The organism is Kitasatospora sp. Xyl93, from assembly GCF_055383135.1.
Map to the genome: position 1 here is coordinate 3,855,868 of NZ_AP029185.1, position 56,609 is coordinate 3,912,476.

A 56,609-nucleotide genomic window follows, 5' to 3' on the forward strand; every position below is an offset into this window, starting at 1 on the left:
GGTGGCGGGGCACGTCGACCACCACCAGCCCGCCGCGCCGCCTGGAGGCGGCCAGCACGCTGCGCATGGCCTCCGGCGGGACGGTCAGCGTGTCGCCGCGGTCCCAGGACAGGCAGGACAGCGCGGAGAGCCGCTTGAGCGCCGGCAGCGCCCTGGCCAGCTCGGCCCCGCTGACCCGCCCGCGGGAGCCGGCCAGGTCGGGCCAGCGCAACCCGCTGACCCGCTCGCCGCCGAGCAGGATGTCGAGACCCCCGCCCAGCGGATCGCCGTCCAGGAGCATCGTCCGCCGGCCCGCCCGCGCGGCGGTGACCGCCAGCGCGCAGGCCAGGGTCGAGGCCCCGGCCCCGCCGGACCCGCCGAGCACCGCCACGGTGACCGCCGGGCAGCCGACCCCCTCGGCCGCGTCGGCCACCCGGTCGAGCAGCCAGGCCTCGGCGTCGGGCAGGAACAGCACGTGCTCGGCACCGAGTTGGACGGCCCGGACCCACACCCCGGGATCGTCCAGGTCCAGCCCGAGCAGCAGCACCCCGCCGCGCCGCCCCAGCCCGGAGCAGCGGGCGGCCTGGTCGTCCCCGACCAGGACCAGCGAGGCGCCTTCCCAGAGCTCCCGCGTCGGCGGGGCGCCCCGGACCAGCCTCGGCTCGGTGCCCGCGGCCGCGCAGATCCGCAGCAGGTGCTCGGCCAGGCCCTCGTCCTCGGTGACGACGAGCGGCCCGGCGACCGCGGGGCCCTCGGCGGTGATGTGGTCGGCGATAGGCGTCGACACGGTGTCTCCCCTCCGCGCCGCCGACCACCGGAGTGGTGGCCGGCGGCGCACGTCGGACGGTTCCAACGGACGGCCGTCCGACAGACCTCAGGGAGGAAGGAGTGAGGCCCTGCCCGGCGACCGCCGCCGGTCATCACGGTGGGGGGAGATCCCGGATTCCGTCATCCGGGTTCCGATTGCCTGTGGATAACTCATGGGCTGTGGATGAAAACGTTCACCCGGGCGGGGGGCTAATCGGCGAAGAATTGACGAAAGGGGGTCACCGAGATGAACCGGCGGCCCGCCGCATCCCGTTCGCCCCCTCTCCGGACCGCTCCCCGCCGTCTTCCCGGCACCGTTTCCGAACGGACCCGCACGACCGCTCGGAACCGGCCGTTCGATCCTCGACGGACATGAGCAACTGACGACGCAGAGTGACGAAAGTCGATCGGCAGGCCGAGGTGGCGACACTCCCTGTAAGCCGTCGACGCGGCGGCGGCGAATGCGCCGCGAGAGGCGTTCGAGCCCTGAAAATGGCCCCGGACGTGCGACGACCCCCGCCGGGGGGGAGAGCGGGGGTCGTCTATCCACAGCCCGGCTCGGGGGGGGAGGAGCCGGACCGGGTTAGCACGGTCGCGAACGATCCGTGACTTCCATGGTGTACCCGAGCGGCCAGAAACACAAACCCGCACGCCCGCGAGTACGCCGAATGGCGGGGTGTTTTGCGGCTCCCTCTATCCTCGGTTCCCGTGGACACCACCGAGAACGCCGACGACCGCGCCGACGAGTCCCCGGACGACACCACCGGACCCGAAGAGCTCCGCCCGCCCGTTCGCCCCCGGCCCGGCGGACCGCGCACGGCGGCCTTCTTCGACCTCGACAAGACCATCATCGCCAAGTCGAGCGCGCTGGCCTTCAGCCGCCCCTTCTACCAGGGGGGTCTGATCAACCGTCGGGCCGTACTGCGCAGTGCGTACGCCCAGTTCGTCTTCCTGGTCGGGGGCGCGGACCACGACCAGATGGAGAAGATGCGCGAGTACCTCTCCGCGCTCACCCGGGGCTGGAACGTCCAGCAAGTCCGCGAGATCGTCGCCGAGACCCTGCACAACCTGATCGACCCGATCATCTACGACGAGGCGGCCTCGCTGATCGAGCAGCACCACGCGGCCGGCCGGGACGTGGTGATCGTCAGCAGCTCCGGCTCCGAGGTGGTCGAGCCGATCGGCCGGCTGCTCGGCGCGGACCACGTGATCGCCACCCGGCTCAAGGTCGAGGACGGCTGCTACACCGGCGAGATCGAGTACTACGCCTACGCCGAGAACAAGGCCGCCGCCATCCGGGAGTTGGCCGGGACCGAGGGGTACGACCTGGCCGCGTCCTACGCCTACAGCGACTCCTCCACCGACCTGCCGCTGCTGGAGGCGGTCGGCCACCCGTCGGCGGTCAACCCCGACCGCGCGCTGCGGAAGGAGGCGCAGGCCCGGGAGTGGCCGGTGCTGGTCTTCGAGAAGCCGGTGGAACTGCGGCGCCGGCTGCCCGAGTTCTCCGCTCCGAGCGGCTCGGTGCTGACCGCCGTGGCGGTCGGGACGGCCGTGGTGACCGCCGGGGTGATCTGGTACCTGGCCCGGAGGCGGCGCCCCGCGGCCTGAGGCCGCGCCGCCGGCCGTCTTTGGCCAAAACGGGCAATCGGGACAGACTTCTCGTTTCGGGTTCCCCTTTCGCCCGAAACGCGATACAAATGAAGCACGGCCCGCGAGACCCGGTCAGGACCTAAGAGGTCAAACCGACAACGCAGTTCAGGCCCACGGACCGCACGTACAGATATCCGGGCACCCACATGCAGCCGACCCGCTGTCGGGCCGCCGGACCAGGCGAACGGGCAGGATCCCCGTCTGATCGGCACTTCCGGTGCATGCATGGTCACCCGGTATCTGCACCAGCGGCGGCACCCAGCAGGATCAGGTGCCGCCGCATCTCTTTCTCCGCGCGCCCCAGGGGGCGCGTGCGCCGTTCCGGTCCGGCCGCTCAGACCATCCCGCGCTGCATCGCCTCGCAGACCGCCGTGCTCTCCCGGACGCCGAGCCGCAGCGCCCGTCCGCAGTGCGCGATCCAGGCCGCCATCCCCTCGGGGGTGCCCGCCAGGTAGCCGGCCAGGGCCCGCCGGTAGGCGGCGGTGCCGAGTTCCGCCAGACCGACCTCGGCCGGGCAGATCGACTTCGGGTCGAGCCCCTCGGCGATCAGCACGATCCGCTGGGCGGCCCGCGCGATCACCCCGTTGTGGGTGCCGAACGGCCGCAGCGCGAGCAGTTCGCCGTGCACCACCGAGGCCACGACCAGGGCCGGCGTGCCCACGCCCTGGCCCTCCGCGCGCGCCACCAGGAGCCGGGACAGCTGGTCGAGCCGGGCCGCGACCTCCTCCGTGCCCGGGGCGGGCGGCAGCACCGGGAGCGGATCGTCCACGGCGTCGACCTCGACGCTCTCCACCGGCTCCAGCTCCAGCGGGAACAGCTCCTCGGCGCCCTCCCCGGCCCGCCGCGGGCGGCCGGCGGCCGGATCGGCGTCGCCGACCGCGAGCAGGTGCAGCCGGGCCAGCACCTGGAGCGGCGAGTGCCGCCAGATGCTGAGCAGCTGGCCGGCCTCGGCGGCGATCCGCAGGGCCGCGCCGACCGCCCGGGCTTCGGGGTCCGCGCCGAAGTCGCTGCGTCGGCGGACCTCCTCCAGCGGCCAGTCGGCCCCGGCCAGGGCCGCCGACGCGCGGGCGCCGCGCAGCGCGGACTCCGAGGTGACCTCGGCCGCCCGGCGGCGCATCACCCGGTGGCCGTAGAGCCGGTCGACGGCCTTGCGCACCTCGGCCACCGCGTCGGGCACCCCGGGGAGCTGGGCCAGCGGGGCGAGGGGATCAGTTCCAGTGCTCACCTACCCGAGAGTAATGAACGGGCCGCCCCTCCCGGAACAGCAACCCCGCATCACCCGTTAGAGGCAATCCTCACTTCCCGCCCCCGGCGAACCCGAAACCCCGGCTAGCATGGCCGCTATCGGAGACGATAACGATTTCCAACTAGGGGATCCGCCCCCACGCGACCCCTGGGCAAGCGGCCCGTAGCGAGGGCCCTGAGCGAGAGCCGGAGTCCCCAGATGAAGATCGCCTTCGTCGGCAAGGGCGGCAGCGGGAAGACCACGCTGTCCGCCCTGTTCATCCGCCACCTGGCAGCCATGGGCCGACCGGTCATCGCCGTGGACGCCGACATCAACCAGCACCTGGGCCCCGCCCTGGGGCTGACGGACGCGCAGGCGGCCGAACTGCCCCCGCTGGGCGGACACCTGCCGGAGATCAAGGAGTACCTGCGCGGCAGCAACCCGCTGATCCGCTCCTCCGACGAGATGATCAAAACCACACCGCCCGGCCGCGGTTCGCGACTGCTGCGGATCGTCGAGGAGAACCCGGTCTACGCCGCCTGCGCCCGCCCGATCGCCCTGGACGAGGGCTCGGTCCGACTGCTGGCGACCGGCGCGTTCACCGAGGAGGACCTCGGGGTGGCCTGCTACCACTCCAAGGTCGGTGCGGTGGAACTGCTGCTCAACCACCTGGTGGACGGCCCGGGCGAGTACCTGGTGACCGACATGACCGCCGGCTCGGACTCCTTCGCCTCCGGCCTGTTCACCCGCTTCGACCTGACCTTCCTGGTCGCCGAGCCGACCCGCAAGGGCGTCTCCGTCTACCGCCAGTACCGGGACTACGCCCGAGACTTCGGCGTGCAGCTGCGAGTGGTCGGCAACAAGGTGCAGGGCCCGGACGACCTGGCCTTCCTGCGCCGCGAGGTCGGCGACGACCTGCTCACCACCTTCGGCCAGTCCGACTGGGTGCGCCGCCTGGAGCAGGGGGCCGAGCCGCCGCTGAGGGCCCTGGAGTCGGCCAACCGGGCCGTGCTGGAGGAGCTGCGGATCGAGACCGACACGGCGTACGGGCGGCGGGACGCGCGCCGCTACACCGAGCAGGCGGTCCTCTTCCACCGCCGCAACGCGGAGAGTTGGGCCAACGCCAAGGTCGGCATCGACCTCGCGAGCCAGGTGGACGGGGACTTCGTCCTGGGCGAGTACGCGGACGGCGGCGAGCGCACGGCCCCGGCGGGCGCCCACGTCTGACCAGCACCACCGCGACCGAACGGGCCGTGACCTCCCCATTCCGGGAGGCCACGGCCCGTTCGCGTGCCGCCCGCCCGGCCGCAGGGCCCACGGCCGCCGCCACCAGCAGATTCCCGACCGTTCGGCCACCACCCATTGGGGTGAATCAGGGGGTTTTCCGCTTCCCTCCCGGAACCACGCTGTGCAAAGCTTTCATTACCCTCGGTTTACCGAGTCTTGATGGTTCGCCCGGCGGTCCCCGGTGAGACGTCCCGCACCTCGCCCGGAGCCCTGGCGGGCCTGATGGTCGACGCCGGCCGGTGACACCCGCACTCCCCCGCCGCGCCCACGCCATCCCGCCACACCGTCGCGCCCACGACAGCCGATCCGCCCCGGAGCCCCACGCCGGACCCACCACCGGACCTGACTGCGTTCGCTCCCCCGGACAGACGGGAAGACCATGACCCTCGACATCTCCAGTGCCCCCATCGCCTCCGACACCACCGACCACGCACCACCCGGCCCGGGCCCGCGCGCCCGCTGGGCCCACGACCTCTCCGCGTCCCTCGTGGTCTTCCTGATCGCCGTGCCCTTCTCCCTCGGCATCGCGCTCGCCACCGGCGCCCCGCTCACCGCCGGACTGGCCGCCGCCGCCGTGGGCGGCATCGTGGTCGGGCTGTGCGGCGGCACAGCGCTCCAGGTCAGCGGCCCCTCGGCGGCGCTGACGGTGGTCACCGCCGGGCTGATCACCCAGTACGGCTGGCGGGCCACCTGCGCCATCACCGTCGCCGCCGGACTGCTCCAACTCCTGCTCGGCGCACGCCGGGTGGCCCGGACCGCGCTCGCCGTCTCGCCCGCGATCGTGCACGGCATGCTGGCCGGGGTCGGCATCACCATCGCCATCGCACAGCTGCACGTCGTCCTCGGCGGCTCGCCGCAGAGCTCCGCGATCGCCGACATCCTGGCCCTCCCCGGCCAGTTGGCCGGCCCGCACCCACCCGCACTGCTGGCCGGCGCGGTGACCGTGGCCGTCCTGGTCGGCTGGCCACGGCTCGGCCGACTCCCCGGCCGCGCGGGTGAGTTCGGCGCCCGGCTGGCCAAGGTGCCCGCCCCGCTGGCCGGTGTCGCGCTGGCCACCGCCCTCGTGTTCGCCCTGGACCTGCGGCTCGCCCACATCGAGCTCCCCGCCTGGCGGCCGCAGGCGCTCCTGCCCGAGCTGCCGCACGGACCGGTCCTCGGCCTGCTCGCCGCCGTCCTCACCGTCACCGCGGTGGCCAGCGTGGAGTCGCTGCTGTCCGCCGTCGCGATCGACCGGATGTCCCGCCGCACCGGCGACCTCGACCGCGAACTGCGCGGCCAGGGCCTCGCCAACCTGGTGAGCGGGCTGGTCGGCGGCCTGCCGGTCGCCGGTGGCGCGGTGCGCAGCACCGCCAACGTGCGGGCCGGCGGCCAGACCAGGTGGGCCTCGGTGCTGCACGGCGTCTGGGCGCTGGCCGCCGCGCTGGCACTGGCCGGCGGGCTGCGCCGGATCCCGCTGGCCGCGCTCGCCGCGCTGGTGCTGGTGGTCGGACTGCAGATGGTGAGCTTCGCGCACATCCGCAACGTGCACCGGCACCGCGAGTTCCCCGTCTACCTGGTCACCGTGCTCGGCGTGGTCGCCGCCGGCGTGCTGTGGGGCGTCGCGATCGGCGCCGTCACCGCCATGCTGCTCGCCCTCTACCGGCTGACCCGCGCCCACGTGGACGTCGAGACCGGCCCCGACGGCACGGTCACCGTCCAGACGCACGGCCCGCTCACGTTCACCACCGTGCCCCGGCTCAGCCGGGCGCTGGCCGGCATCCCGGCCGGGGCCGGGGTCACCGTGGTCCACGACGGTTCCTTCCTGGACCACGCCGCCTACGAGACGCTGCACAGCTGGCGGGCCGGGCACCAGGACGCGGGCGGCCGCGTCTCGATGGTGACGCGGCGCCAGGACGACGAGGTGCTCGACCCGGACGGCACCGTGCGCGCGGGCAGCTCCCCGGGCCAGCACCGCTGCCGGGCCTGGACGCCCTGGGTCGGCCACCACTGCATCGAGCAGCAGGAGGACCCGCACGGCCGGCTGCTGGACGGCGTCCGGGTGTTCCAGCTGCACACCGCCCCGCTGATCCGGCCGGAACTCGCCCGGCTGGCCCGCGAGGGCCAGACGCCCTCCCAGCTCTTCCTGACCTGCGCGGACTCCCGGATGGTCACCAGCATGATCACAAACAGTGGTCCGGGCGACCTGTTCACCGTGCGCAACGTGGGCAACCTGGTGCCGGCCCCGCACGAACCCGGAGCAGCGGACGACTCGGTGGCCGCCGCGGTGCAGTACGCGGTCGAGGTGCTGGAGGTGCGCTCGATCACGGTCTGCGGACACTCCGGCTGCGGCGCGATGCAGGCCCTGCTGGACGGAGTGCACGAGCGACCCGGGCCGCCCACCCCGCTGGCCCGCTGGTTGCGCAACGGCCGCGGCTCGCTGGACCGGCTCCGACGGGCCCCGGCGGAGTTCGCCGCCCGGACCGCGGCGGACGTCGCGGAGCAGCTCTGCATCACCAACGTGGTCCAGCAGTTGGACCAGTTGATGGCGAACCCGGCGGTGGAACGCCGGGTCGAGGAGGGCACCCTGCGGCTGGTCGGGATGTACTTCGACTTCGCGACGGCCCAGGCCTACGTCCTGGACCGGGCCACCGGGGCGTTCAGCCCGGTCGAGGCCCGCGCAGGGAAGCGGGCGAACGAAATCGAACACCACGCCGAGGACCCGATCGGGGCCGACCCCGGTGTCCGGCCGAACACAGCATCGGCCGAACGGGTGAATGAGGACGATCGGGCCCCGGTCGGGGGCAGTGGGGAGGGCCCTCGACTGGCTGCCTGAGAGCCGGGTCCGTGTCCCCGCCGGGCGGGCCGGGGCACGGGCCCACCCACCCCCGCACGGTCGTCCGGTCCGCCGTGGCGAACCGTGCGGGAGGCCGACCGGCCACCGGTCAAAGGTCTACACCAATTCACAGGAGCCTCTTGTCAACTGCCCCGTTCGCCTGGTGAGCTGTGCGCTGGGACACACGGGACAATCCCCACGCACGGGAACGCCCCCGATCATGACTCGATGAGGAGTGCGCGTTGAGCAACGAGAGCCTGGCCAACCTGCTCAAGGAGGAGCGGCGATTCGCCCCGCCGGCAGAGCTCGCCGCAGCCGCCAACGTCACCGCGGCCGCGTACGCGCAGGCCTCCGAGGACCGTCTGGGATTCTGGGCCGAGCAGGCCCGCCGCCTCACCTGGGCCGTCGAGCCGACCGAGACGCTCGACTGGTCCAACCCGCCCTTCGCCAAGTGGTTCGCCGACGGCAAGCTCAATGTCGCGTACAACTGCGTCGACCGCCACGTGGAGAACGGCCTGGGCGACCGGGTCGCCATCCACTTCGAGGGCGAGCCCGGCGACGGCCGTTCGATCACCTACGCCCAGCTCAAGAACGAGGTCTCGCAGGCGGCCAACGCGCTGCTGGAGCTCGGTGTCCGCAAGGGCGACCGGGTCGCCGTCTACCTGCCGATGATCGCCGAGGCGGTCGTCGCGATGCTCGCCTGCGCCCGGATCGGCGCCACCCACTCGGTGGTCTTCGGCGGCTTCTCCTCCGACGCCGTCGCCTCCCGCATCCAGGACGCCCAGGCCAAGATCGTCATCACCGCAGACGGCGGCTACCGCCGGGGCAAGCCCTCCGCCCTGAAGCCGGCCATCGACGAGGCGCTCACCAAGGCCGACGGCGTCGAGCACGTCCTGGTGGTCCGCCGCACCGGGCAGGACATCCCGTGGACCGAGGGCCGCGACGTCTGGTGGCACGAGGTCACCGCGCGCCAGTCCACCGAGCACACCCCCGAGGCGCACGACGCCGAGCACCCGCTGTTCATCCTCTACACCTCGGGCACCACCGGTAAGCCCAAGGGCATCCTGCACACCTCCGGCGGCTACCTCACCCAGGCCAGCTACACCCACCACGCCGTCTTCGACCTCAAGCCGGAGACCGACGTCTACTGGTGCACCGCCGACATCGGCTGGGTCACCGGCCACTCGTACATCGTCTACGGCCCGCTCTCCAACGGCGCCACCCAGGTCATCTACGAGGGCACCCCGGACACCCCGCACCAGGGCCGGTTCTGGGAGATCGTCCAGAAGTACGGCGTGACCATCCTCTACACCGCGCCGACCGCGATCCGCACCTTCATGAAGTGGGGCGACGACATCCCCGCGAAGTTCGACCTGTCCTCGCTGCGGGTGCTGGGCAGCGTCGGCGAGCCGATCAACCCCGAGGCGTGGGTCTGGTACCGCGAGCACATCGGCGGCGGCAAGTGCCCCATCGTGGACACCTGGTGGCAGACCGAGACCGGCGCCATCATGATCAGCCCGCTGCCGGGCGTCACCGAGACCAAGCCGGGCTCGGCCCAGCGCGCCCTGCCGGGCATCGCGGCCACCGTGGTGGACGACAACGCCGCCGAGGTGCCGAACGGCTCCGGCGGGTACCTGGTGCTCACCGAGCCGTGGCCGTCCATGCTCCGCACCATCTGGGGTGACGACCAGCGCTACGTCGACACCTACTGGTCGCGCTTCGAGGGCCGCTACTTCGCCGGTGACGGCGCCAAGAAGGACGAGGACGGGGACATCTGGCTGCTCGGCCGGGTGGACGACGTCATGCTCGTCTCGGGCCACAACATCTCCACCACCGAGGTCGAGTCGGCCCTGGTCGGCCACCCGTCCGTGGCCGAGTCCGCCGTGGTCGGCGCGACCGACGCCACCACCGGTCAGGCCATCGTCGCCTTCGTGATCCTGCGCGGCGGCGCCACCGAGAGCCCCGAGCTGGTCGAGGAGCTGCGGGCGCACGTCGGCCGCACGCTCGGCCCGATCGCCAAGCCGAAGCAGATCAAGGTGGTCGGCGAGCTGCCGAAGACCCGCTCCGGCAAGATCATGCGCCGGCTGCTGCGCGACATCGCCGAGGGCCGCGAGGTCGGTGACACCACCACCCTGGCCGACAGCACGGTGATGAGCCAGATCCAGGCCCAGCTGCCGGCCTCGGACAACGGCAACGGCTGAAGACCACCGAGCCGGTAACGGCCGGCGGGCAGCCGCCACAGGCCGGTAACGGCCGAGCGCCACTGAGACAACGGCTGTGCCCCGAGCGGTGACCACCGCGCGGGGCACAGCCGTCTCGTCAGCTCCCGAGGGACACCGGACCACCGATCGGACCAGCCGCTACTCCTCCGGAGTGCAGAACCGGCTGGCAGGGCTTAAGTCCTTGAATAGGACAATCCGGATGTCACCTGAACGTCCCGCTAAACTATTAAGGACGCATCAAGATCCCTCGACGGGCATCGCGGGCGTCACAGGGCGCGCCGGGAAGTCTGGTCGGCAACTGCACCACCCGTGCATCCGTTGCCGCTCCCAGCCCCAGGAGGTCCCCCGTGACCGACCAGCCGCCCGTCCACGAGCCGACGACCCGCCGCCGGCAATTCCTCGGTCGGCTCTCACTGCCCGAGCGCACCTTCGTCACCGACGCCCTGCGCACCGAGACGGTCGGCGGCATGCTGCTGCTGGGCGCCGCCGTCATCGCGCTGATCTGGGCCAACGCCTGGCCGCACTCCTACCAGAGCGCGCTCGACTACACCGTCGGCCCCTCCGCCCCGCTCCACCTCGACCTCTCCCTGGCCACCTGGGCCAAGGACGGCCTGCTGACGATCTTCTTCTTCGTCGCCGGGATCGAGCTCAAGCGCGAGTTCGTCGCCGGTGAGCTGCGTACGCCCAGTGCGGCACTGCTGCCCGTGGCGGCCGCCGTCTGCGGGGTGGCGCTGCCCGCGATCCTCTTCGCCCTGGTGAACTCCGGCAGCGGCGGACACCCCGGCGGCTGGGCGATCCCGACCGCCACCGACATCGCCTTCGCGCTCGGTGTGCTGGCCGTGGTCGGCAGCCACCTGCCGTCCGCGCTGCGCGCCTTCCTGCTGACCCTGGCGGTGGTCGACGACCTGATCGCGATCCTGATCATCGCGATCTTCTACAGCCACGGCATCAAGTTCTGGGCGCTCGGCCTGGCCTTCGCCGGGCTGGTGCTGTTCTGGTTCCTGCACCGGCGCGGCGTCCACGGCTGGTACCTCTTCGTACCGCTGGCCGTGGTGACCTGGGCGCTGATGCACGAGAGCGGCGTCCACGCCACGGTCGCGGGCGTCGCGATGGGCCTGATGCTGCGCTGCCACCGGGAGGGCGACGAGCAGCACTCCCCCGGCGAGCACATCGAGCACCTGGTCCGCCCGCTCTCGGCCGGCCTGGCCGTCCCGCTGTTCGCACTGTTCTCGGCCGGGGTGGCCGTCTCCGGTCCGAAGCTGCGCGAGGTGTTCACCCAGGCCGCCCCGATCGGCATCGTGATCGGTCTGCTGGTCGGCAAGTCGGTGGGCGTGTTCGGCGGCGCCTGGCTGACCGCCCGGTTCACCAGGGCCGAGCTGAACCCGCGGCTCAAGTGGGCCGACATGTTCGCCGTCTCGGTGCTCGCGGGCATAGGTTTCACCGTCTCGCTGCTGATCAGCGAACTCGCCTTCCCGGACGACCCGGCGCTCGCCGCCCGGGCCAAGACGGCCGTGCTGGTCGGCTCGGTGATCTCCGCGGTGGTCGCCACGGTGCTGCTGAAGCTGCGCAACCGGCACTACCGCGCGCTGTGCGAGGAGGAGGACCGGGACGTGGACGGGGACGGCATCCCGGACGTGTACCAGGAGGACGACCCGGCTTGGCGGGCGAGGGTCGGCGAGTCGGCCCGCCCGGCGGCCGGCGGGGCAGCCGACCCCGGCAGTGGTCTCGACCCCGACCTCGGCACCAGCCCCGACCTCAGCACCGGCCCCGACCTCAGCACCGGCCCCGGCCCCGGCACCGGCACCGGTCACCAGGGCCGGCCCGGACAGTCCGGCTGAGGCGGCGGGACGGCCGGGCCGCCATGGCCCGGCCGAGGCACCACGACCGAGGCACCCGGGCCGAGGCACCCCGGCCGAAAACTCCGGAGCGGCCCTCCGGAAGGCACCCTGAGGGCACCGGAAGGAACGTCCGGAACACCCCGACAACAGCGGTCGGCGGCCCCACCGGAGGCGTCCGGGTGCCTTCCGGCCGCCGGGACACGTCCCTCCGCCGGGGCCCCGGAGTGGTGTCCGACTGACCGGTAGGGGCATGATTCTGAACTGTCGACAACCCACAGACGCCTCCGGACCCCCCACCGGCCCCGGAACCGCAGACCCGCGGCGGCGTCACGCCGTACAGCCGCAGAGGAGAACCGCTGATGCCCGCAGGAGCCGCAGACCCGTCCAGCAACGGCCGGGCGCCCTACGAGGGCGAGCGTTCGGTGGGGCAGCTGTTCGCGGCGGCCACCGCCGACCTGTCCGCGCTGGTCCACGACGAGATCGCGCTCGCCAAGGCCGAGATCCGGGCGGACGTCAAGCGCGGCGTCTCCGGCGGCGTCTCACTGATCGTCGCCGGCGTGGTGGCGCTGTTCTCCATCCCGATGCTGAGCGCCGCGGCGGCCTTCGGCATCCACGCCCTGGGCCTGTCGCTGGGCTGGTCCTTCCTGATCGTGGCGGGCGCCTACCTGCTGCTCGCGGTCCTGCTCGGGATGCTGGCCTGGCGCTCGTTCAAGAAGATCGAGAAGCCGGTCCGCACCATCGAGGGCGCCCAGAAGACCGCCGACGTGCTGAAGAACGCCCGGCCGCGTCCGGCCACCCAGGAGGAGATCGACCGGGCCCTCGGCCGCATCCCGTAACCGGCGTTCCGCTAACCGGCGTTCCGTAACCGGCGACCCATTCACGGGCTTCCACAACCCGATCCCGCGACCGGCGCCCGCGACCGGCGCCCGCGACCGGCGTCGGCGGGCGCCGGACCCGCCGACAACGAGTGCCGGGCACGTGTCCGGCGCGCGGATGTGACACGCTCTCGGTATGCCGCTTGACCAGAAGCCCGTGCCCGCGCAGCCGTCCGCCGACCCCGGCCCCGACTCCGGCGCCGGACTCACCCCCGAAGGCCCCGCCGGCCCCGAAGGCCCCGGCGCCGCCCCCGAGGGCACCGGCCTGGCACCCGCGCGGGAGCCCGCGGGCGAGCCCCGCGAAGCGGCCTCCGCCGGGGCCCCGGCGGCGGGCGGCGAGGCCTGGAGCATCCGGCAGCCCGGCCCGTGGACGCACCGCGACCTCGCGGCCAACGGCGCCCGCTTCCACATCGCCGAGCTGGGCTCCGGCCCGCTGGTGCTGCTGGTGCACGGCTGGCCCGAGTACTGGTGGGCCTGGCGCCACCAGCTGACCGCCCTCGCCGAGGCCGGCTACCGGGCGGTGGCGCTCGACCTGCGCGGCATCGGCGGCAGCGACCGCACCCCGCGCGGGTACGACCCGGGCAACCTCGCCCTGGACATCACCGGGGTGATCCGCTCGCTGGGCGAACGCCGGGCGCACCTGGTCGGGCACGCCTCCGGCGGCACCCTGTCCTGGGTGGCGGCGGTGATGCGACCGTCCGTCATCCAGAGCCTGACCGCGGTCTCCGCCGCGCACCCGAGGGACCTGCGCCGGGCACTGCTGACCGACCGCCGGCAGTTCGCCGCCTTCGAGCACGTGCTGGGCTTCCAGCGGCCGTGGATACCGGAACGCCGCCTGGTGGCCGACGACGCCGAGCTGGTCGGCCAGTACCTGAACTCCTGGACCGGCCCGAACGGCCTCGACGAGGCCGCCGTGCACGCGTACCGGCAGGCGATCCAGATCCCCAGCACGGCGCACTGCTCGATCGAGCCGTACCGCTGGCTGCTGCGCTCGATGGCCCGGCCGGACGGCATCCAGTTCGCCCGGCGGATGAAGAAGCCGATCACCGCGCCGACTCTGCACGTCCAGGGCGCCGCGGACCCGGTGCTGCTGTCGCACACCGCGCTCGGCGGCGGCGAGTACGTGGCGGCACCGTACCGCTGGCGGCTGATGCCCGGGGTCGGGCACTTCCCGCACGAGGAGGCGCCGGAGGAGTTCACCGCCGAGCTGCTGGACTGGATCGGCCGTCACAAGGAGTGACCGGAGACGGTGCCGGACACGGCCGTACGTGCGGTCGACCGGAAGGGCCTTCGGACCCAACTCCCTTATTTTGATGCTCATATGACAACCGCATAGGCCAATTTCGGCGAGGGCCGGGCGGTTACCTCCACCGGCCCAGGGGCATCCCTTCCGGTATGAGTTGGATGCCCGAAAGCGGCGGCGCCCCGCGCGGCCGACGTCACAACAGCCCTCAGCGCTCCGCCCACCGGCCCGACCGGGCGGACGACCTCGGTTTCGACGGCCCGGACGGCCGTCAGCGCACGGAGCGGCGGCAGCTCGGCATCCCCCGCATCCTCGGTCGACGCGCCCGCTGGGTGGGCGCTCGGCTGCGGCGCGAGACCTGAGACGGCGCTCGGCAGCGGCGCTCAGTTCACGACCGTCGGCTACAGCGCGGTGAACCAGAGCGGGACGAAGGTCGCCACCGACATGATCGGCACCGGCACCTTGGTCCGTTCATCCCGAAGGTGCCGAGCGCGGCCAGGCCGACGACGGTGATCCACGCCGTTCCCGGCCCCCGCGGTCAGAGCGCGCAGCCCTGGGTGTCCACCCGGGCGGTCGCGGCGCCGCCCTGCTCGGCGTCCTGGCGCACCTCGGCCGCGGTCAGCACGTAGCCGGTGTCCGCGCTGTCCAGGGACTTGGCGAAGACCACGCCGTACACCTCGCCGTCCGGGGTGAGCAGCGGGCCGCCGCTGTTGCCCTGGCGGACCACCGAGCGCACCGAGTAGACGTCCCGGACCACCTGGCCGCGGTGGTAGATGTCCGGGCCGTTGGCCTGGATCCGGCCGCGGATGCGGGCCGGCTGGACGTTGAAGGCGCCGTTCTCCGGGAAGCCGGCCACGATCGCGCTGTCGTTGGTCTTCGCCTCGCCCGCGAAGGCCAGGGCGGGCGCGTTCAGCTTGGGCACGTCCAGGACGGCGATGTCGCGCTGCCAGTCGTAGCGGACCACCGTCGCGTCGTACAGCTGGCCGACGCCGCCGACCTGCACGGTCGGCTCGTTGACCCCGCCGACCACGTGGGCGTTGGTCATCACCCGGTGCGGGGCGAACACGAAGCCGCTGCCCTCCAGGGTCTTGCCGCAGGAGGTCGCCGTGCCGACCACCTTGACCAGGCTCTGCCGGGCCCGTGCCACCGCGGGGCTGGCGGCCAGCGCCGGGTCGGGGCTGTCGACCTGGGTGATCGGCTCGTGCTCGAAGGGGTTGAAGACCTGCGGGAAGCCGTTGCGAGCGAGCACCTTGGAGAAGTCCGAGAACCAGTTCGGCGCGTCGCTGGGCAGCGCGTTCTGCACCCCGCCGAGGACGGCCGAGGAACGGACCTGCTTGGAGACCGTCGGGAGCGACGCCCCGGCCAGCGCGGACCCGATCAGCCAGGCCACCAGCAGCATCGAGACGACGTTCACCACCGCGCCGCCGCTCGCGTCCAGCACCCGGGCGGGGCGGCGACCGATGTGCCCGCGCAGCTTCCAGCCGAAGTGGGCGGTGATCGCCTGGCCGACCGCGGCGAGGACGATCACCACCACGACGGCCACCACCGAGGCCGTGGTGCCCGGGCCGATGTGGTCGAGCAGCAGCAGCGGCAGCAGCTCGACGGCGATCAGGCCGCCGCCGAGGAAGCCGATCAGCGAGAGCACGCCGACCACGAAGCCCTGCCGGTAGCCCGACACGGCGAATGCCACGGCCGCGGCGATCAACAGCACATCCAGGACGTTCACTCGGACACCCTCCCACGGGCCGCGCGCCGGACGCGCCGACGAGCGGTCACGAAGCGTCGGCGTCGCCGCCCGGCAGCACCCGGGAGTGTTCGAGGTCCCCCTGGACCAGCGCCAGCGCCTCGTCCGAGAGGTCGACGATCCGGGACGGGTCCCAGGGCAGCTCCAGGCCGCTGTGGTGCAGCACCCGGTCGATCACCCCGGCGGTGAAGCCCCAGACCAGCCGCCCGGCGACCGCGAAGGCCGGCCCGATGTGCCCGGACGGGTGGCGCAGCCGCACCCGGTTCGCCGGGTCGGCCAGCTCCGCGATGGTGACCCGGAACACCGCGCCGGTCTCGGCCGTGTCCACCGGGCGCACCGGAGTCTCCTCGCGCCACCAGCCGAGCACCGGGGTCACCACGAAGCTGCTGACCGGGATGAACAGCCGGGGCAGTTCCGCGAACACCTGCACCCCGGCCGGGTCCAGACCGGTCTCCTCCCAGGCCTCGCGCAGCGCCGCCGCGATCGGGCCCGGGCCGTTCGGATCGCCGTCCTCCGGGTCCAGCACCCCGCCCGGGAAGGACGGCTGCCCGGCGTGCGAGCGCAGCGAGCGGGCCCGCTCGATCAGCAGCAGGTCCGGCCCCTGCGGCCCCTCGCCGAAGAGCATCAGCACGGCCGCCGGCCGGCCGCCCTCGACCGGCGGCAGGAAGCGGCTCAGCTGCTCCGGCAGCACCCGCTCGGCCGCCTCCCGGACCGGTTGCAGCCAGGACGGCAGCCCGTCCGGCTCGATGCCCCGCACGACTCCCCCGGCGTCCGGCCCGGGGTGCCCCCACCGCCCGCTCACGCGTCCACCGCCAGGTCCGCGACCCGGCCGTGGTGGACGGCGGCGTCCGCTCGGGCGGCCGCCTCACCGGGGAAGTCGGCCGGCGGCCGCAGCCGCTGCCCGGGATGGCCGCCCATCTCGTACTTCAACAGCTTGCGGGCCTTCTCCGGGTCGGTCTCCCCCTCGCCGTACGAGGGGCAGAGCGGCGCGATCGGGCAGGCGCCGCAGGCGGGCCGCTGGGAGTGGCAGATCCGGCGGCCGTGGAAGACCACCCGGTGCGAGAGCATCGTCCACTCCGACTTCGGGAAGATCTCGGCGACGGCCGCCTCGACCTTCACCGGGTCCTCCTCGGTGGTCCAGCCGAACCGCCGGGCCAGCCGCCCGAAGTGGGTGTCCACGGTGATGCCGGGGACACCGAAGGCGTTGCCGAGGACGACGTTGGCGGTCTTGCGGCCGACGCCGGGCAGGGTCACCAGGTCGGCCAGCCGCCCGGGGACCTCGCCGCCGAACTCGTCGCGCAGCGCCGCCGAGAGGCCGAGGAGCGACTTCGCCTTGTTCCGGAAGAAGCCGGTCGGGCGGATGATCTCCTCCAGCTCCTCCGGGTTCGCCGCCGCCATGTCCTCCGGCGTCGGGTACTTCGCGAACAGCGCCGGGGTGGTCTGGTTCACCCGCAGGTCGGTGGTCTGCGCCGACAGCACGGTGGCCACCAGCAGCTGGAACGGGTTCTCGAAGTCCAGCTCCGGGTGCGCGTACGGGTACAGCTCCGCCAGCTCACGGTTGATCCGCCGGGCCCGCCGCACCATCGCCAGGCGCGATTCCGGTTTCCTCGGCCTCGCCGCCGCCTTCTTCGCCACCGGCCTCTGCGCCGCGGCCTTCCGGACCTTGCTCTCTGCCATGCACGAAGGCTACGCCGACCGGCGGACCGCTTGGGGCCGATCAAGCACGGAAACCCGCCCTGGCATGGGCTGTTGTCCGATGAACTCCGCCCGTGGCCGTCACCTGACAGGTGGTGGGTCGATCGCCGAGGGGATGGGCCGGCTGCCCTGGCTCCGCCCCGTTCCGGTGACCCCGCGCCATCGGGTTGACGGGCCGCGCGTTTGCCCGGATCCGTCCGTGGGCGGCCCGAAACGAGGTCCGCCGGAGCCTTCCTTCGCCAACGAACGGATTTCCGGCCGATCCGCCCGGAGCGGGGCTCGCGATGACGTCAAGAGCACGGTTCTCCGTCGGAGCGGCGTTCCCGATGCCGTGCCACCGGCCGGCGGCTCAGCCGAGGGTGCGGCCGATCGTTCCCTCGAGGCTGTTCAGCAGGCCGCTGAGGGACTCGGCGAGGCGGTCCTGCTCGGCGGGGGTGAGACCGGCCAGCAGGGCCCGGTCGTAGGCGACGAGTTCCTGGATCAGGCCGTCCACCAGGGTCCGGCCCTCCTCGGTGAGCGCGAGGTGGGCGACCCGGCGGTCCCGGTCGTCGGTGCGCCGCCTGACCAGGCCACGCTCCTCCAGCAGCCGCAGGCGCTTGGTGACGGCGGCACCCGAGGCGAAGCTCTCCCGGGCCAGTTGGGTGGGGGTCAGTTCGCGGTCGAGGCGGCGCAGGGCGCCGAGGATGTCGAACTCCGCACGGGTGAGGCCGGCCCGGGTGAGCGGGTCGGGGGTCTGCTGGAGCAGTGCGGCGCAGCGGTTGATCCGGCCGAGGACGGCGATCGGGCCGGTGTCCAGCCCCGGGTAGGCCCGTTCCCACTGGCGCAGCACACCTGCGACGACGTCCTCCACGCGTGCTGCTCCCGTTCTGCGGCCTGCCGGTCGTCTGAATCCTAGGGCGTGTCCGGCAGGGCCCCGTGGGTACGGCGTTCCAGCAGGGCGGCCAGCAGCAGGTGGGCCTGCTGCTCGGTGGCGGTGGCGCGCTGGTGCGGGAGGGCTGGGCGGCGCCACTCGCCGGCGGCGGCGTCGGTGGCCTCGCGCAGTTCCAGCAGGGCGGCGGCGAGGCCGGTGCGGGCGGCGTGGGCCTCCGGAGCGTTCGCGGCGGCGACGGCGGCCAGCGCCCGGTGGCCGGCGGCCTCGGCTCCGGCCAGGGCACGGGTCAGCCGGGCGGCGGTGCGGCGGTTGGTGACCAGCAGGCAGGCCGCGAGGCCGGTGACCGCGCCGACGCAGGTGTCCAGCCAGCGGTCGCCGATCAGCAGCCCGGCCCGCTGCGGGCCGGCGAACTCGGTCATCAGCAGTGCCAGCGGGGTGACGAAGACCGTCGCCAGCCAGTAGCTGCGGGCGATCGTCGCCTCCGCGCCGAACTGGCAGAGCAGCCCGAGCCCGATCAGTGCCACCGGGCCCGAGTGCGCGACCGGCAGCGCGGCGGTGAACAGCAGCAGACCGAGCAGGTTGCCCAGCACCCGCTGCAGCGCGCGTTGCCAGGACAGCGTGCTGTTGGCCTGGAACACCGAGGCCGCGGTGACGACCGCCCAGTACGGCCGGCCGACGCCGAGCGCCAGCGAGAGCCACCCGGCGGTGGCACAGCCGACCGCGACCCGCAGGGCGATCGGCAGCAGTGCCGAGCCGGGCCGCAGTGCCCGGCGCAGCGGCGGCCGGGGGCCGGGACGGCGGGCGGCCGGTTCGGCCGCCTCCGCCTCGGCGAGGTCGAGCGACGGCAGCCGGCGGCCGCGCCGAAGGTCGCGGGCCCAGCCGAGGTACCGCGCGGCGTCCTCGGGCCGGGCCGAGTCGGCCAGCGCGGTCTCCGCCCGCACCAGCAGCCGCTCGGGCGCGTCGCCGAGGGCGCGCCGCCGGGCGGGGGTGGAGAGCGCGAGGCTCTGCCAGGCCGCCTCGACCGCGCCGACCAGGGCGGTACGGGCTACGGCGTCCGGCCGGCCGGGCCCGGTCCGCAGCAGCCTGGCGGCGGCTTCCAGGGCGCGGGCGGTGGCGATCCGCTCCGGCCCGTACGGGCGCGCCACGGCCGGGGCCATGCAGACCAGCCAGGCCAGTACGGCGCCGAGCGCGGTGAGCGCCAGGTGCGGGGGGACCTCGGACATCCGCTGCGGGACGAAGGCACAGCTGGCGGAGGTGAAGGTGATGATCAGACTGCCGGGCGGGCCGACCCGGGCCGCGTCACAGAGCAGTCTGTGCAGGGCGGCGAGCACCGCGGCCACCGCGACCAGGACGACGGCGTCGCGGGTCAGCGCGGCGGCGGTGAGGGCGGCGCCGGTGCTGAGCACGGTGCCGAGCAGCACGCCGGCCAGCATCCGGGCCCGGGCCCGGTACGGCAGCCCGTGCCCGTACAGCGCGCCGAGGCCACCGGCCGAGGTGTAGAGGGCGAGGTCGAGCCGGCCGAGGCCGAGCAGGGCGAGGTTGAGCGCGCCGAGGGTGACCACGGCGCTGAGCGCGGGCTTGTGCCAGCCGTCCCCGGCCGGACCGACCCGAAGTGCCTGACGGAACTGGGCGGTTGTGACCATGCAAAAAAGGTTAGCAGATAATTTATCCGTGAAATATATGCTCGGCCGGACCGCCGGAAAAAGTCCCGGCCGGAGCGATGAGTTCCGCGGCGCACCCCGGTCTACCTCCATGACCGACCCGTACGACAGAAGGAAAACCCCATGAACCCCGTGGTCTCCACCGACGGCACCGTCCTCGCCTGCTCCGTCACCGGCTCCGGCCCGGCGGTCGTGCTGGTCGACGGCGCGATGTGCCACCGCGGCTTCGGGCCGGGCGCCGCGATCGCCGAGCAGCTGGCGGGCCACCACACCGTGTGGACGTACGACCGGCGCGGGCGCGGCACCAGTGGGGACACCGCCCCGTTCGCGGTGGAGCGCGAGATCGAGGACCTGGCCGCCGTCATCGCGGCGGCGGGCGGTTCGGCTCGCGTCCTCGCCCTCTCCTCGGGCGCCGCGCTCGCCCTGCGGGCCGCCGCCGCGGACATCGGCATCACCCGGCTCGCCGTCTACGAGCCGCCGTTCAGCACCGGGGAGGAGCAGCGCGAGCGCTTCGGCCGGTACGTCGACGAACTGACGGCGACGCTCGCCGAGGGACGCCGCGGGGACGCCGTCGCGGCCTTCATGGGCTACGTCGGGATGCCGGCGGAGATGGTGGACGGCATGCGCGGCGCCCCGGTGTGGCCGCTGTTCGAGACGGTCGCGCCGACGCTGGCGTACGACGCGGCGGCGCTCGCGGTCGAGACCGGCGCGGCCGTCCCGGCCGGCCTGCTGGCCGCGCTCGACCTGCCGGTCCTGGTCCTGGACGGCGGCGCCAGCCCGGAGCAACTGCGTGCCCCGGCCCGCGCGGTGGCGGCGGCCCTGCCGGGCGCCGAGTACCGGACCCTGGAGGGCCAGACCCACGAGGTGGCGCCCGAGGTGCTGGCGCCGGAGCTGCTGAAGTTCTACGCCTGACGCCCGCGTCACCCCGCGGACGCGCGTTCGAGGACGGCCCGTCAGCCTCGGTACAGGCCGTTCAGCTCCCCGAAGCCGAGCGACCCGTCGAACTCCGTCAGCGTTCCGGCGCCGAGCAGTTCGGCGGCCGCGCGGCGGGCCGCGGTGTACGCGAGCTGGGCGAGCCCGGTGCCGACGCTGACTCGCCGCACCCCCGCGGCGGCGAGCTCGGCGACGCCCGGTCCGCCCGCGACGGCCATCGCGTTGACCGGCAGCGGGGAGCGGGCGCACAGGTCGGCGAGGGCGTCGAGGTCCAGCAGCCCGGGCACGAACAGGCCGTCGGCGCCCGCCCCGGCGTAGGCCTCGGCCCGGACCAGCACGTCGTCGAGCCCGCCCAGCCCGAACAGGAAGACGTCGGTGCGGGCGTTGACCACCAGCTCGGGCAGCCCGGCGTCCGCCGCCGCGGTACGGGCCGCGCGCAGCCGCTCGGCCTGCTCGGCCACCGGGAAGAGCGGTCCGCCGACGGCCGTCGAGTCCTCCAGGTTGACGCCCGCCGCACCGGCGTCGACCAGGGCCGCCACCGTCCGCGCCACGTCGGCGGGCCCCGGCCCGTAGCCGCCCTCGGCGTCCACGGTGACCGGCAGGTCCACCGCCGCGGCGATCCGCCGGGCCGCCTCAACCGCCGCCGCCCGGTCGAGCCGCTGGCCGTCGCCGTGCCCGAGCGACCAGGAGACGCCGCCGCTGGTGGTGGCGACCGCCCGGGCGCCGGCCGAGGCGATCACCGCGGCGCTGCCCGCGTCCCAGGCGTTGGGCAGGACGAGCACGCCGTCCGCGATCAGCTCGCGCAGCCGCAGCGCCCGGCCGCGGGTGACGGAGATGGCAGGCGTGGTGGACATGGAGGCACCGGCTTTCGTACGGATCGGTGGGGTCACGGGCATCCTGCGGCCCGGCCGACGGCCCCGACCAGTGATTAAGCTGGGGCCGAATCCTGGCAGCCAGGGGCCCCGCCCCCACCGGGGAGGGGCCCGCATGCGCACCGAACTGCACTTCTCCGCCAACGACTTGGCGCTGACCCGGTTCGCCGTCTCCCCGATGCAGGAGGTGGTGACCAGCCTGCGCGCCCTCGCCCACTCGCCCGTCCCGGCGCTGTACCGCCGCTGGGCCGGGCAGGTCCGCGAGCGGAACGCCGCCGGGCCGGTGACGGAACGGCTGGCCGCCCTGGTACCGCCCGACGGCCACCTGCCGGACTTCCTCAACCCCGCCCCGGCCGGCTTCTCCCCCTCCCTCGCCGAGGAGCTGGCCGCGATCACCGCCACCTCCCCCGGGCAGGTCCGGGCCGACCTCGACATCCTGGCCGCCGAGGCGGGCGGCCGGCTGCCCGCCGTCCTGGAGCCGCTGCACCGGGACCCGGCCGGGCAACTGCCCGGGCTGGCCGCCGAGATCGAGGTGTACTGGGAGCGGGCGCTCGCCCCGTACTGGGCCCGGATCCGCGCGCTGCTCGCGGCGGACGTCTTCCACCGCTCCCGGCAGGCCGCCGAGCACGGCACCGCGCGGATGCTGGACGAGCTGCACGGGACGGTCCGCTGGGACGGCGCCGCGCTGCGGCTGGAGCGGCGGCACTGCGCGGTCACCCGGCTGAACGCCGGGGCCGGGCTGCTGCTCGTGCCCTCGGCCTTCGCCTGGCCGCGGGTGCTGACCCGGGTGCTGCCGCCCGACCCGCCGCAGCTGAGCTACCCGGCGCGCGGCGCGGCGACGCTGTGGGAGCGGCGGCCGGACCCGACGGACCGCGCCGAGGCGCTGGCCGGCGTCCTCGGCCGCTCCCGCGCCCGGCTGCTGGCCGAGCTGGACGCCCCGGCCTCGACCACCGAGCTGGCCCGCCGCACCGGACTGTCCGCGGCCGGCGTGTCGCAGCACCTCACCGCCCTGCGCACCGCGGGTCTGACCAGCGCCCACCGCGCCGGGCACGCCGTCCTGTACGCCCGTACGGCGGTGGGCGATTCCCTGTTCGAGCAGGACGGACAGGCGTTCCACCGATGACCGCCCGCGGGCTCCCGTCGCCGGGCCCGCCCGGTGACCGTCCGGTACGAATGGCCCCGCACGGCACACCTCGGCACACCCCCTCCTCATATGATCGGAGCGACATGCGCCATGCTTGGTGACGCAGAACACTGAACGGAACTTGCGCCGGACGGCCCACCCGCCGTACGGCCGAGAAGGAGGAAGCACGTGGACGACGTTCTGCGGCGCGCCGCACTCTTCGCGGCACTCGACGACGAACAGGCCGGCGAGCTGCGCGCTTCCATGACCGAGGTCACCCTCGCCCGTGGTGAGTCGCTGTTCCACGAGGGCGACCCGGGCGACCGCCTGTACGTCGTGGCGGAGGGCAAGGTCAAGCTGCACCGCGCCTCCCCGGACGGCCGCGAGAACATGCTCGCCGTGCTCGGCCCCAGCGAGATGATCGGCGAGCTGTCGCTGTTCGACCCGGGCCCGCGCACCGCGACCGCCAGCGCGCTGACCGAGGTCAAGCTGCTCGGCCTCGGCCACGGCGACCTCCAGCCCTGGCTGCACGCCCGCCCCGAGGTCTCCATCGCGCTGCTCCGGGCCATCGCCCGCCGACTGCGCCGCACCAACGACGTGATGTCCGACCTGGTCTTCTCCGACGTGCCCGGCCGCGTCGCCAAGGCCCTGCTGGACCTCTCCCGCCGGTTCGGCGTGCAGTCCGAGGAGGGCATCCACGTCGCCCACGACCTCACCCAGGAGGAGCTGGCCCAGCTGGTCGGCGCCTCCCGCGAGACGGTCAACAAGGCGCTCGCCGACTTCGCCGGCCGCGGCTGGCTGAAGCTGGAGGCCCGCGCCGTGGTCCTGCTGGACGTCGAGCGGCTGTCGCGCCGCTCGCGCTGACGCCCGCGCACGCGGAAGGGCCCGTCCGGATCGGACGGGCCCTTCCGCGTCTCCCCCGGTCTCCCCGGTCAGTCCTCGGCGCCCGGGATCAGCCCGTGCTCCTCCAGGTAGTCCAGCTGGGCCCGCACCGACAGCTCGGCGGCCGGCCAGAGCGCCCGGTCCACGTCGGCGTAGACCCGGGCCACCACGTCGGACGCCGTCTGGCAGCCCGCCTCGACCGCGGTCTCCACCTGGGCGAGCCGGGCGGCCCGGTGGGCCAGGTAGTAGTCGACGGCGCCGAGCGCGTCCGCGAGCACCGGGCCGTGGCCGGGCAGCACGGTCCGCACGCCCTGGTGGGAGGCCATGGTGTGCAGCCGGCGCAGCGAGTCCAGGTAGTCGCCGAGCCGGCCGTCGGGGTGCGCGACCATCGTGGTGCCGCGGCCGAGCACGGTGTCGCCGGTGAGCACCGCGCCGTCGTCCGGCAGGTGGAAGGTCAGCGAGTCCGAGGTGTGCCCCGGGGTGGCCACCACCCGCAGGTCCAGTCCGCCGACGTCGAGGCGCTGGCCGCCGACCAGGCCCTCGGAGCCCAGCCGGTGCGCCGGGTCCAGGGCCCGTACCTCGGTGCCGGTCAGCTCGGCGAAGCGGGCCGCGCCCTCGGAGTGGTCGGCGTGGCCGTGGGTGAGCAGGGTCAGCGCGATCCGCTTGCCCCGCTCCTGCGCGAGATCGATCACCCGGCGCAGATGGCCCTCGTGCAGCGGGCCCGGGTCGATCACCACCGCGAGGTCCGAGCCCGGCTCGGAGAGCAGCCAGGTGTTGGTGCCGTCCAGCGTCATCGGCGACGGGTTCGGTGCCAGCACGCACAGCGCCCGAGGGGTGGCCTCGCCGCCGACGGCGGCGGCGGGGTCGCCCGGCAGGAGTCCGCTCACCGGCCGCCTCCCACGTCTCGGTGCAGGGCCCGCAGCGGCAGCGCCCGGACGAGGGCGCGCTGCGCCACCTCGACGAACGGGACCTGGCTCTCGCAGGCGGGGTCACGGGGGATCACGCGGCGGGCGGGCATCCGGGGCGCCGTCCGGCGAGCCACGTCGTTGTGGGTCATCGGGCGTCGGTCCTTTCTCTGCGGCGGTACGGGAAGGTCGTCTCGTGCGGGTGGGGCGGATCGTGCGAGTCGTACCGGAAGCACGGGCGGTGCGGATCGTGCGGCTCGTACGGGTGGTCCCGAAAGGGAGCAACGGTCAGGCCCCCTCGGGGAACTCCCCGTCGATCGTCAGCTCCTCGTAGCCGGGCCAGCGGACCGTCAGCCGGTCCCCGCGGACCTCGGCCCGGCCCAGGACCGGCGTCAGCCTACGGTCGGCGGCCGCGGCCAGGGCCTCGGCGGCGGTCCGGGCCGAGGACAGCTCGCGAAGCACCGTCACGGTCGGCGGCAGCATGCCGAACCGGCCCTCCCGGTGGCCCCGCACCGCCTCGGCCGGGGTCAGCCAGGCGACCCGGTCGGCCTCGCCGACCTCCAGGGCGGCGCGCTGGCCGGCCGGCAGCACGGCGACGAAGAACCAGGTGTCGTAGCGCCGTTCCTCGAACTCCGGGGTGATCCAGCGGGCCCAGCCGCCCAGCAGGTCGCTGCGCAGCACCAGGCCGTGGTCCCGGAGGAACTCGGCGAAGGACAGCTCGTGCGCCTCCAGCGCGGCCCGCTCGGCGGACCAGTCGCGCGGCGCGACGACGCTCTCGGCGTCCGGGCCGGCCAGCAGCACGCCGGCCTCCTCGAAGGTCTCGCGGACGGCCGCGCAGACCACCGCCCGCGCCGTCCGCGCGTCCACCCCGAGCCGCCGCGCCCACTCCTCGGGCGCCGGCCCGGCCCAGCCCGGCTCGACCTCGGCGTCCCGCGGGTCCACCCCGCCGCCGGGGTAGGCGTACATCCCGGCCGCGAAGGCCATCGAGGTGCGTCTGCGCAGCAGGTAGGCCTCCGGCCCGTCGGCGGCGTCGCGCAGCAGCACGACGGTGGCGGCGGGCCTGGGCACCGGCGGGGTCACCGCGCCGGATTCGACCGCCCGGATCCGGGCGGGCCAACCGGGCGGCATCGGGAGCGTCGTCGCTCGATGGTCCATGCCCGGATGCTAGGGCGTGGCCGACGATTCCCGCCAGGCTCACGGATCGATCGGACACCCTCCGGCAACACCGGGGCGGGACCGGAGGACCTCCGGCCCCGCCGCCGCGGTCATGCTCAGGCGGACTTGACCTTCACCAGGATCTCGACCTCGACCGGGGCGTCCAGCGGCAGCACCGCGACGCCGACGGCGCTGCGGGCGTGCTTGCCCGCGTCGCCCAGCACCGCGCCGAGCAGCTCGCTGGCACCGTTCACGACGGCCGGGACACCGATGAAGTCGGGGGCGGCGGCGACGAAGCCGACGACCTTGACGACCTGCTCGACCTGGTCGAGGTCGCCGATCGCCGACTTCACGGCGGCCAGGGCGTTCAGCGCGCAGATCTGCGCGAGCTCCTTGGCCTCCTCCGGGGAGACCTCGGCGCCGACCTTGCCGGTGGTCGGCAGCTTGCCGCCCACCACCGGGAGCTGGCCGGAGGTGAACACGAGGTCGCCGGTCCGCAGGGCCGGGACGTAGGCGGCGACCGGGGCGGCCACCGGCGGCAGGGTCAGACCCAGCTCGGCGAGCTTCTCCTCGACCTTGCTCATGCGTTCTTCTCCCGCTTGAAGTAGGCCACCAGCTGCTCCGGGTTGGGGCCGGGCACGACCTGGACGAGCTCCCAGCCGTCCTCGCCGAAGTTGTCCAGGATCTGCTTGGTGGCGTGCACCAGCAGGGGCGCCGTCATGTATTCCCACTTGGTCATGGCCAGACTCTAGACGAGCCGTCGCGACGATCGGCGCCGCCGACCCCGGGGTGTGTGAGGTGGGGCACAAACAGGGCATGATCGGGCCTGACGGCCCAGGTGCTCCGGGCATCCGGTGCGCTCCCTGGTTACCCTCGCGAGAGGGCACCCTGAGGAGGGGCACCCTCGTCAGGAGGGGACGCCCGTAGGACGGAGACGGACGGAGACGGAGCGTGGCACGCACCCCCGGCCAGACGGCCCGGCGCGACCCCGACTGGGAGGGCGTCCGGCTGCACGTGGTCAGCGGCAAGGGCGGCACCGGGAAGACCACGCTGGCCGCCGCGCTGGCCCTGGCGCTCGCCGCCGACGGCGGACGGGTGCTGCTGATCGAGGTCGAGGGCCGGCAGGGCGTCGCCGAGCTGTTCGGGATCGCCGCGCTCCCGTACGAGGAGCGCCGGATCGCCTCGGTCTCGCGCGCCCAGCTGGCGCTGCCCGCCGGGCCGGGCGGGCCCGGCGAGGTCTTCGCGCTGGCGATCGACACCGAGCTGGCGCTGCTGGAGTACCTGGAGATGTTCTACAAGCTCGGCCGGGCCGGGAAGGCGCTCCAGAAGGTGGGCTTCGTCGACTTCGCCACCACCATCGCCCCCGGCGTGCGGGACGTCCTGCTCACCGGCAAGGCCTGCGAGGCGACCAGGCGCAAGGACCCGGACGGCCGGCGGCGCTACGACGCGGTGGTGATGGACGCCCCGCCGACCGGGCGGCTGACCCGCTTCCTGAACGTCAACGCCGAGGTCGCCGGGCTGGCCCGGATCGGCCCGATACACACCCAGGCGCAGGCCGTGATGCGGGTGCTGAAGTCGCCGGAGACCGCGGTGCACCTGGTCACCCTGCTGGAGGAGATGCCGGTGCAGGAGACGGTCGACGGCATCGAGGAGCTGCGCGAGGCGAAGCTCCCGGTGGGCGGGGTGATGGTCAACATGGTCCGGCCGCCGCTGCTGGACGCGGCGGCGGTGGCCGCGGTGGACGGGGACCACCGGGAGGAGGTCGCCCGGGCGCTCGGGGAGGCCGGGCTCGGCGGCCGCACCCGGGCCGCGGAGAAGGTCCGGGCGGCGGTGGAGTCGCTGCTCGACCCGCTGCTGGAGCAGGCCAGGGAGCACGCCGAGCGGGTCGAGCTGGAGCGCGCGCAGCGCGCCGACATCCAGCAGCTGCGGCTCCCGACGTACGAACTGCCGCTGCTGGGCGAGGGCGTGGACCTCGGCGGGCTGTACCGGCTGGCGGGCGAACTGAAGCGGCAGGGGGCGGCATGACCACCGACGGCACGACCTCCAAGGGCCCGGCCGGCCCCGGCGCGACCTCCGGCGGCACGACCGGCCAGGGCCCGACCTCCGGCCGCACGACCGGCCACGGCGCGGTCGGAAACGGCGCGGTCGGAAACGGGGTCCGGAGCACCGGGCGGCGGCTCGCGGTGGACGAGCTGATCGACGACCCGAAGACCAGGATCATCGTCTGCTGCGGCTCCGGCGGCGTCGGCAAGACCACCACCGCCGCGGCCCTCGGCCTGCGGGCGGCCGAACGCGGCCGCAAGGTCGTGGTGCTGACCATCGACCCGGCCCGCCGGCTCGCCCAGTCGATGGGCCTGACCGAGCTCGACAACACCCCCCGGGTGGTCAAGGGGGTCACCGGCACCGGCGAACTCCAGGCCATGATGCTGGACATGAAGCGGACCTTCGACGAGGTCGTGCTGGCCCACGCCGAGCCCGAACGGGCCCGGGCGATCATGGAGAACCCCTTCTACCAGTCCCTGTCGGCCGGCTTCGCGGGCACGCAGGAGTACATGGCGATGGAGAAGCTCGGGCAGCTGCGGGCCGCCGAGGAGTGGGACCTGATCGTCGTCGACACCCCGCCGTCCCGCTCGGCGCTGGACTTCCTGGACGCGCCCAACCGGCTCGGATCCTTCCTGGACGGCCGGGTGATCCGGATCCTCACCGCCCCGGCCAAGGTCGGCGGACGCAGCGCGATGCGCTTCCTGAACGTCGGGATGGGCCTGCTCACCGGCACCCTGGGCAAGATCTTCGGCGCCCAGCTGCTCACCGACGTGCAGACCTTCGTCAGCGCGATGGACTCGATGTTCGGCGGCTTCCGGGAGCGCGCGGACCGCACGTACCAGCTGCTCAAGGCGCCGGGCACGGCGTTCCTGGTGGTGGCCGCGCCGGAGCGGGACGCGCTGCGGGAGGCGGCGTACTTCGTCGACCGGCTGGCCGCGGACCGGATGCCGCTGGCCGGGCTGGTGCTCAACCGGGTGCACGGTACGGGCGCGCCGCAGCTCACCGCGGAGCGGGCGCTGGCGGCCGCCGAGGCCCTGGAGGAGAACGGTTCGGAGCACGCCTCGCCCGAGGCGGAACAGCTCGCGGCCGGGCTGCTCCGGCTGCACGCCGAGCGGATGCAGATCATGGGGCGCGAACGCCGTACCCGCGACCGCTTCGTCTCGGTGTACCCGGACGTGCCGATCGTGGAGGTGCCGGCGCTGCCGGGCGACGTGCACGACCTGGACGGACTGCGGGCCATCGGGGACCGGCTCAACGGCGCGGCGTAGCCCGCACCCTGGGGCCGACCGGCCCGGACCGCCGCGGTGCGGCCGGGCTCAGCCCGCCTGGGCGTAGTCCGTCAGTATCACGCCGGTCGCGAGGGACTCCTCGTACTCGGTGCGCGCCGTCTCCAGCAGCCGCCGCCACGAGATGACCGTCGGGCGGCGGCGCAGCAGCGCCCGGCGCTCGCGCTCCGTCATCCCGCCCCAGACCCCGAACTCCACCCGGTTGTCCAGGGCGTCCGCGAGGCACTCCGTCCGGACGGGGCAGCCGCTGCACACCGCCTTCGCCCGGTTCTGTGCCGCCCCCTGGACGAACAGTTCGTCCGGATCACTCGTGCGGCAGGCGGCCTGCGCACTCCAGTCGTCTACCCAGCCCATGCCGGCGCCGTCCTCTCCCATATCGAGGCTCCCCCACGGCGGCAACGGCATATTCACCGTTGCCAGTTGAGGACGTTACGGAAGAACGACAGCTTGCAACAGCCCCTTCGGGCTCAATCTCGAATGACCCGATTGGACTATGGGTATCGATCAGCTCACTCGTTGGAGTGATCGCAGGTGGCACACCTTGCCAAAAGCGGAACCGGTACTCTCGCCACAGGTGTCGTCACGTAGCGTAACCAGTCACACGGGTACAGCAGGCCACAGCTGCCTCAAAACCCGGTCATCGGCGGACAATCCGGGCAAGTCTCCTCGCCCACAAGAGTGAATGATGTTGACGCACCGAAGCTGTCGCAAGCTTGTGACAAGCCTAGGCGAACACCTGCCGCCGTGTGCGGGAATCCGCGACGTAGGGTTCTCCTCATGGCACCGAAGCGCCCACAGGCATCCCAGGCCCCAGGCAACACCGGAGCTCCGCGCGGCAGGACCGGCGGATCACCGTTGGAGCACGCCGGCAACGGCGTGAAGTTCCTGGGTGTCAGCGTGCTGTCCGGAGTCCTGCTGGCTGGGCTCGCCCTGCCCGCCGTCGGCGCCATCGGGCTGACGGCCAAGGACACGGCGGAGAGCTTCGACAACATCTCCGACGACTTCAAGACGCCGCCGCTCACCCAGGCGACCCAGATCTTCGACGCCAAGGGCGGACTGATCGCCAAGGTCTACGAGCGCGACCGCACCGTCCTGACCGCCGATCAGATGTCGCCGTTCATGCGGCACGCCCAGGTGGACATCGAGGACGCGCGCTTCTACGAGCACGGCGCCGTCGACCTCAAGGGCATCCTCCGCGCGGTCAGCAAGAACGCGGAGAGCGGCACCGCCTCCCAGGGCGCCTCGACGCTGACCCAGCAGTACGTGAAGAACGTCAACGTGGAGAAGGCCGGCGACGACCAGGCGGCCGTCCTGGAGGCCCAGCGCAAGACCCTGGGCCGCAAGATCCAGGAGCTCAAGGTCGCCATCAAGCTGGAGGAGGACCTGTCCAAGGACCAGATCCTCACCAACTACCTCAACATCACCTTCTACGGCCACCAGGCGTACGGGGTGGAGGCCGCCTCCCAGCGCTACTTCAGCAAGAGCAACAAGGACCTGACCATCGCCGAGGCCGCCACCCTGGCCGGCATGGTGCAGAACCCGTCGTCCTACGACCCGGTGCGCTACCCCGAGAACACGGTCAAGCGCCGCAACGTCGTGATCGACAAGATGCTGGAGAACAAGCACATCACCGCCGACCAGGCGAAGGAGGCGAAGGCCGCCCCGCTGGGCCTGAAGTACAAGGACCCGCAGAACGGCTGCATCACCGCCCAGGCCGGCATGGGCTTCTTCTGCGACTACGTGCGCCACGTGGTCAAGCAGGACCCGGCCTTCGGCAAGAGCTCCGACGAGCGCAAGAAGCTCTGGAACACCGGCGGCCTGAACATCTACACCACGCTGGACCCGGACAAGCAGGCCGCCGCGCAGAACGCCGTCACCACCAAGGTCAACGTGACCGACCAGGTGTCGGCGGCCGCGACCATGATGGAGCCGGGCACCGGCAAGATCCTCGCGATGGCCCAGACCCGCCCGTACGGCCTGGACCCGAACAAGAACCAGACCGTCGTCAACCTCAACGTGGACGCCGCGATGGGCGGCGGCAACGGCTTCCAGACCGGTTCGACCTTCAAGCCGATCCTGGCCGCGGCGGCGCTGGAGTCGGGGATGTCGAACACCCAGGCGTTCCCGTCCGAGAACAAGATCGAGTACCCCCAGATGTCCACCTGCTCGGGCACCTGGAAGAACACCGAGAAGCCCAAGGCCACGGTGAAGAACGAGCAGGACAGCGAGGTCGGGCCGTACCAGCTGAAGGAGGCGATGGCCCGCTCGATCAACACCTACTTCGTGCAGATGGAGCAGCAGGTCGGCCTCTGCGCGATGAAGCAGATGGCGAACAAGCTGGGCATCACCCAGTCCGCCAAGGGCGACGCCTTCCAGGAGGTGCCCTCGATGGTCCTCGGCACCCTGGAGCTCTCCCCGCTGACCATGGCGAACGTCTACGCGACCTTCGCCGCCCGCGGCAAGTACTGCACCCCGATCGCGATCAACAAGATCACCACGGTGGACGGCAAGGACGTCCAGGTCCCGCAGGCCCAGTGCAGCCAGGCCTTCTCCGACAGCACCGCGGACTCGCTCAACGCCGTCCTGCTGAACGTGACGGAGAAGGGCACCGCCGCCGCCCTGACCATGGACGACGGCCGCAAGATCGCCGGCAAGACCGGTACCACCGACGAGAAGAAGGCCGCCTGGTTCAGCGGTTACACCCCGTCGCTGGCCACCGCGGTCTGGCTCGGCGGCCCGGCCGGCGGCGTCAAGATGAAGAACATCAACATCGGCGGCAAGCACTTCGACGACGTGTTCGGCGCGACCGGCCCCGGCCCGATCTGGGCGCTGGCGATGAACCAGGCGCTCAAGGGCACGCCGCTGGAGCCGATCCAGACCGCGAACATCCCCGACCCGCTGCCGGCCACTCCCCCCGCGGGCGCCACCCCGCCGGCCGCCGACCCGAACACCCCGCCGCCCGGCGGCAACCCCCCGCCGCCGCAGCCCGGCGGCAACCCCGGCCAGGTCGGCGGTCTGCCCGGGGGGCTGCCCGGCGGCTTCCCCGGCGGGTTCACCTTCCCGCCCCTCCCCGGCAACGGGAACGGCGGCCGGCACGGCGGCGGCAACGGGAACGGCTGACGCGGCTCCCGGGCCGGGTCAGGTGCACCGGCCAGGAACATCCGAAGGGGCGCCCTCCAGTGCGGAGGGCGCCCCTTCGGCGTGTCACCGGGGCTCGCGGAGCCGGCACCGGGCGGCCGGGCGCCGCCCAGCGGCACCCCGGCACCCCGGCCCCCGGTCAGGCCAGGGCGGCCTTCACGGCGGCGGCGACCCGGCTGCCCTCGGCCAGGCCGTCGACCTTGGGCTTCACCAGCTTCATGACGGCGCCCATCGCCTGCGGGCCGCTCGCGCCGCTCTCGGCCACGGCGGCCGCCACGATCGCGGCCAGCTCCTCGTCGGAGAGCTGCTTGGGCAGGTAGGTCGCCAGCACCTCGCCCTCCGCCAGCTCCCGGGCCGCCTGCTCCGTCCGACCGGCGGTGCCGAAGGCCTCGGCGGCCTCCCGGCGCTTCTTCGCCTCGCGGCCGATCACCTTCAGCACGTCGGCGTCGGACAGCTCGCGCTTCTGCTTGCCCGCCACCTCCTCGCTGGTGACGGCGGCCAGCGTGAGCCGGATGGTGGACGAGCGCAGCTCGTCCCGGTCCCTGATGGCAGCCGTGAGGTCTTCTTGCAGTTGCTCCTTGAGCGTTGTCATTTCCTCTTCTTATCCTTCGGCTGTGGGTGGGCTCAACCAGGTTTCCCGCGGGCGTCCACCGGGGTTTCCGCAGTTGAACGAGTATCCCCCGACAATCCCGACGCGCCGTCACCAGCCGCCCGCCGACGGTGCGCCGGGCCGCGGCGATCCGGACCGGGAACGGGCGGTGGTCGAGTCCGTGAACAATCGACGATCCAGGCCGGGAACGAGCGAAGGGATCCGGCCAAGGTGGCCGACAACGCTCGCACAATCTCGGCCGAAATGCCGAAAATTGCCTGCCCCGGAGCGAAGTTGCCGGTCCTGAAGGGGCAAATCGAACGTTGTGACCGCTTCGCCGAAAATAATCGGCGTAGTACACTCGTTCGCGCGTCGCTTGAGCAGTCCGATGGCGGCGATCACCTCACCGCCGAATCATCGCCGAATCGCCTCGAATCATCGCCGGACCGCCCTCGAAGGCCGCCATGAACAACTGAGACAAACCGTCACCACGTCCCTGATTCATTATTCCACGGCATTGACACACTGCCGCCCAGGCCCCCTGCAGCCCTGACACCCTGCGGCCCGGGCACTGTGTGCCCCATGCCGGCACGAGCACTCGGGGCCGCGCTCCACCCGGCTGCCCGACCGCCCGGCCCAGCAGTGATCGTTTTCCGAGTGATTGCACGCCGCAGCACGGCGCGTTGAGTTCTGACTTTTATTCTGCTCACGACAGCAGGAAGCGCGGGGGAATGGACAACAATCAGCTTCGCTCGATGTTGGTAACCCAACGGAAGATGGTCGGCTGGAGCCAGGAGCAATTAGCCGAGCACTCCACGGTCAGCGTCCGCACCATTCGCAATCTGGAAACCGGGGCCATCAAGAATCCGCGGCGCAGTTCCGTGGAACTGCTGGTGGGCGCGCTGTTCTCCGCGGCGACCGGCCGGGACGACGCCCTGCTCTCCCAGACCGTCCGGTCGGGCGTCCCGGCCGGACCGCTGCCCGCCCGGCCGGGGCCCGGAGCGCCGGCCCACGTCTCCGAACTCCCGGACAACGCACGGTGGCAGGGGCTCCGCCCCAAGACGGACATCACCGTCGGACGCCAGGCCGACCTGCTGCACGTCGTGACCGCCCTGCGTCCGGGCCGTCCGCTGGTGCTCACCGGGCCGGCCGGGGTCGGCAAGACCCGCCTGGCGCTGGACTCGGCCGCCCACCTGCTGGACCGCTTCCGGGACGGCGTCGTGGTCCTGGAGCTCGGCTCGGTCACCCCCGAGGGCGTCGACCCGGCAGCCGCCGCGGCCCAGACCCAGCGCGCGCTCGACGCGCTCTTCCAGGGCTTCGACCGCGACCCGCGGACCAACCCCGAGCTGCAGATGCTGCTGGTCGTCGACAACGCCGAACACGTCATCGACACGGTGGCCCGGCTGGTCAGGGCGCTGCTGGCCCGGCACCCGGCGCTCCACATCGTGATCACCTCGCTGCGGGCACCCGCCGGGGTGCCCGCCGACCTGTGGGAGGTCTCGCCGCTGTCGGTCGACCACCCGGACGGCCCGTACGGCTGCCCGCCCGCCGCCGAGCTGTTCTGCCGCCGGGTGCACTCGGTCGTTCCGACGCTGGACCTCGGCGACCAGATGCCCCAGGTGGTCGAGCTCTGCCGGCGGCTCGGCGGTCTGGCGCTCGCGATCGAGAACGCCGCCGTCCGGATGCGCTCGGTGCCCCTGCACGTCCTGATGGAGGAGTACCGGGTGCTGCCGATCCTCGGCCAGGAGGAGGTCGGCGGGCTCTCCCACCACCGCTCGCTGCACCGCAGCCTCGCCTGGGCGTACGGGCTGCTCGACGAGCGGCAGCGCCGGGCGCTCAGACGGCTCTCCCGGTTCCCCGAGGAGTTCTCCATCGAGGACGTCCGGCGGGAGCCGGTCGACGGCGGCCGGGAGAGCTCCCGCAACCTCGACGTCCTGGCCGAGCTGGTCGACCTCTCCGTCGTCCAGGTGAAACGCGGCCACCACTACGCGTACCGGGTCCCCCGGATGATGCGCGAGTACGTCAACGCCATTCCGGCGTGAGGCCGGCCCGCCACCCCGCCGGGCCCGGAGTCCCCGCTCCTGGCCCGGCGGGGGTAGCGGGGTGCTGTGCGCCGGCGTCGGCGTCGGGGCCGATGGGCCCCCCGCTCCCGTAACCCCTCTTCCTGGTTACGCCTATCCTGGGCCGTATGACCGACGGAGCCGACCCAGCCACCCGGAACGCAGCCGACACCGCCGACCGGAGCACCCCGCCCGGGCTGGTCCTCACCACGGCCACGGGCGGGAGCTTCCACTTCGATCCCGGCGCCCTCTGCCTGGAACTGCTCACCACCGGCGGCCCCGGCCCCTACGCCCGGTACGAGGTGCTGCACCGGCCCGCCGACCTCGCCGCCTGGCTCCCGCTGTCCCGGCTGCGGCTGCCCGCCGACGCCGTCCGGGTCTCCCCCGCCGAACTCGCCGCCACCCGCACCCTGCGCGACGCGCTGTGGCGCCTCGCCGCCGCCCGCGCCCACGACACGCCGGGCGAACCCGGGGACTACGCCGTCCTCAACCGGACCGCCGAGCACCCGCCGATGGTCCCCAGGATCGCCCCGGACGGCGCCGCGACCGCCCCGCTGCCCGCCGACGGCGCGCAGCTGGCCTCCACCCTCGCCCGGGACGCCATCGCCCTGCTCACCGGCCCGTACGCGGACCGGGTCCGGGAGTGCGGTGCCCACGACTGCCAGCTGATCTTCGTCGACACCTCGCGGCCCGGCCGGCGGCGCTGGTGCTCGATGGAGCGCTGCGGCAACCGCCACAAGGTCCGCGCCCTGCGCGCCCGCCGCGAGTCCGAGGAGCCCTCCCCGGCCACCGCCCTCCAGGCCGTCCTCCCCACTGTCCTTCCCGCCGCTCTCCCCGCCGACTCCGGGCGTGCGCCGGCTGATCCACCGTCTGAGAGCATGGGCTGATGCGACCGCTGTACTCCGTTCCCCTCGGCATCGCCGCCGCCGGCGCCGCCTGTCTCGCCTACTCCGTCGGGTACGAGGTCCGGGCCTTCCGCCTCCGCCGGATCGAGGTCCCCGTCCTCCCGCGCGGCGCCCGCCCGATCCGGGTCCTCCAGGTGTCCGACATCCACATGGTGAGCGGGCAGGGCAAGAAGCAGCGCTGGCTGAAGAGCCTGGCCGGCCTGCGCCCCGACCTGGTGGTCAACACCGGCGACAACCTCTCCGACCCGCTCGGCGTCCCGGCCACCCTCGACGCGCTCGGGCCGCTCATGGAGTTCCCGGGCGTCTACGTCTTCGGCTCCAACGACTACTACGGCCCGGCCCGCAAGAACCCGGCGCGCTACCTCCAGGCCATGCGCAGCGGCGCCCACGGCATGAACAACCCCGACGGCACCGCCCGCCGCGGCATCACCGGCGCCGTCCACAACCCCTGGGAGAAGCTCCGCGACGGCTTCGACGGGGCCGGCTGGCTCGACCTCACCAACACCCGCGGCCGGCTCACCGTGAACGGGCTCGACCTGGAGTTCACCGGCCTCGACGACCCGCACATCCGCCGCGACCGCTACAGCGAGGTCACCGGCGGCCCCTCCGCCGACGCCGACCTCTCCCTCGCCGTCGTCCACGCGCCCTACCTGCGCGTCCTCGACGCCTTCACCGCCGACCGCTACCCGCTGATCCTGGCCGGCCACACCCACGGCGGCCAGCTCTGCATCCCCTTCTACGGCGCCCTGGTCACCAACTGCGACATCGACACCCGCCGGGTCAAGGGCCTCTCCACCCACACCGCCGGCGGCCACCGCTCCTACCTCCACGTCTCGGCCGGCTGCGGCACCAACCGCTACACCCCCGTCCGCTTCGCCTGCCCGCCCGAGGCCACCCTCCTCACCCTCACCCCGGCCCCCCGCTGACCCCCACCGGACGCCCGCTCGAAACCGGATTTCGTGTCTCGGCGAGCGTCCGGTAGAGTTCTACTCGTCGCGAAGGAGACGGAGCGACAAACAGAAAGACCGGGGTGTGGCGCAGCTTGGTAGCGCGCTTCGTTCGGGACGAAGAGGCCGTGGGTTCAAATCCCGCCACCCCGACCCAATGCAGAGGCCCTGCCGGAGAGATCCGGCAGGGCCTCTGTCGTTGTGTCCGACCGGCCGGGTGACCGTGCCTCAGCCGGTCCGGCGGTGGGCCGGCTTCACCCCGGCTGCCGTGGCCGCGGCCTGATGCCCCCGCGGCCGTCGCCCCGTTCGGTGTTCTCCTCGATCCGCTCTGCGTCCGGCGGCCGTCCCGTCAGAGGACGGTGGTGAGTTCGGTGCGCGAGGTGATGTTGAGCTTGGGGTAGGCCTTGTAGAGGTGGTGGGCGACGGTCCTCGGGCTGAGGAAGAGCTGGGCGGCGATGTCGCGGTTGGTGAGGCCCTGGGCGGCGAGGCGGGCGATCTGGAGTTCCTGGGGGGTGAGGGGGGACTGCGGGGAGCCGGCGGGGGTGGCCGGGGTGGGGGCCGGGGTGCCGGTGGCGGAGAGTTCGGTGCGGGCGCGGGCGGCCCAGGGGTGGGCGCCGAGACGGTCGAAGGTCTCCAGGGCGGCGCGCAGGTGGGGGCGGGCGTCGGTGCGGCGGCGGGTGCGGCGCAGCCATTCGCCGTAGAGGAGGGCGGTGCGGGCCTGTTCGAAGGGGCGGTGGGCCGTTGCGTGCCGGGAGAGGGCCTCGCGGTAGGCGGCTTCGGCGAGTTCGTCGGGGCCGAGCAGGGCCTGGCAGCGCAGGCGCAGGGCCTCGGCCCAGGGGCGGTCGGCGGCGGCCGCCCAGCGGGCGAAGCGTTCGTAGGGTTCGGTGGCGCGCTCGGGGGTGCCGAGCCGGACGGCGGCCTCGACCAGGTCGGGGACGGCCCGGGTGGCGCTGATGTGGTGCCGGTGCGGGCCGGTGGTGAGGGCGTGCAGCCGGTCGGCGGCGTCGCCGGCGCGGCCCTGGCCGAGGTCGAGCAGGGCGAGCGCCCACTGCACCCAGGCCTGCCCGGCCGCAGGGGCGGCGGTCCGCGGGCCGGTGGTGGCGAGGGAGGCGGCGGCGAGTTCGGCGCAGCGGTCGGTGCGGCCGTCGAGGGCGGCCAGGCAGGCGAGCAGCGCGGTGAGTTGGCTGACCCACTGGTGCTGGCCGGTGTCCCGGGCGAGGCCGAGGCCCTCGGTGGCGGTGAGTTCGGCGTCCCGGTGGCGGCCGTGGAAGAGTTCGGCCTCGGCGAGGAAGAACTGCAGGGTGGGCATCACGCCGACGGTGCCCTTGGCGCGGGCCTCGGCGACCAGTTCGGCGGCGAGTTCGGCGGTCTCCTCGTCGCGTCCGAGGACCAGGGTGGCGCCGCACAGCTGGACCAGGTCGACCGGGCTCTCGGCGCCGGCCCGGCGGGCGGCCTCGACGGCCTCCCGGACGGGCGGCAGCGGCCCGGCGGGCCGGCCGAGCGCGGGCAGGACGGCCGCGGGCAGGTGGCGGGCGAGCGGGGCGAGGGGGTCGTCGTCGGCGAGCGGCAGGACGGCCAGGCGGTCCAGGACGGCGACCACCGGCTCCTCCCCCGCGTACCAGGCGGCGTGGAAGGCCTGGAGCAGCATCCGGGCGGCGTGCATCGGGTCGATGTCGGTGCCCGCGGCGTCGAGCAGCAGCCGGTGGGCGGTCGGGTACGCGCCGCGCCAGAAGTGCGCGGTGGCCCGGACCTGGTCGAGCAGGGCGTGCGCCAGGACGTCGTCGGTACGGCCGGCGGCCTCGTCGGCGAGCACCTCGGCCCGGGCCAACTCACCTTCCTCGGTGGCCGCTTCGGCGGCCAGGACGAGCCGGCGGGTGGCGCTGTCGCGGTCCGGGGTGAGCCGGGCGGCGCGCTCGTACGCGGCGGCGCCGCCGTGGCCGCCGCGGCGTTCGGCGCGGACGGCGGTGCGTTCCAGCGCGTCGGCGAGTGCGGCGTCGGGGCCGGTGGCGGCGAGGGCGAGGTGCCAGGTGCGGCGGTCGCCGTCCGGCAGCGACCGCGCGACCGCCCGGTGGGCCGTCACCTTCTGGTGGTGCGGAGCCCGCTGGAGGATCGCGGAGCGCAGCAGGGGGTGCCGGAAGGCGATCCGGCGGTCGGCCGTGACCGTCACCAGTCCGGACTCCTCGGCGGGCGTGAGGTGTTCGGCGGTGACGCCGAGGGCGGCCGCGGCGGGCAGGACGACGTCCAGCGCCCCGCTCTCCTCGGTGGCGGCGACCAGCAGCAGCGTCTGGGTGGCCGCCGGCAGGCCGGTGACCTGGCCGTGGAAGGCGATCAGCAGCCGGCTGGTGAGCGGCAGGCCGCCCGGCGCCGGTGTCCGCACGCCGGTGGCGACCGGGAGTTCGGTGAGGGCGAGCGGGTTGCCGGCCGCCTCGGCGAGCAGCCGGTCGCGGATGGCGGCGGGCAGGTCGGGGCCGACCCGCCGGGTCAGCAGCCGGGTGGCGTCGGCCTCGGACAGGCCGGCCACCTCCCGTTCGGGCAGGCCCAGCGGGCGCTCCGCCGGGCCGTCGCCGGGCCCGTTCGGGCCGCCGGTGCGGGCGGCGAGCAGCAGGGCCACCCCCTCGGCCTGGAGCCGCCGGGCGGCCAGCAGCAGTGCGTCCAGTGAGGCCCGGTCCAGCCACTGCACGTCGTCCACGACACACAACAGCGGGCGGTCGGCGGCGAGTTCGGCGAGCAGTCCGAGGGTGGCGAGGCCGACCAGCAGCCGGTCGGCACGCCCTCCGCCGGGGAGCCCGTCACCGGCGGGGCCGTCCCCGGCGATACCGCCGCCGGAGGTGCGGCCGTCGGAGAGGCCGAACGCCGCCTCCAGCGACCGCCGTTGCGGTCCGGGCAGGGCGTCCAGCCGGTCCAGGCCGGGCGCCAGCAGCAGGCTCAGTCCGGCGTACGGCAGCTCGGCCTCGTACTCGACGCCGGCCGCCCGGATCACCCGGAACGACTCCCCCGCCCGCGCGACGGCGTCGTCCAGCAGCGCGGTCTTGCCGATGCCGGCCTCGCCCCGCAGCAGCAGCACCCCGCTGCGGCCGGCCCGCGCCCCGTCCAACAGGCCGTCGACGGCGGCCTGTTCGCCTTCCCTCCCGTACAGCATGGACCGACCCTACCGACCCGGGCCGCGCGCCGCCGACGACGGAGGCGCCGGTACACCCCCGCGCAGGCTACGTACCCCCATGCCCATACGTGACGGATTCGCCGCCGGCCGCCCCTCCCTACCTTGGTGAGCACCGGGAAGGACCCGGCCAAACACCCACCGGAACACGGGAGATGACCATGACCGAGATCACCGCCGCCACCCTCCAGCAGCTCGCCGAGCGCTACCTCGCGGTGTGGAACGAGACCGACCCGGCGGCCCGTCGCAAGCTGGTCGACGAGGTGTGGGCGGAGGACGGCCGCTACACCGACCCGCTGGCCGCCGTCGCCGGCCGGGACGCGATCGACGCGCTGATCGGCGCCGCCCAGGCCCAGTTCCCGGGGCTGGAGTTCACCCTCGGACCGGTCGACGCGCACCACGACATCGCCCGCTTCACCTGGAACCTCGGCCCGGCCGGCGCGGAGCCGGTGGTGATCGGCTTCGACGTGCTGACGGCCACCCCGGACGGCCGGATCGGCGCGGTGTACGGCTTCCTCGACCGCGTGCCGGGCGCCTGAGCCCCCGCTGCCGCCACCGCCGTACCGCCACCGCCACCGCCGCCGTCAACGCCGCCACTCCCGAGGGGCGGGCCGCGCCCCACCGCGTCCCGCCCCCCGTCACCGACCCCACCGGACCCACCGGACCCACCGGCCCCACCCTTGAGGAGAGCCCGAGATGAGCACCGCCCTGAACGCCCGGCGGCCCGCCCCGGCCGCACCGGCCGTCCCGGCCGCACCGGCACCGGTCCCCAAGGGCCTGCTGCCGGTCGTCCTGACCGCCACCTTCATGACCGCCCTCGACATCTTCGTCGTCAACGTCGCCCTCCCCTCCCTCCAGAGCGACCTCGGCGCCGGCCCGGCCGCCGTCCAGTGGGTGATGGCCGGCTTCAGCCTGGCTCTCGCGGCCGGTCTGGTCACCGCCGGCCGTCTCGGCGACCGCTACGGCCGCCGCCGGGTGTTCGGCCTCGGCCTGGCCCTCTTCACCCTCGCCTCCGCCGCCTGCGGCCTCGCCCCGACCGCGGCCACGCTGGTCGGCGCCCGGGTGCTGCAGGGCCTGTCGGCGGCGCTGATGGGCCCGCAAGTGCTGGCGATCCTGCGGACCGCGTTCAGCGGCGCCGCCCAGGCCCGGGCCTTCGCCCGGTACGGGCTGACCATGGGCGTCGGCGCGGTGTTCGGCCAGTTGATCGGCGGCCTGCTGATCCGCGCGGACCTCTTCGGCCTCGGCTGGCGCAGCTGCTTCCTGATCAACCTGCCGATCGGCCTGGCCGCCCTCCTACTGGTCCGCCGCAGCCTGCCGGAGTCCCGCGCCCCGCAGCGGCCCGGCCTGGACCCGGTCGGCGTGCTGCTGGTCACCACCGCGCTGACCGGTCTGGTGCTGCCGCTGATCCAGGGCCCCCAGCTGGACTGGCCGCTGTGGACCGGGCTCTGCCTGGGCGCCTCCGTCGCCCTGCTGGCCGTCTTCGCCGTGCACCAGCACCGGGCCACCGGGTCGGCCACCGCCACCCCGCTGGTCGACACCCGGCTGTTCCGCAGCCGCTCCTTCAGCGCCGGCCTGCTCGCCCAACTCGCCTTCTGGCTCGGCCAGGGCTCGTTCTTCCTGGTGCTCGCCCTGCACCTCCAGCTCGGCCGCGGCCTGGACGCCCTCGGCGCCGGACTGGTCTTCACCGCGATCGGCCTCGGCTACCTGATCACCTCCAACACCACCCACCGGGTCACCGCCCGCCTCGGCGACCGCCGCACCATCGCGTTCGGCGGGCTGCTGATGGCCCTGGGGCTCGGCCTGCTGGCCCTCGCCGGCTACGCGGCCGCGGACGGCGGCGTGTGGTGGCTGGCGCCCGGGCTGTTCGTGGACGGGCTCGGCATGGGCCTGGTGATCGCCCCGGTGACCTCGGTGGTCCTGGCGGGCGTCGAGCCGCGGCTGGCCGGCTCCGCGGCCGGGGTGGTGTCCACCGTGCAGCAAGTCGGCGGGGCGCTCGGGATCGCGCTGATCGGCCTGGTCTACTACGGCGCCGGCGATCCGACCGCCGCCTTCGGCCACAGCGTCCTCGCCCTGGCGGTACTGGAGCTGCTGCTGGTGGGCCTGGTCCGGTTCCTGCCGCCCGGAGCGCCGCGCCGGGGGTGATACCCGAGCGGCCGGGGGCTGAGTCCCCGAACGGGCCCGGGGCGGGGTCCCCGAGCGGCCCGGGCGGAGTCTCCGAGCGGCCCCGAGGGGTCCCCGGGGAGTCACGGCGCGGCCCCGCGGGGCCCCGGCGCCCGGGGCGGGTGTGCCGAAGCCCGCCCGCCCGTTCCCTTCCCTCGCCCCGATCGGGTTGGATGGTCGGATGAGCGAGGAGAAGAGCGCCGTACCGGCGTGGGAGCAGCGGTTCAGGGCGGCCCGGGTGTCACTGCCGGACTGGGCCGAGGACGCCCCCGACCGGGCGCTGTACGTGTCCAACGCGACCGGCACCTACGAGGTCTACGCCTGGGACCGCGCCACCGGCGCCCACCGCCAGGTCACCGACCGTCCGAACGGCACCACCGACGCCGAGCTGTCCCCCGACGGTGACTGGATCTGGTGGTTCGACGACCACGACGGCGACGAGTTCGGCGTCTGGCGCCGCCAGCCGTTCGCGGGCGGCCCCGACGAGGAGGCCGTTCCCGGCCTCGCCGCCTCCTACTCGGCCGGCCTGGCCCTCGGCCGCGACGGCACCGTGGTCGTCGGCCGCTCCACCGACGAGGACGGCACCACCCTGCACCTGCGCCGCCCCGGCGCCACCGAGCCGGTCGAGATCTACCGGCACGAGGAGTACGGCGGCATCGGCGACCTCAGCCACGACTCCACGCTGCTCGCCATCGACCACACCGAGCACGGCGACGCGATGCACTCCGCGATCCGGGTGGTGCGCCTGGACGGGGACGGCGGCGTCGAGACCGTCGCCGAACTGGACGAGGTCACCGGCCGGGACGAGCCGCGCGGCGTCGCCTGCCTGGGCTTCGCCCCGGTCGAGGGCGACACCCGCCTGCTGGTCGCGCACCAGCGCACCGGCCGCTGGGAGCCGATGATCTGGGACGTCGCCACCGGCGCCGAGACCGCCCTGCCGCTGCGCGACGAGCAGGGCCGCGAGCTGCCCGGCGACGTCTCCGCCCAGTGGCGCCCCGGCGCCCGGGAGCTGCTGGTGGAGCACGAGTACGAGGCGCGCAGCGAGCTGTTCTCGTACCGGCTCGCCGACGGCCGGCTGACCCGCCTGGACACCCCGCGCGGCACCGTCGGCGGCGCCACCGCCCGTCCGGACGGCACCGTGGAGTACCTGTGGTCCTCCGCCGCCGAGCCCTCCGCCGTCCGCTCCACCGCCGGGACGGTCGTGCTGCGGGCGCCCGGTTCGGTGCCGCCCGGCTCGGTGCCGGTCGAGGACGTCTGGGTGGACGGGCCCGGCGGGCGGGTGCACGCCCTGGTGCAGCGGCCGGCGGCGCCCGCGCAGGGCCCGTACCCGACCGTGTTCGAGATCCACGGCGGCCCGACCCACCACGACAGCGACTCCTTCGCGGCCGGTCCGGCCGCCTGGCTGGACCACGGCTTCGCGGTGGTCCGGGTCAACTACCGCGGCTCGACCGGCTACGGCCAGGCCTGGACGGACGCGCTGCACGAGCGGGTCGGCCTGATCGAGCTGGAGGACATCGCGGCGGTCCGCGCCTGGGCGGTCGACAGCGGCCTCGCCGACCCGGCCCGGCTGGTGCTCGCCGGCGGCAGCTGGGGCGGCTACCTGACCCTGCTCGGCCTCGGCGTCCAGCCCGACAGCTGGGCGCTGGGCATCGCCGCCGTGCCGGTCGCGGACTACCACACCGCGTACGCCGACGAGATGGAGGCGCTGAAGTCGCTGGACCGCACGCTCTTCGGCGGCACCCCGGAGGAGGTCCCGGAGCGCTTCACCGCCTCCTCGCCGCTGACCTACGTCGAGCAGGTGCGGGTGCCGGTGTACATCAGCGCCGGGGTCAACGACCCGCGCTGCCCGATCCGGCAGATCGAGAACTACGTCGAGCGGCTGGAGCAGCTCGGCAAGCCGCACGAGGTGTACCGCTACGACGCCGGGCACGGATCGCTGGTGGTGGAGGAGCGGATCAGGCAGCTGCGGCTGGAGATCGACTTCGTCCGACGGCACCTGGGCACGGCGTCGGCGGAGACCGGCGCGGACGGCACGGCCGGCGCGGGCGGCGCCGGGGGTACCGCGTGAGACGTCTGCTGATACTCGCGGGGGCGACGGTGGCCGGGGCCCTGGTGCTCACCGGCTGCTCGGGATCCCAGCAGAACAACGCCTCCTGCCCGCCGCCCGCCGCTCCGCCGGCGCCGAGCTCCTCGGCCGTCGTGCCGACGCCGGCCGCGCCCACCACGGCCCCCGGCGCCGCGGCACCGCTCGCCACCGGCACGCCGCTCGCGGCCCCGGCACCACTCGCCACCGCGACCAGGGCGAGCGCACCGGGCGCCGGGGGCGCGGGCGCGACCGTCCTGCGGGCGGCGTACGCGTCGGTCGACGGGGACGAACCGGTCCAGCTCGCCAAGGGAGGCGGCGGCAAGAGCGGCTCGTCCGGTTCGAAGGGCTCGGGGTCCAAGGGCTCCAAGAGCGGCCGCACCGTGCACCACCACACCGACAACTACAACTCCAGCAACGGCAGCGGGAACGGCCGCAACTGCGTCGGCGTCCCGACGCCGGCGCCCAGCGGTACACCGGCGGCACCCCTGCCGACCGCGCCGGCGGCCGCGACGCCGGTGCCGACCGCACCGCCGAAGCCGGCGGTGCCCGTACCGGTGGTCCCGTCGGCCAAGCGCTGAGGCCCGGGGCCGCTCGGGAGCGTCAGTCCAGGACCGGGTCCAGCCCGAGGGCCCGGTCCTGCTCCGCCTCCGCCTCGCGGCGCACCAGGCGGTACCACATGAAGACCACGAACCCGCCGAAGACGAACCACTCCAGGGTGTAGCCCAGGTTCTGGAACGCGCGCAGGGTGAGCCCGTCGCCGCCCTGCGGCTGCACGGTCGGTACGGGGGCCAGGCCGGCGGGCGCGTCGTCGGCGGCCACCCAGCCGTCGTACCAGCCGTCGTACTCCAGCACGTTCAGCAGCGACGCCCGGTTGATCATGCCGAGCTGCCCGGCGGGCAGACCGCCCGCCACCGCGCCGTTGCTGCCCACCGACTCGTTGGCCTGCAGGCGCCCGGTCACCGTCACCTGACCGCCCGGCGGCGGCCCGGCGGCGGCCGGGTCCCCGGCCGCCCAGCCGCGCACCACGGCGACGGCGTGGCCGTCGGCGGTGCGCAGCGGGGTGAGCAGGTAGTAGCCCTGCTTGCCGTCCACCACCCGGTTGGGGACGAGCAGTTGGTGTTCGGTGTCGTAGCTTCCGGTCACCGTGACGGCCTTGCCGACGGTCTCCGTGCTCACCTGCGGGGCCGCCTGGTTGAGCAGCTCGTCGATCGGCCGGGCGTCACCCGAAGCGGTGACCGCCTGTTTGGCGTCCTGGTGCGTGGACACCCGGTCCTCGAACCGGCCGAGCTGCCAGGAGCCCAGCCACAGGCACACCGCCACGGCCGCCACGGCCACGACGGTGCCGCCGAGCCAGCGCGGAGTCAGGAGGAACCGGTACACACCCCCACGGTAACCACTCCTCACACCCGCCCGGCCCCCGGGCCCCGGGACACGAGGTACCGGGCACGGCGGCCAACCGGTCCCGCCGCGGCGTCCGGCCCGAGCCACGGGCGGCGGGGCGCGCCGGCCGCGGTCACCCCGCGGTCACCCCGCCGTCGGCGAGCCCGACGGCTGCGGCGCCGGGCCGCCCGGGCCCTCGACCCCGCCGCGGTAGACCGTGCCGCCGCACGACACCGGCAGCGTCGCCGTGGCGGCCGCCGGGCTGCCGGGGGCGGGGGTGTGGGCGATCGTCACCGCGGCCGGCGCGGTGGTCGGGTTGCCGGTCGGGGTCGCGGTCGGGCTGGGGGCCGTGGTGGGGCCGGCCGACGGGGACGAGGAGGCCGGCGGGTTGGCGCTGGGCGCGTCGGTGGGGGCGGCGGCCGGGGCGCCGGACTCGACGGCGGGGACGTTCGAGCGCAGGGCCGCCTGGTTGACCCCGTTCGACGTGGCGGTCAGCGTGCCGGATCCGGTGCAGGTCTGGTCGGGGACCCAGGCGAACGGCACCCGGTACCCGGCCCGCGGCGCGAGCACCGGCGGCTCCCCGTCCATCGCGGGCAGCCCGGCCGCCGGGTCGCCCGGGGTGTGGTCGGCGGTGCGGACGCGGCCGCGGTCCCCGCCGCTGACGGCGGTGACCGCCACCGAGCCCGGCCCGCCGAGCCGGCAGCTGTGGTCGGAGACGTTGTGGACGGTGAACGAGCCGTAGATCCGCCCGGTCCCGTCGGCCGGGCCGACCTGTGCGACGCCCTCGCCGAGGTCCGCGCGGGTGCAGAGCAGGACGATGCCGCCGTCGCCGGCGCCGGAGGTCCCGGTGGGCGCGACGCCGCCGTCGGTGTGGGCCAGCCCGCCGCCGGGGGTGTGCGGGGCCGAGGCCGTTCCGGGCGGCGGGGTGGCGCCGCCGGTGCCGCCCGGGTCGGCGTGCGAGGCCGTACCGGAGCCGCCGACCGTTCCGGCGGTGCCGCTGGGGGAGGCGGCGGCCGGGCTCCTGGTGTCCGCCGAGCCGGGGCCGCCGGAGAGCCCGAGGTGCTCCCCCTCGTGCAGGACGGGCAGGCCGACCGCGACGACGAAGGCGAGCGCGGCCGCCCCGGTCCAGGCGCCGCGCCGGGCGGCCCGGCGGCGGGGTACCGCGCGCCGGATCCGCGGCAGCCCGCCGGCCGCGGGCTGGATGCCGGAGACGGCGCCGTGCAGCAGCTCGCGCAGCGCCCGTTCCTCGGTGGACAGGTCCAGGAGCTCCGGGACCTCGCCGGCGGGACCGTCCGCACCGGGCGCCCCCGCACTCGGAACCCCGTCCTCCGGTCGCCGTCGGCCGCCGTCCGCCTCAGCCATGTCCGGCCTCCATCTGGATCCGGAGGGCGGCGAGTCCGCGCGAGCCGTAGGCCTTCACCGAGCCGAGCGAGATGCCCAGGGTCTCGGCGACCTGCGCCTCCGTCATGTCCACGAAGTAACGCAGCACCAGAACCTCCCGCTGACGGCGTTGCAGACCACGCAGCGCGGCCTTCAACTGGTCGCGCTCCAGGGCATCGTAGGCACCTTCTTCTGCACTGGCCATGTCAGGCATGGGCTTCGGCAGCAGTCGCAGCCCGAGGATGCGCCGGCGCAGCGTGGAGCGGGACAGGTTGACGACCGTCTGCCGCAGGTACGCCAGGGTCTTCTCGGGCTCGCGCACCCGGCGCCGGGCGGCGTGCACCCGGATGAACGCCTCCTGGACGACGTCCTCGCAGGTCGAGAGGTCGTCGAGGAGCAGCGCCGCGAGCCGCAGCAGCGAGCGGTAGTGCGCCTGGTAGGTCTCGGTGAGCAGGTCCTCGCTGGTACCCGCGTCGGTACCGGCACCGGAGTCCGCCGCACCGCGTGCGGCCGCCGTCATCTGGTCTTCTTCCGGCCTACTCGCAGGCCACGGGGCGCGCGACGGGAAGGACACCGCGGATCTCGCCGGGATGCCCGCCCTTGCCCCCACCATCACGTTCGCCACGCACGTTGGACACTCGATCCCCTGTCATGGTTGCCCGGCCCGGGGCCCATTCTTCCGCATGGGCGAAAGGGGCCTCCAGGGGATTCCCACGGGATTCCGGACAGATTGTGTCGAGGAGCGGACACAGGTATGGACACACTTGTGGACACAACCGGGCACATCGGGACGCGCGCGGGCCCCGGAACGCTACTCCTCCGGCTCCGCCGGCCGGCCCGCCGCCAGCTCCGCCGCCACCAGTTCGGCCAGCTGCACCAGGTTGAGCGCCGCCCCCTTGCGCAGGTTGTCCCCGCACAGGAAGAGGTCCAGCGCCTCCGGCTCGTCCAGCGCCCGCCGGACCCGCCCGACCCAGACCGGGTCCGTCCCGACCACGTCGTTCGGCGTCGGGAACTCGCCCGCCGCCGGGTCGTCGTAGAGGACCACGCCCGGCGCGTCCCGCAGGATGTCCTGCGCGTGCTCCTGGGTGACCTCGCGTTCGAACCGCGCGTGGACGGCCAGCGCGTGGGTGCGGACCACCGGGATGTGGACGCAGGTCGCCGAGACCTTCAGGGCGGGCAGGCCGAGGACCTTGCGGGACTCGTCGCGGATGCCCATCTCCTCGGCGGACCAGCCGCCCTCGCGCAGCCCGCCGGTCCAGGGCACCGCGTTGAGCGCCAGCGGGGCGGCGAACGGCCCCTGATCGGCGATCAGGGCGCGCAGGTCGCCGGTCTGCCGGCCGGCCCCGGTGCCCGCCACCAGCGCGGACTGGGCGCGCAGCGCCGCCTCGCCGGCCCGACCCTCGCCGTCGGCGGCCTGGTAGGAGGCGACCACGAGCTGCGCCAGCCCGTACTCGGCGTGCAGCGCGCCCACCGCGGCGATCATCGCGAGGGTGGTGCCGGCCGGGCTGGCGACGATGCCGCGCGGGCGGATCCGCAGCGCGGCCGCGTTGACCTCCGGGACGACCAGCGGCACGTCCCCGGCGGTGCGGAAGGCGGCCGAGTCGTCGATCACCACGACGCCCTTGGCCGCCGCGACCGGCGCCCACCGGGCGGAGACCGGGTCGGGCACGGCGAACACCGCGACGTCGATCCCCGTGAAGGCCTCCTCGGCCAGCGGGACGACCTCGACGGTCTCCCCGCGCACCACCGCCTCGCGGCCGGCCGAGCGCGGGGAGGTGACGAGGCGGATCCCGCCCCAGACGTCCTGGCGGAGCGAGAGCAGTCCGAGCAGCACCTCGCCGACCGCGCCGGTGGCGCCGACGACGGCGAGGTTCGGACGCCGGGTCATCGCCCGGCGTCCCGGCCCGGTGCCCGGATCATCGCCCGGTGCCGCCGTTCCGCCCGCGGGTCATCGCCCGGTGCCGCCGTAGACGACGGCCTCGTCGCTCTCGCTGTCCAGGCCGAAGGCGCTGTGCACGGCGCGGACGGCCTCCGGCACGTCCTCGGCACGGGTGACCACCGAGATCCGGATCTCCGAGGTGGAGATCAGCTCGATGTTGACGCCCGCGGCGGACAGCGCCTCGAAGAAGGTCGCCGTGACGCCCGGGTTGGAGCGCATCCCGGCGCCGACCAGCGAGATCTTGCCGATCGCGTCGTCGTAGCGCAGCGACTCGAAGCCGATGCCCTCCCTGACCCGGCCCAGCGCGTCGATGGCCTTCTGGCCCTCGGTCTTGGGCAGGGTGAAGGAGATGTCGGTCAGGCCGGTCGACGCGGCGGAGACGTTCTGCACCACCATGTCGATGTTGACCTCGGCGTCGGCGATGGCGCGGAAGATGCGCGCCGCCTCGCCCGGCTTGTCGGGCACGCCGACGACGGTGACCTTGGCCTCGGAGGTGTCGTGGGCGACTCCGGAGATGATGGCCTGCTCCATCTCGCCCCCTTCGGGCTGGTTCGGGTTGTCGTTGCTGACGATCGTCCCGGGAAGACCCGAGAAGGACGAGCGTACGTGAATCGGGATGTTGTAGCGACGGGCGTACTCGACGCACCGGTCGAGCAGCACCTTGGACCCCGACGAGGCCAGCTCCAGCATGTCCTCGTAGGCGATCCAGTCGATCTTGCGGGCCTTCTTCACCACGCGCGGGTCGGCGGTGAACACGCCGTCCACGTCGGTGTAGATCTCGCAGACCTCGGCCTTGAGCGCGGCGGCGAGCGCCACCGCGGTGGTGTCCGAGCCGCCCCGGCCCAGCGTGGTGATGTCCTTGCTGGTCTGGGAGACGCCCTGGAAGCCGGCCACGATCGCGATGTTGCCCTCGTCCAGGGCGGTGCGGATGCGACCGGGCGTCACGTCGATGATGCGCGCCTTGTTGTGGACGGAGTCGGTGATGACGCCGGCCTGGCTGCCCGTGAAGGACTGCGCCTCGTGCCCCAGCGATTTGATCGCCATGGCCAGCAGCGCCATGGAGATGCGCTCTCCAGCGGTCAGCAGCATGTCGAACTCACGGCCGGCAGGCAGCGGTGACACCTGCTCCGCGAGTTCGATGAGCTCGTCCGTCGTGTCGCCCATCGCGGACACCACGACGACGACCTCATGGCCGGCCTTCTTGGCGTCAACGATTCGGCGGGCCACGCGCTTGATGCCTTCGGCATCCGCAACGGATGAGCCGCCGTACTTCTGCACGACAAGGCCCACGTGCGCTCCTCGACTCGAAGTCTCTTCCGGGGGCCGCGGGCCCCCGTACCCCCCTGGGGAGAGGGGGGTGCGGTCCTCGTCAGTCTACCGAGCAGGGGTGCTCCGACCGGCGCTTTCCATATGGTGAGATGGTGGTTTCAGCACGTGAACGGCGGTCCGGGCGGCTCCGCCGTCAGGTCTGCGGGGGATCCGGTACGGCTCCGAAGAATCGGCGGACCGGGGGGCGGCGATCCGATCGGATTTCTTTTCCGGCCGGGCCGCTGAGGCATTCGTCACAATCCGTGGACGCCGTCGCGGAATACCGCCTCCGGCTTCCTGATCAGCCCGTGCCCGGACGGGCCGCGCGCCCGACGGGACTACCGCCCGAGGCCCAGCTCGGCCGCCATCAGGTCGCCCGCCTGCTGCTCCAGCTGCTCGTCGGTGAGCCCGTCGTCGTCGGTGTCCGCGCCGTCCGGCACCGCGCCGATCGGGCTGTCCAGCCGGACGTGGGCGATCAGCGACTGCAGGGCCCGCAGCACCGCCGTACAGGTCGTGCCCCAGTTGGAGAGGTACGAGAACTGCCACCACCACAGCGCCTCGCTGACCCGGCCCTCGCGGTAGTGGGTCAGGCCGTGCTGGAGCTCGCCGACCACGCCGGCCAGATCGTCCGAGATCCGGAAGGCGTTGGGCTTCTCCGGCGGACCGTACGGGTCGAAGACCTCGTGATAGACGTCGATCGGCGCGAGCAGCTCGGCGAGGCGCTCGCGCAGCTGCTCGCCGTCCGGCTCGGGACCGGCGTCCGGCTCGAACCGGTCCTCCGGGACGACGTCCTCGATCGCGCCCAGCCGGCCGCCGGCCAGCAGCAGCTGCGAGACCTCCAGGAGCAGCAGCGAGACCGCGCTGCCGGGCTCGTCGCCCTTGGCGACCTCGGTGACGGCGAGCACGAAGCTCTCCACCGAGTCGGCGATCTGCACGGCGAAGTCGTCCGGCTCCGAACCGTGGCCGTGGATGTGCGGGGCGTGTGCCCCCGGGGCCCCGTGGGACTGCTGGTGGGGGGTGTGGGGCTGCTGGTTGATCGTCCGGTCAGACATCGAGCAGTCGTCTCCCTTCGAAGGCGCGGCCGAGGGTGACCTCGTCCGCGTACTCCAGATCCCCGCCGACGGGCAGGCCGCTCGCCAGACGGGTCACCTTCAGGCCCATCGGCTTGCAGAGCCGGGCCAGGTAGGTGGCGGTCGCCTCCCCCTCCAGGTTGGGGTCGGTGGCCAGGATCAGCTCGGTGACCGTGCCGTCCGCGAGGCGCGCCAGCAGCTCGCGGATCCGCAGGTCGTCCGGGCCGACGCCCTCGATGGGGCTGATCGCGCCGCCCAGCACGTGGTAGCGGCCGCGGAACTCACGGGTTCGCTCGATGGCGACGACGTCCTTGGACTCCTCGACCACGCAGATGACGGCGAGGTCGCGGCGCGGGTCCAGGCAGACCCGGCACTGCTCGGCCTCCGCAACGTTGCCGCAGACCACGCAGAAGCGGACCTTGTCCTTGACCTCCAGCAGGGCGTGCGCCAGCCGGCGCACGTCGGTCGGGTCGGCCTGCAACACGTGGAAGGCGATCCGCTGGGCGCTCTTGGGCCCGACGCCGGGCAGCCTGCCCAGTTCGTCGATCAGGTCCTGAACCACGCCCTCGTACAACGTCGCGCCTTCCTTCGGATGGTCGGTGGTGCCGGGTGGCCGGTCGGGCCGGTGGCCGGTCGTGCTGAGCGGCCGGTGGCACCGGACGGCCGGTGGTGTTCCGGTGCCATCATCCAACGAATCGGGCGTCGGACACAGCGCCCGACGCCCGACTCCCACATAAATCACATGGGTCTGTCGTCTGAACTTCAGACCTTTATGCCGGGAAGCCCGACGTCAGAACGGCAGACCGGGGATGCCGCCGCCCAGGCCCTGGGTCAGCGGGCCCATCCGCTCGGCCTGCATCTTCTGCGCGGTCTGGTTGGCGTCCCGGACGGCCGCCAGGATCAGGTCGGCCAGGGTCTCGGTGTCCTCCGGATCCACGGCCGCCGGGGCGATGGTCAGCGCCACCAGCTCACCGGCACCGGTCACCGTCGCCTCGACCAGGCCGCCGCCCGCCGTCCCGTTCACCTTCGTGTCGGCCAGCTCCTGCTGGGCCTTCGCGAACTCCTGCTGCATCTTCTGCGCCTGCTTCATCAGCTGCTGCATGTTGGGCTGGCCACCACCGGGGAACACGGCTGTCTCCTTGCTGTCACGGCTGTCGTGCGGTGCTTCGTTCGTCACCGCCGAGCCTACGTGCTGCCCGCCGCTCCGGGCCCCGGACCGGGGCCGGTTCAGGGTCGCCTCAGGGGCCCGTCGTTCCGGGGGACGGGGCGCGGGTCAGGAACCCTGGTGGTGGATCTCCTCCAGCACCGTCGCCCCCAGCTCGCGGATGATCAGCTCCTGGCCGGAGAACACGTCCTCCTTGAGGTCCGGGTCGTCCTCCTCCGGGATGTCGTCCTCCGGCGCCACCGACCGCACCGGACGGGCCGGCGCCGCCACCGGCGGCGGGGCCTGCACCGGCGCGGACCGCACCGGCGGGGCCTGGACGGGGGCGGGCGCCGCCTGGACCGGCGGAGCCTGTACGGGGGCCGGGGCGGGGGCGGGCATCGGCGGCGCGGCGGCCGCCGGACGCGCCGGGGCTCCCCAGCCCCCGCCGCCCTGGGCGCCCGGAGCGCCGCCACCCGGAGCGCCGCCGGACGGGCCGGCGGTGCCGCCGGACGGGTCGACGATGCACTCGATCCGCCAGTCCACGCCCAGCGCGTCGGCCAGCGCGGCGCGCAGCACGTCGTCGCTGTTGCTGCCGACGAAGCTGTCCCGGGCGCCGGCGTTGATGAAGGACACCTGGAGCACGCTGCCGTCGAACCCGGCCACCTGGCCGTTCTGGCTGAGCAGGATCCAGGTGAAGCGGCGGCGGTTCTTCACCGCCTCCAGGATCTGCGGCCACAGCTGCCGCACCTGCGCGGCACCCTGCTGCGCGGACGCCGACGGCTGCCCGCCGGGAGCCGCCGGGGCGGGCGCGGGGGCCGGGACGGGGGCCGCCTGCGGCTGCGCCGCGGGGGGCGCGGCGGGGGCACCGCCTGCGGGGACACCACCGGCGGGCGGGAAGCTGCGCGGGATCGGCCAGGCACCCGGCGCCGGCGCGGCCGGCCCGGCGGGCGCGGCAGCGGGCGGCGGGGCCTGCACGGGCTGGGCGGCGGCCTGCACGGCCTGCGCGGCCGCTACGGGAGCGGGCGCCACCGGCGCTTCGGCCGCCGGAGCCACCCCGGCCGGGGCGACCGCCGCCGGTACGACCGCCGTCGGAGCCGCCGCCGGGGCCGCCATCGGCATCCCCCCGGGGACGGCCATCGGCGCGGCGAACCCGCCCGCGGACGCCCGCCGCTCCAGCTTGTCCAGCCGCGCCTGCAACGACAGCTCGTCGCTGTACGCGCCCGGCAGCATCACCCGGGCGCAGATCAGCTCCAGCTGCAGCCGGGGCGCCGCGTTGCCGCGCATCTCGGTCAGCCCGGTGTTGACGATGTCGGCGGCCCGGCTCAGCTCGGCCGCGCCGAACGCGTCCGCCTGCGCCTGCATCACCGCGACCCGGTCGGCCGGGGCGTCGATCAGCCCCTTCTCCCCCGCGTCCGGCACGGTGGCCAGGATCACCAGGTCGCGCAGCCGCTCCAGCAGGTCGGTGACGAAGCGGCGCGGGTCGTGCCCGCCCTCGACCACCCGGTCGACGGCCTGGAACACCGTCGCCCCGTCGTGCGCGGCGAAGGCGTCCACCACCTCGTCCAGCAGCGCGGAGTCGGTGTACCCGAGCAGCGCCGTGGCCATCTGGTACGTGACGCCGCCCTCGCCGGCCCCGGCCAGCAGCTGGTCCATGACCGACATCGAGTCACGCACCGACCCGGCGCCCGCCCGCACCACCAGCGGGAACACGGCGTCCTCGACCTGGATCCCCTCCCGGCCGCACACCTCCGCCAGGTAGTCGCGCAGCGTGCCGGGCGGGACCAGCCGGAACGGGTAGTGGTGCGTCCGGGACCGGATCGTCCCGATCACCTTCTCCGGTTCGGTGGTCGCGAAGATGAACTTGAGGTGCTCCGGCGGCTCCTCCACCACCTTGAGCAGCGCGTTGAAGCCGGCCGAGGTCACCATGTGCGCCTCGTCCAGGATGAAGATCTTGTACCGACTGTGCACCGGCGCGAAGAACGCCCGCTCGCGCAGCTCGCGCGCGTCGTCCACACCACCGTGCGAGGCGGCGTCGATCTCGATCACGTCGATCGACCCGGGGCCGCCGGTCGCGAGGTCACGGCAGGACTGGCACTCCCCGCAGGGCGTCGGCGTCGGCCCCTGCTCACAGTTGAGGCAACGGGCCAGGATGCGCGCGCTCGTCGTCTTGCCACAGCCGCGCGGCCCGCTGAACAGGTACGCGTGGTTGACCCTGTTGTTGCGCAGGGCCTGCTGGAGCGGAGCGGTCACGTGCTCCTGCCCGATGACCTCCGCGAAGGTCTCGGGGCGGTAGCGGCGGTACAGGGCTAGGGACACACCCCCGACGATATCGGGACGGACCGACAAACGCGTCGCCCCTCGCTCCCACCGGGCCCCGGGAACGCGAAGACCCCTCGTGCACCCGTCAGAGCCCTCCTACCCTTGCTGCCTTCCGGCCCTGGGGGGGTTCAGAGAGATAACGCCACACGAGGGGCTGACACCCACACTACCGGATCCCCGCCCCGAGGATCCACAGGCACCCCCGCCCTCCCGCCTGCGGGATCGGTGGTCGCGAGCACCCCGAAACATGTACTAAGCTCTCCCACGGAGGATTCGCCTAGAGGCCTAGGGCGCACGCTTGGAAAGCGTGTTGGGGGCAACCCCTCACGAGTTCGAATCTCGTATCCTCCGCCTTTGCCTAGCAAGGCAGTTGAAGGCCCTGACCGGGTTTCCGGTCGGGGCCTTCTTCGTGTCGTGGTCTCAGTTTTGGTCTCAGTTCGTCGGCGCCGGGTGAGCAACTGCTCCGGACCACCCCGGCGGCACCGCAGTCCCGGAGGCCCGACCGCTGCCACGCACATGATCCCCGCCTGAACGGGTAGCCGCGTGGTTCGAGGAGCTGCAACGGGAAGCAGGCGAACCGCCGTGGAGAGTCACCTCGGCCCAGCAGCAGTCCTCCATCACTGCCACCTGGATTTCACTGCCGGAAGTGGGGCGTCCCCCGTCAGCGAAGGTAGGGCGTTCACCCGCCGAACCCTGTCCGGTTGGCATCTCGCCCCATCCGTTCTCGGCGACGACGTCCAGCTCATCGTTTCGGAACTGCTCACCAACGCCGCCAGGTACACGGCGGGCCCACTCGCACTGGATCTGGACCAGAACGGCCCGTGCCTGCGCATCACCGTGACCGACCCCCAATCCGGCAGCACGCTGCCCGACCCCGGCACGCACCAACCGTCCCGGGTCGGCGGCCATGGCCTGTTCATCGTCGACCGCCTCGCCCTCTGCTGGGGCGCCCTCCCGAACGACGGCGGCAAGGCCGTATGGGTCGAACTCCTCGTCCCCTCCGAACAACCACCGCCATCGCCTTGAAACCTGCGCCGTGACACGGATCCGCGGGCGAAAACTCGACCCCGCGTTCCACGGTGTGGCCCATCAGCGGATCATCAAGTCAGGCATGGCAAAAGCGGAATCCGGGTTCATACTTGAGGTGTGTCGGATGAGCGAGAGCCGCGAACGAGCTGGACGTTCCTGACCCAGCACGCGCGTGTGCTGTTGATGATCTCGCGGGATGCGGACGTCCGCTTGCGGGACCTGGCCGCGATGTGCGGCATGACCGAACGGGCCGCGCGGGCGATCGTCACGGACCTGGAGAAGGCCGGCTACCTGACCCACTCCCGGCACGGACGCCGCAACCGCTACCAGGTGGTCCGCGGCACGTACTTCCGTCATCCCGCCGAGGGCCACCACGAGATCGCCGGGCTGCTGGCCCTGTTCGCCGATCCCGCCCCCGACGCCGGCCACCAGCCTGCGACCACCACCGGTGATCATCATGATGAGCATCCGTGACCCCGCGCCAACCCGTCCCCCGTACCCCGCCGCACCTTGTGCGCGTCCCGGCCGCTCTGCCACCACCCCTCCCGTTGAGGCGGTGAGTCCAGTGCCCGACCCCAGCGGATCCACCCGGCACGACTGCCCCCCCCCCCCCCCCCCCCCCCCCCCCCCCCCGCGCGTTCCCACCCCGCACCTGCGGATCACCACTGCGAAGCTCCCTGGGACGGCCGTGATCGTCCGCCTCGACGGCGAAGCGGACCAGGAAGACCGCCGCAAGCTGGACGACGCCCTCTCCCGCGCTCTCCAGGACCGCCCACCCCGGCTGGTCATCGACCTGGCCGGCCAGACCTTCTGCTACTCCGTGTGCCTCAACGCCCTGCTCGCCGCCCGTATGGACGCGAGGGCCGCAGGGGTGGAGATGGTGCTGGCAG

49 protein-coding genes, 2 tRNA genes and 1 other RNA gene (2 of these 52 only partly in view) are annotated in these 56,609 nt (G+C 73.8%); 26 read left to right on the forward strand and 26 right to left on the reverse strand.

The features are described from left to right. Positions 1-766 carry the 5' portion of a septum site-determining protein Ssd gene (ssd, locus tag ACZ5GH_RS17175; protein ID WP_464334672.1) on the reverse strand. The gene continues 359 nt to the left of window position 1, outside the view, so 766 of the gene's 1,125 nt are visible here — the first part of the coding sequence; its start codon is at positions 764-766; its stop codon lies off the left edge, out of view. Positions 767-1,494: 728 nt separating this feature from the next. Between ssd and ACZ5GH_RS17180 the strand changes: the two genes are divergently transcribed. Further along, entirely contained in the window at positions 1,495-2,394 is a 900-nt protein-coding gene (locus tag ACZ5GH_RS17180; protein WP_464334673.1) for an HAD family hydrolase, read from the forward strand. A 376-nt stretch (positions 2,395-2,770) separates the two neighbouring features. On the opposite strand, the gene ACZ5GH_RS17185 is transcribed toward ACZ5GH_RS17180, so the two are convergent. After that, positions 2,771-3,661: a Fic family protein gene (locus tag ACZ5GH_RS17185; protein WP_387752580.1), complete on the reverse strand. Its 891-nt coding sequence runs from the start codon at positions 3,659-3,661 to the stop codon at positions 2,771-2,773. A 219-nt stretch (positions 3,662-3,880) separates the two neighbouring features. On the opposite strand from ACZ5GH_RS17185, the gene ACZ5GH_RS17190 reads away from it, so the two are divergent. The 7 genes from ACZ5GH_RS17190 (at position 3,881) to ACZ5GH_RS17220 (ending at position 14,300) form a co-directional block, all read left to right on the forward strand. Then, a complete protein-coding gene (locus ACZ5GH_RS17190) occupies positions 3,881-4,888 on the forward strand; it encodes an ATP-binding protein (protein ID WP_387752577.1) in 1,008 nt (335 codons plus the stop codon). A 439-nt stretch (positions 4,889-5,327) separates the two neighbouring features. Next, entirely contained in the window at positions 5,328-7,760 is a 2,433-nt protein-coding gene (locus tag ACZ5GH_RS17195) for a SulP family inorganic anion transporter (RefSeq protein ID WP_464334674.1), read from the forward strand. A gap of 242 nt (positions 7,761-8,002) precedes the next feature. After that, complete coding sequence (gene acs, locus ACZ5GH_RS17200; RefSeq protein ID WP_464334675.1) at positions 8,003-9,961, forward strand: acetate--CoA ligase; 1,959 nt, start codon at positions 8,003-8,005, stop codon at positions 9,959-9,961. A 368-nt stretch (positions 9,962-10,329) separates the two neighbouring features. Then, entirely contained in the window at positions 10,330-11,820 is a 1,491-nt protein-coding gene (nhaA, locus tag ACZ5GH_RS17205) for a Na+/H+ antiporter NhaA (protein WP_464334676.1), read from the forward strand. 359 nt (positions 11,821-12,179) lie between these two features. Further along, entirely contained in the window at positions 12,180-12,656 is a 477-nt protein-coding gene (locus ACZ5GH_RS17210; RefSeq protein WP_387752568.1) for a phage holin family protein, read from the forward strand. Between the two features lie 175 nt (positions 12,657-12,831). Beyond that, complete coding sequence (locus ACZ5GH_RS17215; RefSeq protein WP_387752564.1) at positions 12,832-13,935, forward strand: alpha/beta fold hydrolase; 1,104 nt, start codon at positions 12,832-12,834, stop codon at positions 13,933-13,935. Between the two features lie 155 nt (positions 13,936-14,090). Then, complete coding sequence (locus ACZ5GH_RS17220) at positions 14,091-14,300, forward strand: hypothetical protein (protein WP_159028462.1); 210 nt, start codon at positions 14,091-14,093, stop codon at positions 14,298-14,300. 176 nt (positions 14,301-14,476) lie between these two features. Here the strand turns inward: ACZ5GH_RS17220 and ACZ5GH_RS17225 are convergent, their stop codons facing one another. The 5 genes from ACZ5GH_RS17225 to ACZ5GH_RS17245 all read right to left on the reverse strand — a co-directional run bounded on the left by ACZ5GH_RS17225 (position 14,477) and on the right by ACZ5GH_RS17245 (position 19,891). Then, complete coding sequence (locus ACZ5GH_RS17225) at positions 14,477-15,664, reverse strand: MarP family serine protease (protein ID WP_387752560.1); 1,188 nt, start codon at positions 15,662-15,664, stop codon at positions 14,477-14,479. A gap of 46 nt (positions 15,665-15,710) precedes the next feature. Continuing rightward, positions 15,711-16,439, reverse strand: coding sequence for an NUDIX hydrolase (locus ACZ5GH_RS17230; protein WP_387752557.1), 729 nt, complete (start codon positions 16,437-16,439; stop codon positions 15,711-15,713). 41 nt (positions 16,440-16,480) lie between these two features. Further along, entirely contained in the window at positions 16,481-17,359 is an 879-nt protein-coding gene (nth, locus tag ACZ5GH_RS17235; protein ID WP_387752555.1) for an endonuclease III, read from the reverse strand. 367 nt (positions 17,360-17,726) lie between these two features. Next, on the reverse strand, positions 17,727-18,227 hold the full coding sequence (locus tag ACZ5GH_RS17240) for a MarR family winged helix-turn-helix transcriptional regulator (protein ID WP_464334677.1): 501 nt from the start codon (positions 18,225-18,227) through the stop codon (positions 17,727-17,729). Between the two features lie 41 nt (positions 18,228-18,268). Continuing rightward, positions 18,269-19,891, reverse strand: coding sequence for an FUSC family protein (locus ACZ5GH_RS17245; RefSeq protein ID WP_464334678.1), 1,623 nt, complete (start codon positions 19,889-19,891; stop codon positions 18,269-18,271). 141 nt (positions 19,892-20,032) lie between these two features. On the opposite strand from ACZ5GH_RS17245, the gene ACZ5GH_RS17250 reads away from it, so the two are divergent. Beyond that, complete coding sequence (locus ACZ5GH_RS17250) at positions 20,033-20,821, forward strand: alpha/beta fold hydrolase (RefSeq protein ID WP_387752547.1); 789 nt, start codon at positions 20,033-20,035, stop codon at positions 20,819-20,821. Positions 20,822-20,862: 41 nt separating this feature from the next. On the opposite strand, the gene ACZ5GH_RS17255 is transcribed toward ACZ5GH_RS17250, so the two are convergent. Beyond that, on the reverse strand, positions 20,863-21,696 hold the full coding sequence (locus ACZ5GH_RS17255; RefSeq protein ID WP_464334679.1) for an isocitrate lyase/PEP mutase family protein: 834 nt from the start codon (positions 21,694-21,696) through the stop codon (positions 20,863-20,865). Between the two features lie 133 nt (positions 21,697-21,829). On the opposite strand from ACZ5GH_RS17255, the gene ACZ5GH_RS17260 reads away from it, so the two are divergent. Both ACZ5GH_RS17260 and ACZ5GH_RS17265 read left to right on the forward strand, forming a co-directional pair. After that, the gene (locus ACZ5GH_RS17260) at positions 21,830-22,837 is read left to right on the forward strand and encodes an ArsR/SmtB family transcription factor (RefSeq protein ID WP_464334680.1); all 1,008 of its coding nucleotides are present in this window, start codon (positions 21,830-21,832) and stop codon (positions 22,835-22,837) included. A gap of 189 nt (positions 22,838-23,026) precedes the next feature. Next, positions 23,027-23,701, forward strand: coding sequence for a Crp/Fnr family transcriptional regulator (locus ACZ5GH_RS17265; RefSeq protein ID WP_030288117.1), 675 nt, complete (start codon positions 23,027-23,029; stop codon positions 23,699-23,701). A 68-nt stretch (positions 23,702-23,769) separates the two neighbouring features. Here the strand turns inward: ACZ5GH_RS17265 and ACZ5GH_RS17270 are convergent, their stop codons facing one another. From ACZ5GH_RS17270 to ACZ5GH_RS17290, 5 genes are all read right to left on the reverse strand, one after another. Then, a complete protein-coding gene (locus tag ACZ5GH_RS17270) occupies positions 23,770-24,606 on the reverse strand; it encodes an MBL fold metallo-hydrolase (RefSeq protein ID WP_387752539.1) in 837 nt (278 codons plus the stop codon). After that, positions 24,603-24,776 carry a hypothetical protein gene (locus ACZ5GH_RS17275; RefSeq protein WP_387752536.1) on the reverse strand — a complete coding sequence of 58 codons (174 nt, stop codon included), beginning with the start codon at positions 24,774-24,776 and terminating at the stop codon, positions 24,603-24,605. Before ACZ5GH_RS17275 ends, ACZ5GH_RS17270 begins: the two co-directional genes overlap by 4 nt. A gap of 136 nt (positions 24,777-24,912) precedes the next feature. Then, positions 24,913-25,779 carry an NUDIX hydrolase gene (locus tag ACZ5GH_RS17280; protein WP_464334681.1) on the reverse strand — a complete coding sequence of 289 codons (867 nt, stop codon included), beginning with the start codon at positions 25,777-25,779 and terminating at the stop codon, positions 24,913-24,915. A gap of 116 nt (positions 25,780-25,895) precedes the next feature. After that, positions 25,896-26,363 carry a RidA family protein gene (locus tag ACZ5GH_RS17285; protein WP_387752531.1) on the reverse strand — a complete coding sequence of 156 codons (468 nt, stop codon included), beginning with the start codon at positions 26,361-26,363 and terminating at the stop codon, positions 25,896-25,898. After that, positions 26,360-26,518 carry a DUF4177 domain-containing protein gene (locus ACZ5GH_RS17290; RefSeq protein WP_094743074.1) on the reverse strand — a complete coding sequence of 53 codons (159 nt, stop codon included), beginning with the start codon at positions 26,516-26,518 and terminating at the stop codon, positions 26,360-26,362. Before ACZ5GH_RS17290 ends, ACZ5GH_RS17285 begins: the two co-directional genes overlap by 4 nt. Before the next feature lie 212 nt (positions 26,519-26,730). Between ACZ5GH_RS17290 and bagA the strand changes: the two genes are divergently transcribed. Continuing rightward, entirely contained in the window at positions 26,731-27,804 is a 1,074-nt protein-coding gene (gene bagA, locus ACZ5GH_RS17295) for an ATPase BagA (RefSeq protein ID WP_464334682.1), read from the forward strand. Further along, positions 27,801-29,090, forward strand: a complete 1,290-nt coding sequence (gene bagB, locus ACZ5GH_RS17300; protein ID WP_464334683.1) for an ATPase BagB — start codon at positions 27,801-27,803, stop codon at positions 29,088-29,090. Before bagA ends, bagB begins: the two co-directional genes overlap by 4 nt. A gap of 48 nt (positions 29,091-29,138) precedes the next feature. Here the strand turns inward: bagB and ACZ5GH_RS17305 are convergent, their stop codons facing one another. Next, a complete protein-coding gene (locus ACZ5GH_RS17305) occupies positions 29,139-29,462 on the reverse strand; it encodes a WhiB family transcriptional regulator (protein WP_030240986.1) in 324 nt (107 codons plus the stop codon). A 501-nt stretch (positions 29,463-29,963) separates the two neighbouring features. On the opposite strand from ACZ5GH_RS17305, the gene ACZ5GH_RS17310 reads away from it, so the two are divergent. Next, entirely contained in the window at positions 29,964-32,228 is a 2,265-nt protein-coding gene (locus ACZ5GH_RS17310) for a transglycosylase domain-containing protein (protein WP_464334684.1), read from the forward strand. Between the two features lie 157 nt (positions 32,229-32,385). On the opposite strand, the gene ACZ5GH_RS17315 is transcribed toward ACZ5GH_RS17310, so the two are convergent. Continuing rightward, the gene (locus ACZ5GH_RS17315) at positions 32,386-32,838 is read right to left on the reverse strand and encodes a GatB/YqeY domain-containing protein (RefSeq protein ID WP_464334685.1); all 453 of its coding nucleotides are present in this window, start codon (positions 32,836-32,838) and stop codon (positions 32,386-32,388) included. A gap of 752 nt (positions 32,839-33,590) precedes the next feature. Here ACZ5GH_RS17315 and ACZ5GH_RS17320 point away from each other — a divergent pair. The 4 genes from ACZ5GH_RS17320 (at position 33,591) to ACZ5GH_RS17335 (ending at position 36,900) form a co-directional block, all read left to right on the forward strand. Further along, entirely contained in the window at positions 33,591-34,877 is a 1,287-nt protein-coding gene (locus ACZ5GH_RS17320) for a helix-turn-helix domain-containing protein (protein ID WP_464334686.1), read from the forward strand. A 146-nt stretch (positions 34,878-35,023) separates the two neighbouring features. Continuing rightward, a complete protein-coding gene (locus ACZ5GH_RS17325) occupies positions 35,024-35,782 on the forward strand; it encodes a CGNR zinc finger domain-containing protein (protein WP_464334687.1) in 759 nt (252 codons plus the stop codon). After that, a complete protein-coding gene (locus ACZ5GH_RS17330) occupies positions 35,782-36,726 on the forward strand; it encodes a metallophosphoesterase (RefSeq protein WP_464334688.1) in 945 nt (314 codons plus the stop codon). The genes ACZ5GH_RS17325 and ACZ5GH_RS17330 overlap by 1 nt, the downstream gene beginning before the upstream one ends. Positions 36,727-36,826: 100 nt before the next feature. Beyond that, positions 36,827-36,900, forward strand: a tRNA-Pro gene (locus ACZ5GH_RS17335). A gap of 196 nt (positions 36,901-37,096) precedes the next feature. Here ACZ5GH_RS17335 and ACZ5GH_RS17340 read toward each other — a convergent pair. Next, the gene (locus ACZ5GH_RS17340; protein WP_464334689.1) at positions 37,097-39,886 is read right to left on the reverse strand and encodes an ATP-binding protein; all 2,790 of its coding nucleotides are present in this window, start codon (positions 39,884-39,886) and stop codon (positions 37,097-37,099) included. Positions 39,887-40,065: 179 nt separating this feature from the next. Between ACZ5GH_RS17340 and ACZ5GH_RS17345 the strand changes: the two genes are divergently transcribed. The 4 genes from ACZ5GH_RS17345 (at position 40,066) to ACZ5GH_RS17360 (ending at position 44,728) form a co-directional block, all read left to right on the forward strand. Further along, positions 40,066-40,443 (forward strand): nuclear transport factor 2 family protein, encoded by a 378-nt coding sequence (locus ACZ5GH_RS17345; protein ID WP_401105795.1) that lies wholly within the window; start codon positions 40,066-40,068, stop codon positions 40,441-40,443. Positions 40,444-40,600: 157 nt separating this feature from the next. Then, positions 40,601-42,046, forward strand: coding sequence for an MFS transporter (locus ACZ5GH_RS17350; protein WP_464334690.1), 1,446 nt, complete (start codon positions 40,601-40,603; stop codon positions 42,044-42,046). 199 nt (positions 42,047-42,245) lie between these two features. Next, positions 42,246-44,132, forward strand: coding sequence for a S9 family peptidase (locus ACZ5GH_RS17355; RefSeq protein ID WP_464334691.1), 1,887 nt, complete (start codon positions 42,246-42,248; stop codon positions 44,130-44,132). Then, positions 44,129-44,728, forward strand: coding sequence for a hypothetical protein (locus ACZ5GH_RS17360; protein ID WP_464334692.1), 600 nt, complete (start codon positions 44,129-44,131; stop codon positions 44,726-44,728). The genes ACZ5GH_RS17355 and ACZ5GH_RS17360 overlap by 4 nt, the downstream gene beginning before the upstream one ends. A gap of 22 nt (positions 44,729-44,750) precedes the next feature. On the opposite strand, the gene ACZ5GH_RS17365 is transcribed toward ACZ5GH_RS17360, so the two are convergent. From ACZ5GH_RS17365 to ffs, 10 genes are all read right to left on the reverse strand, one after another. After that, positions 44,751-45,530, reverse strand: a complete 780-nt coding sequence (locus ACZ5GH_RS17365; protein ID WP_387752432.1) for an SURF1 family protein — start codon at positions 45,528-45,530, stop codon at positions 44,751-44,753. A gap of 144 nt (positions 45,531-45,674) precedes the next feature. Continuing rightward, positions 45,675-46,892: a hypothetical protein gene (locus ACZ5GH_RS17370; protein ID WP_464334693.1), complete on the reverse strand. Its 1,218-nt coding sequence runs from the start codon at positions 46,890-46,892 to the stop codon at positions 45,675-45,677. Continuing rightward, positions 46,885-47,430, reverse strand: coding sequence for a SigE family RNA polymerase sigma factor (locus ACZ5GH_RS17375; protein ID WP_387752427.1), 546 nt, complete (start codon positions 47,428-47,430; stop codon positions 46,885-46,887). The genes ACZ5GH_RS17370 and ACZ5GH_RS17375 overlap by 8 nt, the downstream gene beginning before the upstream one ends. Before the next feature lie 291 nt (positions 47,431-47,721). Next, a complete protein-coding gene (locus ACZ5GH_RS17380; protein ID WP_464334694.1) occupies positions 47,722-48,798 on the reverse strand; it encodes an aspartate-semialdehyde dehydrogenase in 1,077 nt (358 codons plus the stop codon). Between the two features lie 60 nt (positions 48,799-48,858). After that, positions 48,859-50,139: an aspartate kinase gene (locus tag ACZ5GH_RS17385; RefSeq protein ID WP_387752421.1), complete on the reverse strand. Its 1,281-nt coding sequence runs from the start codon at positions 50,137-50,139 to the stop codon at positions 48,859-48,861. A gap of 356 nt (positions 50,140-50,495) precedes the next feature. Further along, positions 50,496-51,209: a DUF5063 domain-containing protein gene (locus tag ACZ5GH_RS17390; RefSeq protein ID WP_387752418.1), complete on the reverse strand. Its 714-nt coding sequence runs from the start codon at positions 51,207-51,209 to the stop codon at positions 50,496-50,498. Beyond that, the gene (gene recR, locus ACZ5GH_RS17395) at positions 51,202-51,801 is read right to left on the reverse strand and encodes a recombination mediator RecR (protein ID WP_355259448.1); all 600 of its coding nucleotides are present in this window, start codon (positions 51,799-51,801) and stop codon (positions 51,202-51,204) included. Before recR ends, ACZ5GH_RS17390 begins: the two co-directional genes overlap by 8 nt. 216 nt (positions 51,802-52,017) lie before the next feature. Further along, positions 52,018-52,356 (reverse strand): YbaB/EbfC family nucleoid-associated protein, encoded by a 339-nt coding sequence (locus ACZ5GH_RS17400; protein WP_387753174.1) that lies wholly within the window; start codon positions 52,354-52,356, stop codon positions 52,018-52,020. Positions 52,357-52,500: 144 nt separating this feature from the next. Then, the gene (locus ACZ5GH_RS17405) at positions 52,501-54,687 is read right to left on the reverse strand and encodes a DNA polymerase III subunit gamma and tau (protein WP_464334695.1); all 2,187 of its coding nucleotides are present in this window, start codon (positions 54,685-54,687) and stop codon (positions 52,501-52,503) included. Positions 54,688-54,752: 65 nt separating this feature from the next. Next, an RNA gene (gene ffs / locus ACZ5GH_RS17410) (signal recognition particle sRNA small type) lies at positions 54,753-54,849 on the reverse strand. 107 nt (positions 54,850-54,956) lie between these two features. On the opposite strand from ffs, the gene ACZ5GH_RS17415 reads away from it, so the two are divergent. From ACZ5GH_RS17415 to ACZ5GH_RS17430, 4 genes are all read left to right on the forward strand, one after another. Next, positions 54,957-55,041: transfer RNA gene (locus ACZ5GH_RS17415), tRNA-Ser, on the forward strand. 231 nt (positions 55,042-55,272) lie between these two features. Then, positions 55,273-55,716, forward strand: coding sequence for an ATP-binding protein (locus ACZ5GH_RS17420; RefSeq protein ID WP_387752412.1), 444 nt, complete (start codon positions 55,273-55,275; stop codon positions 55,714-55,716). Between the two features lie 120 nt (positions 55,717-55,836). After that, positions 55,837-56,193, forward strand: coding sequence for a MarR family transcriptional regulator (locus ACZ5GH_RS17425; protein ID WP_464334696.1), 357 nt, complete (start codon positions 55,837-55,839; stop codon positions 56,191-56,193). Further along, a protein-coding gene (locus ACZ5GH_RS17430; protein ID WP_464336840.1) for an STAS domain-containing protein crosses the window boundary here: on the forward strand, positions 56,180-56,609 show its 5' portion. Its footprint extends 110 nt past the window's final position; the window shows 430 of its 540 coding nt (coding positions 1-430); it begins with the start codon at positions 56,180-56,182; the stop codon falls past the right edge of the window. Before ACZ5GH_RS17425 ends, ACZ5GH_RS17430 begins: the two co-directional genes overlap by 14 nt.

Excerpts from the sequence above, each read along its gene's own strand:
- ACZ5GH_RS17375 (WP_387752427.1), bottom strand. The coding sequence starts at position 47,430 with ATGACGGCGGCCGCACGCGGTGCGGCGGACTCCGGTGCCGGTACCGAC.
- ACZ5GH_RS17380 (WP_464334694.1), bottom strand. The coding sequence starts at position 48,798 with ATGACCCGGCGTCCGAACCTCGCCGTCGTCGGCGCCACCGGCGCGGTC.
- ACZ5GH_RS17190 (WP_387752577.1), top strand. The coding sequence starts at position 3,881 with ATGAAGATCGCCTTCGTCGGCAAGGGCGGCAGCGGGAAGACCACGCTG.
- ACZ5GH_RS17325 (WP_464334687.1), top strand. The coding sequence starts at position 35,024 with ATGACCGACGGAGCCGACCCAGCCACCCGGAACGCAGCCGACACCGCC.
- ACZ5GH_RS17210 (WP_387752568.1), top strand. The coding sequence starts at position 12,180 with ATGCCCGCAGGAGCCGCAGACCCGTCCAGCAACGGCCGGGCGCCCTAC.
- ACZ5GH_RS17340 (WP_464334689.1), bottom strand. The coding sequence starts at position 39,886 with ATGCTGTACGGGAGGGAAGGCGAACAGGCCGCCGTCGACGGCCTGTTG.
- ACZ5GH_RS17275 (WP_387752536.1), bottom strand. The coding sequence starts at position 24,776 with ATGACCCACAACGACGTGGCTCGCCGGACGGCGCCCCGGATGCCCGCC.
- ACZ5GH_RS17350 (WP_464334690.1), top strand. The coding sequence starts at position 40,601 with ATGAGCACCGCCCTGAACGCCCGGCGGCCCGCCCCGGCCGCACCGGCC.
- ACZ5GH_RS17195 (WP_464334674.1), top strand. The coding sequence starts at position 5,328 with ATGACCCTCGACATCTCCAGTGCCCCCATCGCCTCCGACACCACCGAC.
- ACZ5GH_RS17390 (WP_387752418.1), bottom strand. The coding sequence starts at position 51,209 with ATGTCTGACCGGACGATCAACCAGCAGCCCCACACCCCCCACCAGCAG.
- ACZ5GH_RS17260 (WP_464334680.1), top strand. The coding sequence starts at position 21,830 with ATGCGCACCGAACTGCACTTCTCCGCCAACGACTTGGCGCTGACCCGG.
- ACZ5GH_RS17345 (WP_401105795.1), top strand. The coding sequence starts at position 40,066 with ATGACCGAGATCACCGCCGCCACCCTCCAGCAGCTCGCCGAGCGCTAC.
- ACZ5GH_RS17370 (WP_464334693.1), bottom strand. The coding sequence starts at position 46,892 with ATGGCTGAGGCGGACGGCGGCCGACGGCGACCGGAGGACGGGGTTCCG.
- ACZ5GH_RS17220 (WP_159028462.1), top strand. The coding sequence starts at position 14,091 with ATGAGTTGGATGCCCGAAAGCGGCGGCGCCCCGCGCGGCCGACGTCAC.
- ACZ5GH_RS17245 (WP_464334678.1), bottom strand. The coding sequence starts at position 19,891 with ATGGTCACAACCGCCCAGTTCCGTCAGGCACTTCGGGTCGGTCCGGCC.
- ACZ5GH_RS17290 (WP_094743074.1), bottom strand. The coding sequence starts at position 26,518 with ATGACCAAGTGGGAATACATGACGGCGCCCCTGCTGGTGCACGCCACC.
- ACZ5GH_RS17305 (WP_030240986.1), bottom strand. The coding sequence starts at position 29,462 with ATGGGCTGGGTAGACGACTGGAGTGCGCAGGCCGCCTGCCGCACGAGT.
- ACZ5GH_RS17280 (WP_464334681.1), bottom strand. The coding sequence starts at position 25,779 with ATGGACCATCGAGCGACGACGCTCCCGATGCCGCCCGGTTGGCCCGCC.
- ACZ5GH_RS17315 (WP_464334685.1), bottom strand. The coding sequence starts at position 32,838 with ATGACAACGCTCAAGGAGCAACTGCAAGAAGACCTCACGGCTGCCATC.
- ACZ5GH_RS17355 (WP_464334691.1), top strand. The coding sequence starts at position 42,246 with ATGAGCGAGGAGAAGAGCGCCGTACCGGCGTGGGAGCAGCGGTTCAGG.
- ACZ5GH_RS17330 (WP_464334688.1), top strand. The coding sequence starts at position 35,782 with ATGCGACCGCTGTACTCCGTTCCCCTCGGCATCGCCGCCGCCGGCGCC.
- ACZ5GH_RS17320 (WP_464334686.1), top strand. The coding sequence starts at position 33,591 with ATGTTGGTAACCCAACGGAAGATGGTCGGCTGGAGCCAGGAGCAATTA.
- bagB (WP_464334683.1), top strand. The coding sequence starts at position 27,801 with ATGACCACCGACGGCACGACCTCCAAGGGCCCGGCCGGCCCCGGCGCG.
- ACZ5GH_RS17285 (WP_387752531.1), bottom strand. The coding sequence starts at position 26,363 with ATGAGCAAGGTCGAGGAGAAGCTCGCCGAGCTGGGTCTGACCCTGCCG.
- nth (WP_387752555.1), bottom strand. The coding sequence starts at position 17,359 with ATGGCAGAGAGCAAGGTCCGGAAGGCCGCGGCGCAGAGGCCGGTGGCG.
- ACZ5GH_RS17215 (WP_387752564.1), top strand. The coding sequence starts at position 12,832 with ATGCCGCTTGACCAGAAGCCCGTGCCCGCGCAGCCGTCCGCCGACCCC.
- ACZ5GH_RS17255 (WP_464334679.1), bottom strand. The coding sequence starts at position 21,696 with ATGTCCACCACGCCTGCCATCTCCGTCACCCGCGGCCGGGCGCTGCGG.
- ACZ5GH_RS17250 (WP_387752547.1), top strand. The coding sequence starts at position 20,033 with ATGAACCCCGTGGTCTCCACCGACGGCACCGTCCTCGCCTGCTCCGTC.